This window comes from Pseudomonas sp. 300 (genome assembly GCF_055803035.1).
This window is the reverse complement of record NZ_JAVLRV010000002.1, coordinates 3,080,516-3,128,611: the sequence shown is the minus strand read 5'-3', so window position 1 is coordinate 3,128,611 and position 48,096 is coordinate 3,080,516. Positions and strand designations below refer to the sequence as shown.

Below are 48,096 nucleotides of genomic sequence, written 5' to 3'. Positions count from 1 at the left end.
AGCTGGCGCGGAAGCTGCATCCAATGGCCATTCGCCGGTTTTCCGTCACCGGCCTCTGGAGGGTAGGATGCGTAGCCTGGTTTTGCTGCTGGCCGTTTTGGCGCTTGGTGGCTGCATGAATGTGAGCGATCTGGCTGAAGGGACTCGCTACCACTTGAGCGACGCGGGTCTGCTCGACCACAGCGACAGCCGCCGCGTGAACAACCTGCGCATTCAGCCGGACTCGTTCGTCTACATCGCTCAGGGTGCCTTTGTGCCGCCGGGTAGTGCGGTCTATCCGCGACCTAACGTGATCGCCGAAGTCGCTTTCGACGGCTTTATCGAATACTTCCCGATGGTCCGTCGCGCGCGCGCGCCGGCAGGTCTCGACCAGGCCATGGGCGAAGCCCGTGCGGCCGGTGCGCATTACCTGCTCTACACCCGTTTCGCCAAGTCTGATGACCGTATTGGCAACTCGGACGAATGGCTCGATCAGGAAGCCGTGGATCGTCTCGGTATCGACTCCGGCGTAATTCAGATCATGTTGATCGAGACCAGCACCCAGTATTTGATTGATACTGCGCGTATCAAGAGTCGTGGCGGTTTACTGACGTTCCACGACAAAAAGCCAGAAGACCTGATGGGCCCGCCACTGCGGCAATACGCGCGCAGCCTGCTGGGGCTCAGCGACCAGTAATTCCAAGGAGAACGCCATGAGCGGCCCGCAAAAAGCCAACGACCTGTTGGGGCAAATCCCCAAGACCCAAGGCTTGCCACCGGTCCATTTGTGGAACCCCGACTTCTGCGGCGACATCGACATGCGCATCGCCCGTGACGGCACCTGGTATTACCTGGGCACGCCGATCGGGCGCAAGCCAATGGTCAAACTGTTCTCCACCATCATTCGCCGCGACGGCGATGATTATTTCCTCATTACCCCGGTCGAGAAAGTCGGCATCAAGGTCGACGATGCACCGTTCGTGGCGATTGCCGTCGACGTGGAAGGCGAAGGTGAAGCCCAAGTCCTGCGTTTCACCACCAACGTCGATGAAACCGCCGAGGCGGGTGCCGAACATGCGATTCGCGTGGTGATTGATCCGGTGACACAAGAGCCTGCGCCGTATGTGCATGTGCGCACCAATCTCGAAGCGTTGATTCATCGCAATGTGTTTTACCAATTGGTGGAGCTGGCGGTGACTCGTGAGATCGATGGGCAACGCTGGCTCGGTGTGTGGAGCGGCGGCATTTTCTTCCCCATCGGCCTCGAGCCGTAACCCATAACCCTGTGGGAGCGAGACCGGCTTGCCGGCGATGGCGGTGTATTAGTCAACGAAGATATCGACTGTTATTGCCCTATCGCGAGCAGGCTCGCTCCCACACTGGGATTGTGAATTCTTCCGAAAAATCAAATTGACACCCAATCGTATGATGATTAGCGTAAGCAACCATCGCGAACGGCGTTCTGCCGTCCCAGCATCGAGGTGCCCATGTCCAGCAGTTTTCACGCATCGACGGTCGATTGGCTGGGTTGCTGGATTGCGGCGGGCCAGGTAAAACCCGGCGAAACCCTCAAGGTCGAAGCCGATCTGGGCGAGCAACTCGGCGTCAGTCGCACGGTCATACGCGAAGCCATCAAAACCCTGGTCGCCAAAGGCATGCTCGAAGTCGGGCCCAAGGTGGGCACGCGGGTGTTACCGGTGCGGCGCTGGAACCTCTTCGATCCGCAAGTCGTCGGCTGGCTGTCGCGTAGCGGCTTGCCGGAAAACTTCGTCGACGATTTGCTCGACCTGCGCCGCACCATCGAGCCGATGGCCGTGCGCTGGGCCTGCGAGCGGGCGAGTGCCGAGCAGGTGCAAGCGGTGCTTCAGGCCTACAATGCGCTGGAACGGGCGGTGGACAGCGGGATCGATTACAACCGCGCCGACCAGTTCTTCCACGAGTGCATCCTCGCGGCCAGCCACAATCAGTTCATCGAACAAATGGTCCCGGCCCTCGGCGCACTCCTGGCCGTCTCTTTTGAGGTTTCCGCCGCCGATCCGGACGAATTGCGCCGTACGCTACCGATTCACAAAGACATGGCCGACGCCATCGCCGCTCGCGATGCAGCACGCGGTGTATGGGCCTGCATGACGCTGATCGACAACGCTGACCTGGCCATCAAACGTTTCTACCCCAAAGTCATGGCCGACAAAAAAGCCGGCTAAAAACACAGGCCCCTTGTGGGCGCGAACTTGCTCGTGATGAGGCCGGCACATTCAATACTGATTTCGCCTGACCCACCGCTTTCGCGGGCAGGCTCGCTCCCACATAACAGCAAAAAGAAAGGAGGTTTCATGGCGTGGCATGCGGTTACCGGACACCGTGCGCAACTGGGCGAAGGCCCGTTCTGGGATGTGCCGACGCAGGCGCTCTATTGGGTGGATATCGCCGGCAAACAAGCGCTGCGGCTGATCGGCGCCAACGTGCAGATCTGGCAGATGCCGGAGCACGTGTCGGCCTTCATCCCCTGCGAAAGCGGCGATGCGCTGGTGACGTTGAGCAGTGGCGTGTATCGGCTCGATCTGGATTCACCAGGCCTCGCGCCACGACTGACCTTGCTCTGTGTCGCCGATCCGCAGCCCGGCAATCGCGGCAACGAAGCCCGTTGCGATGCCCAGGGCCGGCTCTGGCTCGGCACCATGCAGAACAACATCGGCGAAAACGGCGAAGACCTGCCTGTTGTGCAGCGTTCTGGCGGCCTGTTTCGAATCGACCGCGATGCCCGGGTGACGCCGCTGCTTCGTGGCTTGGGCATTCCCAACACGTTGCTGTGGAGTGACGACGCCACCACGCTGTACTTCGCTGACAGCCTCGATGGCACGCTCTACGAGTATTTCATTCGCACCGACGGCGGCCTCGAGCCCGCGCAAGTCTGGTTTGGCCCGCATGAACGTGGCGGCCCGGATGGCTCGGCGATGGATGCCGAGGGTTACCTCTGGAATGCACGTTGGGACGGCAGTTGCCTGCTCAGGTTGACGCCGGACGGTCATGTCGATCGCGTAATCGAATTGCCGGTCAGCCGTCCTACCAGTTGCGTGTTCGGTGGCGCCGACCTGAAAACCCTGTACATCACCAGCGCTGCCAGCCCGCGTAACCATCCGCTGGACGGCGCGGTGTTGGCTGTTCAGGTCGATGTACCCGGAAAACCCTGTACCAGATTTGCTGGATGAATCCCAAAATATGGGATGTAAAATTATATATTGAGATTATTTGGCGGTCGGGTTTATAGTCGGCTCCATCAGTTACACGCACTCACACTTAAAAAAACAAAACAGGTGAAGTGATGCAGCGATTTTCCAGAACTTTTTTCGGCCGGACATCGACAGATGCCCGGTTTTTGTCGTGCCTGGAAAAGGGAGCTTGATGCATGGCTGAACGACTCTCCTTGCCGGCGCTGGCCGAACCGCCCAAGGGCAAGCGCCTGAAAGATAAGGTTGTGATGCTGACCGGCGCCGCCCAAGGCATCGGCGAGGCGATCGTCGCTGCCTTCGCCCATCAACAGGCCAAATTGATCATCAGTGATATCCAGACCGAGAAAGTCGAAAAAGTCGCGGCGCGGTGGCGTGATCAAGGCTTCAACGTTCATGCGATCACGGCTGACGTGTCCCGGCAGCAGGATCTTGACGCTATGGCCAATCTGGCGATGGAACGTCACGGTCGCATCGACGTGCTGGTCAACTGCGCCGGCGTCAACGTGTTCCGCGATCCGCTGGAAATGACTGAAGAAGACTGGCGCCGCTGCTTCGCCATCGACCTGGACGGCGCCTGGTTCGGTTGCAAAGCGGTGTTGCCGCAGATGATCGAGCAGGGCATCGGCAGCATCATCAACATTGCCTCGACCCATTCCACGCACATCATTCCCGGCTGCTTCCCGTACCCGGTGGCCAAGCACGGTTTGCTCGGACTGACCCGCGCGCTCGGCATCGAATACGCGCCGAAGGGTATTCGCGTCAACGCCATTGCGCCGGGCTACATCGAAACCCAGCTCAACGTCGATTACTGGAACGGTTTTGCCGACCCCCACGCTGAACGCCAGCGGGCTTTCGACCTGCATCCGCCGCGCCGCATTGGCCAGCCGATTGAAGTGGCGATGACTGCGGTTTTCCTCGCCAGCGACGAAGCGCCCTTTATCAACGCATCGTGCATCACCATCGATGGTGGTCGCTCGGTGATGTATCACGACTAGGCAAAACGCATTTCAGGCGCGGAATTCCGCTTGAAATCCAATCATCATATGATATGACTATTTGCTGCACCGGCTTTCAAATTAACGCTCAAAAAAAATAACAAGGAGTCAGCTTATGAATCGTCGTCGTGGGATCCGTTCCCTGTGCTGTGCCGCTTTGGCGGTCACCGCGGTCAGCCTGAGCAGTACGTTGCTGGCGGCCGAGGAAGTGAAGATCGGTTTTCTGGTCAAACAGGCGGAAGAGCCCTGGTTCCAGACCGAATGGGCCTTCGCCGAAAAGGCCGGCAAAGATAAAGGCTTCACGGTGATCAAAATCGCCGTGCCGGACGGCGAGAAAACCCTGTCCGCGATCGACAGCCTGGCGGCCAACGGCGCCAAGGGCTTCGTGATTTGCCCGCCGGACGTGTCCCTCGGCCCGGCGATCATGGCCAAAGCCAAACTCAATGGTTTGAAAGTGATTGCCGTGGATGACCGCTTCGTCGATGCCAGCGGCAAGTTCATGGAAGACGTTCCGTACCTCGGCATGGCGGCGTTCGAAGTCGGCCAGAAGCAGGGCGCGGCGATGGCCACGGAAGCGAAAAAACGCGGCTGGGACTGGAAAGACACCTACGCGGTCATCAACACCTACAACGAACTCGACACCGGCAAAAAGCGCACCGACGGTTCGGTCAAAGCGCTGGAAGACGCCGGCATGCCGAAAGACCACATCCTGTTCTCGGCCCTTAAAACCCTCGACGTGCCGGGCAGCATGGACGCCACCAACTCGGCGCTGGTGAAACTGCCGAGCGCGGCGAAAAACCTGATCATCGGCGGCATGAACGACAACACCGTGCTGGGCGGCGTGCGCGCCACCGAGAGCGCCGGGTTTGCCGCAGCCAACGTGATCGGCATCGGCATCAACGGCACCGACGCCATCGGCGAACTGAAAAAACCCAACAGCGGTTTCTTCGGCTCGATGCTGCCGAGCCCGCACATCGAAGGCTACAACACCGCGAGCATGATGTTCGAGTGGGTCACCACCGGCAAAGAACCACCGAAATACACGGCGATGGACGACGTGACCCTGATCACGCGCGAGAACTTCAAGCAGGAACTGGAAAAGATCGGCCTCTGGAACTGAGGCGCGGTTGATTTCATTGGCAGCCCTGGCGACAGGGCTGCCTGATCTGTGTGATGAGGTGGTTTTATGCACGCGCAAGTACAGACACAACACAACGGCGTCGGCGGCAGCCTGCGTTTCAACGGGATCGGCAAGACCTTTCCCGGGGTGAAGGCGCTGGATGGCATCAGCTTCGTCGCCCATCCGGGCCAGGTTCACGCCTTGATGGGCGAGAACGGCGCCGGCAAATCGACGCTGCTGAAAATCCTCGGCGGCGCCTACACGCCGAGCAGCGGCGACCTGCAGATCGGCGAGCGGACGATGGTCTTCAAATCCACCGCCGACAGCATCGGCAGCGGGGTCGCGGTGATCCATCAGGAGCTGCACCTGGTCCCGGAAATGACCGTGGCGGAAAACCTGTTCCTCGGTCATCTGCCCGCCAGTTTCGGCCTGATCAATCGCGGCGCACTGCGTCAGCAAGCGTTGGCCTGCCTCAAAGGCCTGGCCGATGAAATTGATCCGCAGGAGAAAGTCAGTCGCCTGTCTCTGGGCCAGCGGCAACTGGTGGAAATCGCCAAGGCGTTGTCCCGTGGCGCGCATGTGATCGCATTCGACGAACCGACCAGCAGTCTCTCGGCGCGGGAGATTGATCGCTTGATGGCGATCATCGGGCGCCTGCGCGACGAAGGCAAAGTGGTGCTCTACGTTTCCCATCGCATGGAAGAAGTGTTCCGCGTCTGCAACGCGGTGACGGTGTTCAAGGACGGCCGTTACGTGCGCACCTTCGAGGACATGAGTGAGCTGACCCATGATCAATTGGTCACGTGCATGGTCGGGCGCGACATTCAGGACATCTACGATTATCGCCCGCGCAAGCGTGGCGCGGTGGCGCTGAGGGTCGACGGTCTGCTCGGGCCGGGCTTGCGCGAGCCGGTGAGTTTCGATGCACACAAAGGCGAAATTCTTGGGCTGTTCGGTCTGGTTGGCGCGGGGCGTACCGAACTGTTCCGCATACTCAGCGGCCTTGAGCGCAACACCGCCGGGCGCCTGGAATTGCGCGGGCATGAACTGAAGCTGCGTTCACCCCGCGATGCGATTGCCGCCGGCATTCTGCTGTGTCCCGAGGACCGCAAGAAGGAGGGCATCATGCCGCTCTCCAGCGTCGCCGAGAACATCAACATCAGCGCACGCGGCGCTCATTCCACCTTCGGTTGCCTGTTGCGCGGACTGTGGGAAAAAGGCAACGCCGACAAGCAGATCAAGGCGCTGAAAGTGAAGACGCCCAACGCGGCGCAAAAAATCATGTACCTGTCCGGCGGCAATCAGCAGAAGGCCATTCTCGGCCGCTGGCTGTCGATGCCGATGAAAATCCTGTTGCTCGACGAACCGACTCGCGGCATCGACATCGGTGCCAAAGCCGAGATCTACCAGATCATCCATAACCTCGCTGAAAGCGGTATCGCGGTGATTGTGGTGTCCAGCGACCTGATGGAAGTGATGGGTATTTCCGACCGCATCCTGGTGCTCTGTGAAGGCGCGATGCGCGGCGAACTGTCCCGTGACGAGGCCAACGAATCCAACCTGCTGCAACTGGCTTTGCCGCGCCAACGCGCTGACGGCGTGGCGAACTGAGAGGTGACTATGATGACAACCCAAAACAACGCTCTTCCTACCCAGCGCAAACCCCTCGACCTGCGGCGCTTCCTTGATGACTGGGTCATGTTGCTCGCAGCCGTCGGGATCTTCGTGCTCTGCACCTTGCTGATCGACAACTTCCTCTCGCCGCTGAACATGCGCGGCCTGGGGCTGGCGATATCCACCACCGGTATTGCCGCGTGCACCATGTTGTATTGCCTGGCGTCGGGGCATTTCGACTTGTCGGTGGGCTCGGTGATTGCCTGTGCCGGCGTGGTCGCGGCGGTGGTGATGCGCGACACCGACAGCGTTTTTCTCGGCGTGGCGGCGGCGCTGTTCATGGGGCTGATTGTCGGGCTGATCAACGGGATCGTGATCGCCAAGCTGCGGGTCAATGCGTTGATCACCACGCTGGCGACCATGCAGATCGTTCGCGGTCTGGCTTACATTTTTGCCAATGGCAAAGCGGTAGGCGTGTCGCAGGAGTCGTTCTTCGTCTTCGGTAACGGCCAGTTGTTTGGTGTGCCGGTGCCGATTCTGATCACCATCGTTTGCTTCCTGTTTTTCGGCTGGCTGCTCAATTACACCACCTATGGGCGCAATACCATGGCCATCGGCGGCAACCAGGAAGCGGCGCTGCTGGCCGGGGTCAACGTTGACCGGACCAAGATCATCATCTTCGCCGTGCACGGCGTGATCGGGGCATTGGCCGGGGTGATTCTGGCGTCGCGGATGACGTCCGGTCAGCCGATGATCGGCCAGGGTTTCGAGCTGACGGTGATCTCGGCTTGCGTGCTCGGCGGGGTGTCGCTGAGTGGCGGGATCGGCATGATCCGGCACGTGATCGCCGGGGTATTGATTCTGGCGATCATCGAGAATGCGATGAACCTGAAGAACATCGATACGTTTTACCAGTACGTGATTCGCGGTTCGATTTTGCTGCTGGCTGTGGTCATCGACCGCCTCAAACAACGCTGACACCCTTTATTTGTAGGAGTGAGACCGGACTGCTCACGATAGCGGTGGATCTGACACATTGAGGTTGGATGAGCCATTGCTTTCGCGAGCAGGCTCGCTCCCACATTTGGAATGCATTCCCCTGTGGGAGCGAGCCTGCTCGCGATTGACCGCGAAGCGGTCGCTTTGGCTCCCTCCTCCCGTCACCTCCCTGAAATATTCCTTGCTCGCCCAACCCCGTTTCGGTTATCAATTTGTACATGATTAGACAGGTACGATTTGACAAGAAACAACGGGTGGTCGACGAACTCATCCGGCGCATCGAAAGCGGCCTCTTGGAGGACGGTTTTCTGTTGCCCGGCGAGCATCAGTTGGCTCAAGAATTCAAAGTCAGCCGCGGCACGCTGCGCGAAGCCCTGGCCGAGCTGAAACGGCGCCACTACATCGCGACGCAAAGCGGTGTCGGTTCCATCGTCACGTTCGACGGTGTGGTGCTCGATCAGCGCAATGGCTGGGCGCAGGCCCTGGCCGACAGCGGGGCGCTGATCAATACCGAAGTGCTGCGGCTGGAGGCGGTGACCCGGCCTGACCTGCTGCCGCGTTTCGGCACTGACCAGTTCATCACCCTCGACCGCCGCCGCCGTTCCACCGACGGCAAGCTGGTTTCCCTCGAACGCTCATTGATGCCCGCCACCGGAGGCCTGGAAAGCCTGCCGCGTGTCGGCCTGATCGACAATTCCCTGACCATCACCCTGGCCGCGTACGGCTACATCGGCGAGCGCGGCGATCAATGGATCGGCGCTGAACCCTTGAGCGCCGAAGACGCCGAGCTGCTGGGTCGTCCGGTCGGTACAGTGTTTCTCAAAGCCTTGCGCACCACGTACGACCGGCAGAACCGCTTCATGGAACAGGTCGAAAGCCTGCTTGATCCCGTGCACTTCCGCCTGCACCTGCAATTTGGAAACCCGCAATGACCGCGCTTAATCGTGCGCTGGGCGCGTTTTACGGATTGGCCCTGGGCGATGCGCTGGGCATGCCGACGCAATCCCTGAGCCGCGCCGAAATCAAGGCGCGTTTCGGGGAGATCACCGGTCTGCAAGACGCCGGCCCCGATCAACCGATTGCGGCCAACATGCCCAAAGGCTCGATCACTGACGACACCGAGCAGGCGATTCTGGTCGGTCAGTTGTTGATCGACGGCGAAGGCAAGATCGAACCCTCGGTACTGGCTCAACGGCTGATCGAATGGGAAGCCGTGATGCAGGCCAAGGGCTCACAGGATTTGCTCGGGCCGTCGACCAAACGGGCGATCGAAATGATTCTCGCCGGCCATTCGCCGGAAGAAGCCGGCCGCTACGGCACCACCAACGGCGCGGCGATGCGCATCACGCCGGTCGGCATTTCGGCGGATGTCGCCGATCCCGAGCGTTTCATCAACGCGGTGGTGCAGGCCTGCCAGGTCACTCATAACACCACGCTGGGCATTTCCAGCGCAGCGGCGGTGGCGGCAGTGGTCTCGGCGGGCATCAATGGCATGGACCTGGGCGAAGCATTGAACCTCGGCCAGCAAATCGCCCAGCAAGCGGAAAGCCACGGCCACTGGGTCGCGGGCGGGCGCATTGCCTCACGCATCAGTTGGGCGCGGACGATCAGCGTCGACAGTGACAAGGCGTTCCTGGCGGACTTGATGTATGACGTGATTGGCACTTCAGTGGCGTCACAGGAGTCGGTAGTGGTTTCGTTTGCCTTGGCGCAACAAGTGGCCATCGGTGAGATGAATGCCTTCGAAGCGGTGTGCATGGCCGCCAGTCTGGGCGGCGACACGGACACCATCGCGGCGATTCTCGGGGCCATGCTGGGGGCCTGTCTGGGACTTGAGAGTTGGCCGGTGGCGATGATCGACGAGGTCAAAGCTGTTAACTCGCTGGAGCTGGAACCGTTGGTGCAGGGGCTGTTGGCTTTGCGTTGACTGGGTTGACGCCATCGCGAGCATGCTCGCTCCCACAGGAATAGTGCAAACCTCACGGCACACGCCTTACCTGTGGGAGCGAGCTTGCTCGCGATAGGCGCACCGCGTATTTAAATAAATCACCCGCAATGGATCGCACAACTACGGCCAGGATCGCCGGGATGTTATGTCGACTTCCGCAATTGCCCATAACCACAACAAAGGCAACAGGAGCATTTCACATGAGTTCATCGACCGCCGGGCAAAGCGCCGGGCAACTGGAAACCCGTGGCATCGAACCGGTGCCGGAAGCGGAGTGCAACGGGCATCCGCTACAGTTGTTCTGGGTCTGGTTCGCCGCCAACATTTCCATCCTCGGCCTGCCGCTCGGCGCCACGCTGGTGGCGTTTCGCGGCTTGGCGATCTGGCAGGCGATCATCGTCGCGATCCTTGGCGCTGCCGGTTCCTTCGCGGTGGTCGGGATCATTTCCATCGCCGGTCGCCGTGGTCGCGCACCCAGCCTGACGCTGTCGCGGGCGATCTTTGGTGTGCGCGGCAATATCGGCCCGACACTGGTTTCGTTGATGTCGCGGTTGGGCTGGGAAACCGTCAACACCACCACCGCCGCGTTCGTGTTGCTGTCGCTGTGTTCAATCCTGTTCGGTTCCCCGGTGGAAGCCAAAAGCGCGCCGGTACTGACCCTGATCTTCATCGCGATTTTCGTGCTGCTGACTTTGTCGGTATCCGGCCTCGGTCATGCGACGTTGCTGGTGATTCAGAAGTGGGCGACTTACGTGTTCGGCGCGCTGAACATTCTGGTCGGCGGTTTCCTCTGCGCCACCATCGACTGGAGCGCCGTGTTCAACGCCACGCCCGCACCGCTAAGCGCAATGATCATCGGCGTCGGCACCATGGCCGCCGGCACCGGGATCGGTTGGGCGAATGCCGGTGCCGACATGTCGCGCTATCAGCATCGCAGTGTCAAAGCCGTGCGTCTGGTGGCTTCCGCCGCGTTTGGTGCGGGGATCCCGCTGGTGTTGCTGATTACCCTCGGCGGCCTGCTGTCGGTGGGCAACAACGACCTGGCCTCTGCCACTGACCCGATCATCGCGATCCGCGACATGCTGCCGACCTGGATGGCCGTGCCGTACCTGATCACTGCGTTCGGCGGCCTGCTGCTGTCGAACAACCTGTCGGTGTATTCCGCCGGTTTGACCACGCTGACCCTCGGTTTGAAGGTCAAACGTGTCTACGCCGTGGTGGTCGACATCGTCGCGATTTTCGCCGGTTCGATCTACTTCATGCTGATCGCCGACAGTTTCTACGGCCCGTTCATTACCTTCATTTCGCTGCTGGCGGTGCCGATCACGGCGTGGGTCGGGATCTTCGTCGTCGACCTGATTCACCGTCATTACTACAGCCCGAAAGACCTGCTGGACGTCAGCCCGAGCAGTGCCTACTGGTATCGCGGCGGCGTCGAGTGGCGTGCATTCGGTGCGTGGGCCGTGGCGATCGTGCTGGGTTTCAGCTTCACCACCCTCGGCACCACCGAACAAACCGTCTGGTTCCGCGGGTTCCTCTCCGACTCGTGGCTGGGCCATAACGGCCTCGGCTGGATCGTCACGTTCCTGGTCGCCGGCGGGATTTACTTCGTACTCGGTGGCGCCAGGGATCGCCGCACCGCATTGCTCGAGAATGCTCATGCCTAAGCTGTTGCACACCGGCCAGGTCATCATCGACCTGGTCATGGCCGTGGATAAACTGCCGCAGCCCGGCGGCGATGTACTGGCGCAGTCCGCCAGTTTCGAAGCGGGCGGCGGCTTCAATGTGATGGCTGCGGCGCAGCGTAATGGTTTGCCGGTGGTTTACCTCGGCCGGCATGGCGCCGGCCGTTTCGGTGATCTGGCGCGGGAGGCGATGAAGGCTGAAGGCATCCGTATCGGCATTGCTCACAGCGCGGAGCGCGATACCGGATTGTGCGTGGCGATCACCGACGCCTCGGCCGAGCGCAGTTTCGTTTCCTACATTGGCGCCGAAGGCGAAGTGACTGCCGAGGACCTGGCGAGTGTGCCCGCCGAGGCGGGCGATTATGTCTACGTCAGCGGCTACAGCCTGCTGCATATCGGCAAGGCTCAGGCGCTGGTGGATTGGGTGTTGGCGTTGCCGGCCGGGATCAACGTGGTGTTCGACCCGGGCCCGTTGGTGGAATCACCTGATGCGCCGTTGATGCAGGCGTTATTGCCGCGCATCGATCTGTGGACCAGCAACAGTGTCGAGGCGCTGCGGTTTACCGGGGCGGCGGACATTGCCGAGGCGCTGGATCGGCTCGCCGAGCATCTGCCGTCGAAGGTGTTGATGGTGGTTCGCGATGGTCCGCAAGGGTGCTGGATCCATCAGCATGGCGAGCGTCGGCACGTGCCGGGTTTCAAGGTTGAAGCGGTGGACAGCAATGGCGCCGGAGATGCCCATGCCGGGGTGTTTGTGGCGGGGTTGGCGCAAGGATTGTCAGCGGGTGAGGCGGCGCGGCGGGCGAATGCGGCGGCGGCTCTCGCCGTTACTCGTTGGGGGCCGGCGACTTCGCCTGGGGTGGCTGAGGTTGATGCATTAATCAGTAAGACTTTGGGCGCCTGATCTGGTCCCATCGCGGGCAAGCCAGCTCCCACAGGATTCGGGGTGTATACAAAATATTGTGAACACTTTAATCACTGTGGGAGCTGGCTTGCCAGCGATAGGGCCCGAAAATGCAACACATTTTTTGACCCCTACCCAGCCTTGCGCAACGCCTCGATCAACGCCTGCTTGCGCATACTATTTCTCCTGCTGCTTGTAGAGTCAGTCGGTCGTAGCCGCGCAGGCCACGACCTGATACGTCGTGCTTAAACGTCCAGCTTGCGCGCCGCCTCAACCCCGGCCGCGCTGAGCTTGATCGGCAAATTCAACGAGTGCTCACCGGCCTCGTTGCAGGTCACATGCCCATGCTGAATCAACCCGCGATCCTGCAGCGTGGCGAGGGCGCTGGCCACAACTTTCTCCCCCCGGTAATTGTCCAGGACCTCCTTGCCCAGCCCACTCGGGTGGGCGTGCAGCAGACGGGTCAGGACTTCTTTCTCAAGGTTTTTATCGACGTTCATGGTTACCTCTTCATGGATGTGGACAGGTGCAGCTCGCGTGGGCGATTTATTGGCTGGCGCCGCCTTCGGAACCCGAGCCACCGGTGGTGGTTTTCGAGCCGATGCCGGGGCCGGCGTTATCGGGTGTCTGGGTGTCGGGCATGTTCATTCCACCCTGACGGCCCGCGTCGTTGCCCTGGATCCGCGGGTCGGTGCCCGTGGACGGCGGCAGGCTGCTGTCGACGCCGGTGCCATTGGTGTTGATGCCGGGAGCGCTTTGAATGGCGGGGGATTTGGGTTTTTCGACCGGGTCGGTCGGGCCGGTACTGGGGGCGGTGTTCGCGGCGAAGGCAGCAGAGGACAGCAGGGTAGCGAGAGCGAGGGCGGTCAGTCGGGACATGATCATGGTGTCGTCTCCATTGAATTAGAGTCCTTACCCGATATTGGTCCGCCCCCGATTTGGTTTGGTGCCTGATGAACGACGAACGGTTCAGGCCCGTTGTAACGTTTTGACCGTGTAGCGCCGCCAGAGCAAGCGGCCCACGGTGATCAGCCAGTTCAGCAGCGCGACGGCGAGAACCGTAAGCAAAAGTGTCGCCATCCCGTGCTCGACGATGATCTTCCCGGCCAGCCACGGAAAACCGAACACGCCGATGAAGTACGACAGACTGAACAACAGCAACGCTTGCGCGGTGGTGCCGCCTGGTGCTTCGTTTGCGGCCAGGCCGTTGATCACCGAATACGTCAGCCCGTAACCGACGCCCAGCATCATTGCAGCCAGCACGTAGCTGACGCCGCTTTCGACCACGAAACCGAACATCACGATCGAGCCCATCATCAGCCCCGACAACAGGCAGGATGCACGGAACGGATCGCGCTTGACCACAAACCCGGCAATCAACATCCGGCTGCTGATTGCCGCGCCCATGAAACCGAAAAAGAACAGCGAGTAGTCCAGCGAACGAGCCGCCGCGTAGCTGGTTTGAAAACTCGACAGACCGCCGAACACGCAACCGCCGAGGCCGACCATGATGATGGGGAAGACCGCTCTGGACGACAGCACCTGAGCGGTTGCACGCCAGGAAATGCGCGCGACCGAGGCGGTGGGCGAGGGCGTTTTTTTCAGCTGCGCATCCAGCCGCCAAAACAGCACAACGCCGATCAGACTGGCCAGCGCCGCGAGGTAAAACGCCGCCGTCACCGGATAGCCGAGCGCACTGGCCGCGCGACCCAGCAACGGGCCGCTGCCGATCCCGGTCATCATGCTGCCCGACAGCAGCGCAAAGTATTTGGCGCGTTGCGCGGGCGTCACCAGACTCGCGACGATGATCGGCCCGAGCGTGTAGAAAACGCCCCAGCCCAACCCCAGTAGCAGGCCGAAGAACAGCAGCAGATTGCCGAACCCCGGCGTCAGTGCAAAGCCCAGGCTGGCCGCCACCAGCAGCACGCCGAACAGCGCAATTGAACGCGCCGCTCCCAGTAGATCAGACAAGTGCCCGGAGACAATCACCGCTGCAAACGTGCTGAGCATCGCCGCGGAAATCACGCTGCCGGCATCGTGTTCGTTGCCGCCACGGGAACCGATCAACAACGACAACAAAAACGTTGAGCCGTAGGACAGCGACAGCAAATAGCTGGCGAGGCAAAACAGGCCGAACAGCTTGCTGGAGACTTGTGGCGGTGCGATGGACATGACGCGGTTCCTTGACCCGATAACGGTGAGTGTCATCTATCTATCATGCGAGGCGCGGATGTTAGGTCCGAGGTTATCGATTTCAGGGTTAGTGGTGGCCGGAGTAAGGGTAAGTCCCCTCGCCAGAGGTCCCGCGCCGCCTTAGTATGGCGTTTTCCACTTTTGACGAAGGCACGTCCATGACGATCGAAATCCGCCCGGCGACCCCCAGCGATGCACCGCAAATCCTCGGGTTCATCACTGAACTGGCCGATTACGAACGTGCCCGCCACGAAGTCATCGCCAGCGTGGCCGACATCGAGCGCAGCCTGTTCAGCGAAGGCGCCACCGCCCACGGCCTGATCTGCCTGCGGGACGGTTTGCCGATTGGCTTTGCGGTGTTCTTCTTCAGCTATTCCACCTGGCTCGGCAGCAATTGCCTGTACCTCGAAGACCTCTACATCACCCCCGAGCAGCGCGGTGGCGGCGCCGGCAAAACACTGCTGCGCCACCTGGCGAAAATCGCCTGTGCCAATGATTGCGGACGATTCGAGTGGAGCGTGCTGGACTGGAACAAGCCGGCGATCGAGTTCTATAAATCCTTGGGTGCCCAGCCACAGGAAGAGTGGGTGCGGTATCGGATGGATGGCGCGGTGTTAAGGGATTTTGCTGCGGGCAATTGATCGCTTAGAGAATCGCAGCCTTCAGCAGCTCCGAAAGAGGGAGTTGCCGATGGCTGCGATTTTTTTTGATTTATCCCAAAATATGGGATGTATATTTATATATTGAGATTTGTGTGCTTGCGGGTTTATAGTCCAGCTCACTCACTGCCAATAAACAAAACAGGTGAAGCGATGCTGGCGCAATTGATCGCGCTCGATTGGGGGACAACCTCATTACGTGCTTACAAACTCGCCGCGGGTGGCCAGGTGCTTGAACAGCGTTCGCTGTCATCGGGAATCATGCAGCTGCCCCGGACGCCGCGAATCATTAAAGGTCAGGCATGCACCGACGGTTTTGAACTGGCCTTTGACGAGGCTTGCGGTGACTGGCTCGATGAACAACCCGCTTTGCCGGTGATTGCCTGCGGCATGGTTGGCAGCGCGCAAGGCTGGCGCGAAGCGGCCTACCGCGACACCCCGGCAAACGTTGCCAATCTCGGAACTTCCCTACAAACCATTCGCAGTCTTCGCGGTGCCGATGTGCACATCGTGCCGGGCGTGATTCAGCGTTCGCGCCTGCCGAACGTGATGCGCGGTGAAGAAACCCAAGTCCTCGGCGTGCTGCAAAACCTGCCGAGCGGGGCGGGCAGCGATCTGTTGATCGGCCTGCCGGGCAGTCATTCGAAATGGGTGGAAGTGGCCGACGGCTGCATCGTGCATTTCGATACCTTCATGACCGGTGAAGTCTTCGCCGTGCTCAGCGAACACAGCATTCTGGGGCGCACCCAGCAGCGTGGCGCGTCTTTTGATGGCGACGCGTTTGACCGTGGCGTGCAAGTGGCCCTGTCGGAGGAGGGCGAGATCGGCCCGCTGTCGACGCTGTTCAGCGCCCGCAGCCTCGGGCTGACCGGCGAGTTGAGCGGCAGCGCGCAACCGGACTATTTGTCCGGCCTGTTGATCGGTCATGAGTTGTCGGCGCTGGCCACGGTTCAGCGGCGTCGGCGCAACAGTGTTCATCTGCCGTCGATCATCCTCATCGGTAATTCCCAACTCTGTGCCCGCTACAGCCGGGCGCTCGACGCCTGCGGTTTTGCTCGCGTGACGCTGGCCGAACACGCCACCGAACGCGGGCTGTGGCAGTTGGCGCTCGCCGCCGGACTGATCACTCCAACCCCATCCCGTTAAACCTGACTGGAGGTCTGACATGCTCAAGCAAGCCCTGGCGCAAAACGGTTTGATCGCAATTCTGCGTGGCCTTCGCCCGCAGGAAGCGGCGGCTATCGGAGAAGTCCTTTACGCAGCCGGATTTCGCGTCATCGAAGTGCCGCTCAATTCCCCCGAACCGTACGAAAGCATCCGCATCCTGCGCAGTACCTTGCCTGCCGATTGCCTGATCGGCGCCGGAACAGTGCTGACGCCGGTACAGGTCGAGCAAGTGAAAGTCGCCGGCGGGCAGGTGATCGTCATGCCCCACAGCGATCCCAAAGTGCTGCGCGCAGCGAAAGCGGCGGGGCTGTTCCTGTCGCCGGGTGTTGCGACACCGACCGAAGCCTTCGCCGCACTGGCCGAAGGCGCGGATGTGCTGAAGATGTTTCCGGCTGAGCAAATGGGGCCGGCGGTTGTAAAAGCCTGGCTGGCGGTGCTGCCTGCCGGAACCATTCTGGCGCCCGTGGGCGGGATCACCCCGGAGAACATGCAGGTGTTTATCGACGCGGGTGTGAAGGGCTTCGGGCTCGGTTCCGGGTTGTTCAAACCGGGCATGACGCCGGAGCAAGTGGCGTCCAACGCCAAGGCCTACGTCGCTGCATGGAACGCTCTGCGTTAAGACTTTTTTGGCGCCGAGCGCGCTGCATCTAACAAGAGAGAGAAGAGATGAAAATCACCAAACTGACCACCTTCATCGTTCCGCCGCGCTGGTGCTTCCTCAAGGTCGAAACCGACGAGGGCGTGACCGGTTGGGGCGAGCCCGTGGTCGAAGGTCGTGCCCACACGGTGGCGGCTGCCGTTGAAGAATTGTCCGACTACCTGATCGGCAAAGACCCACGCAACATCGAAGACATCTGGACTGTGCTGTACCGAGGCGGCTTCTACCGGGGCGGTGCGATCCACATGAGTGCGCTGGCTGGTATCGATCAGGCGCTATGGGACATCAAGGGCAAGGCGTTGGGTGTGTCGGTCAGCGATCTGCTCGGTGGTCAGGTGCGCGACAAAATTCGTGTCTATTCGTGGATCGGCGGCGACCGTCCGGCAGACACCGCTCGCGCAGCGAAAGAAGCGGTGGAGCGTGGTTTTACTGCGGTGAAAATGAACGGCACCGAAGAGCTGCAATTCCTCGATTCCTTCGAAAAAGTCGACCTCGCCCTGGCCAACGTCGCTGCCGTGCGTGACGCAGTCGGGCCGAACGTCGGCATCGGCGTGGATTTCCATGGCCGGGTGCACAAGCCCATGGCCAAGGTGCTGATGAAGGAACTCGACCCGTACAAACTGATGTTCATCGAGGAGCCGGTGCTCAGCGAAAACTATGAAGCGCTGAAGGAACTGGCGCCATTGACCAGCACGCCGATTGCCTTGGGTGAACGGCTGTTCTCGCGCTGGGATTTCAAGCGCGTGCTCAGCGAAGGTTACGTCGACATCATCCAACCCGATGCTTCTCACGCTGGCGGCATTACCGAAACCCGCAAGATCGCCAACATGGCCGAAGCCTACGACGTGGCCTTGGCGCTGCATTGCCCGTTGGGCCCGATTGCCCTCGCGGCGTGTCTGCAACTGGACGCGGTTTGCTACAACGCCTTCATCCAGGAACAGAGCCTGGGCATCCACTACAACGAGAGCAACGACCTGCTGGATTACGTCAAGGATCCGCGAGTGTTCGATTACGACAAAGGCTTCGTGAAGATTCCGAATGGTCCTGGCTTGGGCATCGAGATCAACGAGGAATACGTGATCGAACGCGCGGCGGTCGGGCATCGCTGGCGCAACCCGATCTGGCGCCATGCCGATGGCAGTTTTGCCGAGTGGTGAGTCCTCCCTGACCCATCGCAAACCCCTGTGGGAGCCAGCCTGCTGGCGATTTGGTCTGCACCTCCAGCAGTCAAGGTGATTGACACACCGCTATCGCCAGCAGGCTGGCTCCCACCGTTTGATCTCCATGGACGGGAGATTTGCGGCACACCCCGATTTCACATCGACCTCAATAAACATAAGAAGAGGCATTCCCCATGCAACCGCAAACCCTCACCGGGCAGGCGTCGTTGGTGGCGCCCAGCCGCAAGCGTTTTTTCATCATGGTCCTGCTGTTCATCACCGTGGTGATCAACTACCTGGACCGCAGCAACCTCTCTATCGCCGCCCCGGCGCTGACCAGTGACCTGGGCATCGACCCGATCCACGTCGGACTGATCTTCTCCGCGTTCGGCTGGACCTACGCCGCCATGCAAATCCCCGGCGGCTGGCTGGTGGATCGCGTCCCGCCGCGCATTCTCTACAGCGTCGCCTTGTTGCTGTGGTCGATCGCCACGGTGATGCTCGGCTTCGCCGCCAGCTTCATCGCGCTGTTCGTCTTGCGCATGGCGGTCGGGGCGCTGGAAGCACCGGCGTATCCGATCAACAGTCGCGTGGTTACCACTTGGTTTCCAGAGCGCGAGCGCGCCACGGCCATTGGTTTCTACACGTCCGGCCAGTTCGTCGGGTTGGCATTCCTGACGCCGGTACTCGCCTGGTTGCAGCATGAGTTTGGCTGGCACATGGTGTTCGTCAGCACCGGTGCGGTGGGCATTCTCTGGGCGGTGATCTGGTACGCGGTATATCGTGAGCCACGGGATTTCAAAGGCGCCAATGACGCCGAAATCGAGCTGATACGCGAAGGCGGCGGGCTGGTGGATATCCAGGCCGAGCAAGCCAAGGTCAAGGCCAAATTCAGCTGGACCGACCTCGGCATCGTTCTGACCAAACGCAAGTTGTGGGGCATCTACCTCGGTCAGTTCTGCCTCAACTCGACGCTGTGGTTTTTCCTGACGTGGTTCCCGACCTACCTGGTGAAATATCGCGGCATGGACTTCATCAAGTCGGGCTTGCTGGCATCGCTGCCGTTTCTCGCGGCTTTCGTCGGCGTGCTCTGTTCCGGGTTCTTCTCCGATTTCCTGATCCGTCGTGGTTACACGGTGGGTTTCGCCCGCAAGCTGCCGATCATTGGCGGTCTGCTGATTTCCACCTCGATCATCGGCGCCAACTTCGTCGAGTCGACGCCGCTGGTGATTGCCTTCCTCTCCTTGGCCTTCTTCGGCAATGGTCTGGCTTCAATCACTTGGTCGCTGGTTTCCACGTTGGCGCCGGCACGGTTGTTGGGGCTGACCGGTGGGGTGTTCAATTTCATCGGCAATCTGTCGGCGATCACCACACCGATTGTCATCGGTTTCCTCGCCACCGGTGACTCGTTCGCTCCGGCGATCACCTATATCTCCGTTCTGGCGTTGATTGGTGCGCTTTCCTACATTCTGCTGGTCGGGAAGGTCGAGCGTATCAAGTTGTAGTCGCAGCCGTCGGGCGACCATAATGCCGCCCGCTCCCTCGCTCAACGGTAAAGGCTGGATATGCAGGAAGACGCCCCAAAAATCGCCAAGGACGCCGCGCCGACCGGCACCCAGACATTGCTTCGCGGTCTGGGTGTGGTTCAGGCCGTGGCCAGTGGCGCCCGCGATCTCAAGGAAATCGCCCGGCTGATCGGCACGACGCGCAGCACCACCCATCGTCTGGCCAGTTGCCTGGTGGACGAGCGCTATCTGCGCGTGGTGCCGCAGGTCGGTTATTTGCTGGGGCCGAAGCTGATCGAGTTGGGTTTCCAGGCGCGCGAGGAACTGCCGCTGGTCACCTTGGCCGGGCCGTATCTGGATGAGTTGTCGGCGTTGACCGGCGACACCATTCACCTGGCGATTCGCGAAGGCGACGAGGTCCTGTACCTGCACAAGAATCCGGGGCGCAATGGCCCGGAAATGCGTTCGCGGGTCGGCCATCGCATGCCGTTGGCGCGCACCGGGATCGGCAAGGCGCTGATGCTCGATGACACGCAGGAAGAATGGCAACGACTGTACGAAGTCAGTCTGCCGGCGGGTGGGAAAAATCAGTTCTGGCCGCAGCACCCGGAGCAATCCTGGGAGCAGTTTCAGCAGCGCATGGTCGAGTACGTGGCAGGCGGTTATGCCTTCGACCTGGAAGACAACGAACCGTCAATCCGCTGCGTGGCGGCGCCGATCCGTGATGCCAGCAAGCGCATTGTCGCCGGCATCAGCATCGCCAGCACCGTGCCGTACATGCCGCTGGAAAAAATGGCCGAGCTGATTCCCCTGATCAAAGGGGTCACAGCCCGGCTCTCGGCAGAGCTTGGCGCTAAGGTCTGATCAGACTTTCAGCGTCGCCATGTCGATGACGAAACGGTATTTCACGTCACCGGCGATCATGCGGGCATAAGCCTCGTTGATCTGGCGGATGTCGAGCATTTCGATGTCGCAGGTGATGTTGTGCTCGGCGCAGAAATCCAGCACTTCCTGGGTTTCGGCGATGCCGCCGATCAGCGAGCCGGCCAGTACGCGACGGCTCATCACCAGTTTGCCGGCGTGGACCGGTGGATCGACCGGTTCGATCAGCCCGACCAGAATGTGCACGCCATCGAAACGCAGGGTGTCGAGGTAGGGATTAAGGTCGTGCTGCACCGGAATGGTGTCCAGCAGGAAGTCGAAATGACCCGCTGCTGCCTTCATCTGTTCGGCATCGGTCGACACAATCACGTGATCCGCACCCTGACGACGACCTTCTTCAGCCTTGCTCGCCGAGCGAGTGAACAGCGTCACTTCCGCGCCCATTGCCTTGGCGAACTTGATGCCCATGTGCCCGAGGCCGCCCATGCCGAGAATCCCGACCTTGTCACCCGCCTTCACGCCGTAGTGTTTGAGCGGCGAGTAGGTGGTGATGCCGGCGCAGAGGATCGGCGCGGCACTGGCGAGGTCGAGTTTTTCCGGAATGCGCACGACGAAGTGCTCACTGACCACGATGCTGTCGGAGTAACCGCCCATGGTATTGCTGCCATCCACGCGGTCAGGGGTGGCATAAGTCATGGTCGGACCTTCGAGGCAATATTGCTCGAGGTTGGCCTGGCAAGCTTCGCAGCTGCGGCAGGAGTCGACCATGCAGCCGACGCCGACCAGATCGCCGACTTTATGCTGGGTGACATTCGCACCGATGGCGGTAACTTTGCCTACGATCTCGTGGCCGGGCATCAGTGGGTAAACGGCAATGCCCCACTCGTTGCGCGCCTGGTGGATGTCGGAATGGCAGACGCCGCAGTAGAGAATATCGATCGCCACGTCGTCGGCGCGAGGGCTGCGGCGTTCGAATTTTACCGGGGCGAGGGGAGTGGTGGCCGACTGGGCGGCGTATCCGATGGCGGTGTACATGATGAACCTCGCAAAAGCAGTGGCAGGTGAGGCGGCGCATTTTGAGCGCCGCGTCGGTCACCGGCCATGGCGATTCCTCCGGGTGTCATGCCTATTCCTCCGGCATCAGGGTTCGTTTGGTCAATTGGTCGATCAGACCTGCGATGATGCTTTCATCCCTTTTTCCGTGATTTTTTTTGTGAAGAGCTCTCATGTTGCTGACCCGTCATCTCGATGCCAATGCCACGCTGGTTTCGCTGATCCAGCCTTTGACCACTCGCGATGGTTTTGCGCCGACGGCATTGCCGGGCGTGCAGGTTTTGCGCGCCAGTTGCGATGTGGCGCGCGGTCCGCAGATCTATGAACCGAGTCTGGTCATCATCGCCCAAGGCAGCAAACTGGCGTACCTGGGGGCTCGTACGCTGGAATACGGCGCCGGGCATTACCTGATTCAGGCATTGCCGGTGCCTTTTGAATGCGAGACTTTTTCGGCGCCTGATGGGCCGATGCTTGGGGTTTCTATAGCCATCGACCGGGTGCTGCTCGGTGAGTTGGTGTTGGCCATGGGGCTGGCACCGGGGCGCAATATTCCTGCGCAAACCCCCGAGTCGATGACTTCGGCGGTGCTCGACGATGCGATGCGCGGTTGCGTGGAGCGGCTGTTGCGTTGCCTGCACGATCCACTGGAATGTCAGATCATGGGGCCGGCGCGGTTGCGGGAACTGTTGTTCGTCGCGTTGCGAGGTCCGCAAGCGGATGTGTTGCGTGCGCTGGTGGAACAGCAGGGCCAATTTGCTCGGGTTGCCGCCTCCCTCAGTCATCTGCACGCGCATTACACCGAACCGCTGAACGTCGATACGCTGGCCAGTTGCGCGAACATGAGTGCGTCGACCTTTCATGAGCATTTCAAGCGCAGCACCTTGTTGTCGCCGGTGCAGTATTTGAAGCGATTGCGCTTGCTGAAGGCGCAACAGTTGTTGCTCACCGAAGGGTTGGGCGTGGCGCAGGTGGCGCATCGGGTCGGGTATCAGAGCACGTCGCAGTTCAGTCGCGAGTACAAGCGCTACTTTGAGCGCAATCCTGGCGACGAACGCGCTGCCTGAATGTGTGATTGACCCTGTGGGAGCGAGCCTGCTCGCGATATCGGTGTGTCAGTCGAAATAAATGCTGGATGTTAAACCGTCGTCGCGAGCAGGCTCGCTCCCACAGGGGAATTGTGGTGTTGCCGGAATTGCAGGCAACAAAAAGGCCCCCATTTCGGGAGCCTTGTTGTTCAGCGGTTCAACTTACATGTTCGGGTAAGTCGGGCCGCCAGCACCTTCCGGCGCCACCCAGGTGATGTTCTGTGCAGGGTCCTTGATGTCGCAGGTCTTGCAGTGAACGCAGTTCTGGGCGTTGATCTGGAAACGCTTCTCGCCGTCTTCCTTGGTCACCACCTCATACACGCCAGCCGGGCAGTAACGCTGGGCGGGCTCATCGTACAGTGGCAGGTTCTTGCTGATCGGGATGCTTGGATCGGTCAGCTTCAAGTGGCAAGGCTGTTCTTCTTCGTGGTTGGTACCCGAGATGAACACCGAGCTGAGCTTGTCGAAGCTGATCTTGCCGTCCGGTTTCGGGTAGTCGATCTTCTTGCAGTCGGCTGCCAGCTTCAGGCAAGCGTAATCCGGCTTGGTGTCGTGCAAGGTGAACGGCAGTTTGCCGCCGAAGATGTTCTGGTCGAGCCAGTTGAAACCACCGCCGACGATCGCGCCGAACTTGTGGATCGCCGGGCCGAAGTTGCGGCTGGCGAACAGTTCGTCGTAGAGCCAGCTCTTCTTGAATGCGTCGACGTAAGTGGTCAGCTCTTCGGTGCCGTCCTTTTCAGCGAACAGCGCTTCGGCCACGGATTCAGCGGCGAGCATGCCGGACTTCATCGCGGTGTGGCTGCCTTTGATCTTGGCGAAGTTGAGGGTGCCGAGGTCGCAACCGATCAGCGCGCCGCCCTTGAAGACCATTTTTGGCAGCGAGTTCAGGCCGCCTTTGCAGATGGCGCGGGCGCCGTAACTGATGCGCTTGCCGCCTTCCAGGTACTGCTTGAGCACCGGGTGATGCTTGAGGCGCTGGAACTCGTCGAACGGCGACAGGTAGGTGTTGCTGTAGGAAAGGTCGACGATCAGGCCGACCACCACCTGGTTGTTTTCCAGGTGATAGAGGAAGGAGCCACCGGTGTTCTCGGTGCCCATGATGTCCAGCGGCCAGCCGGCGGTGTGCACCACCAGGCCTGGCTGATGCTTGGCCGGGTCGATTTCCCAGATTTCCTTCAGGCCGATGCCGTAGTGCTGGGCGTCGGCTTCGCTGTCGAGGTTGAAGCGCTTGATCAACTGCTTGCCGATGTGGCCACGGCAACCTTCGGCGAACAGCGTGTACTTGCCGCGCAGTTCCATGCCCGGGGTGTACAGGCCTTCTTTTGGGTTACCTTCGCGGTCAACGCCCAGATCGCCGGTGATGATCCCGCGAACCACGCCGTTCTCGTCGAACAGTGCTTCCTGAGCGGCGAAGCCTGGGTAGATTTCCACGCCCAGGTTCTCGGCCTGTTGGGCCAGCCAGCGGCACAGGTTGCCCAGGGAGATGATGTAGTTGCCTTCGTTGTGCATGGTCTTGGGCACAAAGAGGTCAGGAATCTTTTGCGCGCTCTCGGCGTTTTTCAGCACGAAGATGTCATCGCGTGTGACCGGCGTGTTCAGCGGCGCGCCGAGTTCTTTCCAGTCCGGGAACAATTCGTTCAGGGCGCGTGGTTCGAACACGGCACCGGACAGGATGTGAGCACCCACTTCGGAGCCTTTTTCGACCACGCAGACGCTGATTTCCTTACCGGCTTCAGCAGCCTTCTGCTTCAAACGGCAGGCGGCGGAAAGACCAGCGGGGCCGGCACCGACGATGACCACGTCGAATTCCATGTATTCGCGTTCCACAGGTTATCTCCTACTCAAGGCTCAACAGTTTTTTTTCTAATTGGAGGTTTGGTGTCGCATCCATGAAATCCTGCGCGAGGCAGGAAGAGGACAATCGATGAACCACCTTTCTCTTTGGGTGGCGCATTATATCTACACCACTCTTAGCGTCCAATACAAACGTTTGTTTGAATCGGCTCAAAGCCAGAGAAATCAAAGTCACGCGGCTTATGACTGTCCATTTTGCCGTATTGACCGGAATAGGCGTTCCGGTCAAGATACGGTCGGTTTTGCGCTCGCCGTAGGCTGACTGTTGGTTTCAAGAGCACCTCTAAAGACAGGGCGATGGCGGTACAAGGTGATGCGCAGTGCAGTGATGGCGCGCAGTTTACACGCCGCGATATTGAATGACTTGTTGGTCACCACTGACGAACGGTCATCAACATCATGAGCGATGGTCACTTGATACTTATGCCGGCGTTTTTAGAGGTGCCCTTGCGCCCGATGAGCATCAACCGCCAGGTTCGCCTAGGCGACTTTCTTTTCACCGGAGAGTAACGAGGAATCCATGAAGGTTCTTGTAGCTGTCAAACGCGTTGTGGATTACAACGTCAAGGTTCGCGTCAAGGCGGACAATTCCGGCGTCGACCTCGCCAACGTGAAGATGTCGATGAACCCGTTCTGCGAAATCGCAGTGGAAGAAGCCGTACGCCTGAAAGAGAAAGGCGTTGCGACTGAAATCGTCGTCGTCTCCATCGGCCCGTCCACCGCTCAAGAGCAACTGCGCACCGCGCTGGCTCTGGGTGCCGACCGCGCCATCCTCGTCGAATCCGCTGAAGATCTGACTTCCTTGGCCGTTGCCAAGCTGCTCAAAGCCGTTGTCGACAAGGAACAGCCTCAGCTGGTGATCCTCGGCAAACAGGCCATCGACAGCGACAACAACCAGACTGGCCAGATGCTCGCTGCATTGAGCGGCTACGGTCAGGGCACCTTCGCTTCGAAAGTCGAAGTGTCTGGCGACTCGGTTGCCGTGACTCGCGAAATCGACGGCGGCGCGCAAACAGTTTCCTTGAAACTGCCAGCCATCGTCACCACCGACCTGCGTTTGAACGAGCCGCGTTATGCGTCCCTGCCAAACATCATGAAAGCCAAGAAGAAGCCTCTCGAAGTGCTGACTCCGGACGCTTTGGGCGTTTCCACCGCCTCCACCAACAAGACCGTGAAAGTCGAAGCGCCGGCTGCACGCAGCGCGGGTATCAAGGTCAAGTCGGTGGCTGAACTGGTCGAGAAACTGAAAAACGAAGCGAAGGTAATCTAAATGACTATCTTGGTTATTGCTGAACACGACAACAAAGTGCTGGCCCCGGCCACGCTGAACACCGTGGCCGCTGCTGCCAAAATCGGCGGCGACATCCACGTGCTGGTTGCAGGTCAGGGCGCTGGCGCCGTGGCTGAAGCCGCTGCGAAAATCGCTGGAGTGGCGAAAGTACTGGTAGCTGATAACGCTGCCTACGCTCACCAGCTGCCGGAAAACGTCGCTCCTCTGGTTACTGAATTGGGCAAGGGCTACAGCCACATCCTGGCTGCCGCCACTTCCAACGGCAAAAACATCCTGCCGCGCGTTGCCGCTCAGCTGGACGTTGACCAGATCTCCGAGATCATCTCGGTTGAAAGCGCTGACACCTTCAAGCGCCCGATCTACGCCGGTAACGCCATCGCGACCGTTCAGTCGAACGCTGCGGTCAAAGTGATCACCGTGCGTGCCACCGGTTTCGACCCGGTCGCTGCTGAAGGTGGTTCGGCCGCTGTTGAAGCCGTTGCTGCTGCTCACGATGCTGCGATTTCCAGCTTCGTTGGCGAAGAACTGGCCAAGTCCGATCGTCCGGAACTGACCGCTGCCAAAATCGTCGTTTCCGGCGGTCGCGGCATGCAGAACGGCGACAACTTCAAACATCTGTACGCCCTGGCCGACAAGCTGGGCGCTGCCGTCGGTGCTTCCCGCGCTGCGGTCGACGCAGGTTTCGTACCCAACGACATGCAGGTCGGTCAGACCGGCAAGATCGTTGCTCCACAGCTGTACATCGCCGTCGGTATCTCCGGCGCGATCCAGCACCTGGCCGGCATGAAAGACTCCAAAGTGATCGTCGCGATCAACAAGGACGAAGAAGCGCCGATCTTCCAGGTGGCCGATTACGGCCTGGTGGCGGACCTGTTCGAAGCCATCCCTGAGTTCGAGAAGCTGGTCTAATCCAGCCGCTTGACCTATAAAGAGCCCGACCTTTTGGTCGGGCTTTTTTTTGTTCTTCTGTAGGCGCCAGCAAGCTGGCTCCTACAGGGGATATAACGGGGTTTGAGTGGAGTGTATTGCCGTGGATTTGCGCCGAGTGTTCGGTTGGTCATTGCTGCTGGGTTTGACGCTGTTGCCAACGCTGTCCACTGCGGCGGGCAAGTGCGAGCGACTGGTGGTCACCGGCAGTCCGGATGCGCCGCCGTATCTGTGGCAAGACCCGCAGAACCCCACGCACCTGATCGGTGCCAGTGCCGACCTGTTGCAACAGGTAGCAGGGCAGTTGGGCATCAAAGTCGAGATGCTCTATGCCGGCAAACGTGCCCAAGCCCTTGATGAAGTGCGCAGTGGGCGCATGGACATGCTGGCCGACGCACCGTTGACGGTCAGTGAGCTGGAAACCCTCGATTACATTCATCCGCCGTTGCTGGAAAACGATTACCTGGTCTGGACCCGTAAAGACTCGCCACTGGTCTACAACCAGGCGCAGGACCTTCACGGTCATCCTGGCGCGCTGTCGGAAAAGTCTCGAATGACCCCGGCATTTGGTACGTTCGCCGAGCAGCAATTGACCCTCGTACGCACTGCAAACCTGACCCAGGCTTTTCAGAAATTGCTGTTGGGGGAAGTGGAATTTGTCCTTGCCGGACGCTATTCGGGCATGGCGGCCGCGCAGGCCCTGAGCATGGCCAATGACCTGGTCGCGCGCTCACAACCGGTCGACAAACCCGGTCTGTTCCTCGCGGTTTCCCATAACTCAGCCTGCAACGATCCGTGGTTGCGCGGACAGCTGGCCAAAAAGATGACAGAATTGTCCGCGTCCGGACTGACGGAAGCTGTGCTGCAACGCAATATCGAGCGCTGGAAGGCGCAGCAACAGCAGCAGCTACAACAACCCGCCAGTACCCCAAAACAGTAGGGATTTTTAGTGAGTATTCGACCTCTTTTCGCTGCCCTGGCCGTTCTGGCTCTGGCGGGTTGTGCAGCCGATCCGGCGCCGAATGAACAAATACGCCTGACCGAACAGGTGCTCGTGCAAGCCAAAGCCGTGGGTGCCACTGCGGACGATGTGCCGGAAATGAAACTGGCCGAAGAAAAATTCGCCCGCGCCCAAGGTGACATGACCGATCAGTCTTACAAACATGCACGCATGCGCGCCGAACAGGCCGAACTGGACGCTCGTCTGGCCGAAGCCAAGGTACTGACGCTCAAAAGTGAAGAGAAGCTGGATCTTCTCAACACCCGCATCACTCGATTGCGCAAGCAAGTGGGAGATGCCCAATGAACCTCACGTCCAAAACTATCGGCGGCTTGATCCTCGTGGGCTGTGCCAGTCTCTCTGGCTGCGCCGGTCAGCACAGTGAAGCCGCGCTGCAAGAAGCGGGTGCCGACTTTCAGAAAGTGAAAGAGGATTCCAACGTGCTGCGAATCGCGCCGAAAGACGTGATCCGTGCCGGTGAATCCCTGGCCCGCGCCGATCGCCTGTCCAGTTACTGGGGCAGCGGTTCGGACGTGGTGCACTACGCCTACCTGAGTCAGCGCTACAGCGAAATCGCTCGGGAGCACACCAATCAGGTCCTCAACGAGGAGCGCGCGGCGAAGCTCGAACTAGAGCGTCAGCGCCTGCAACTGGCCCTGCGAGAATCCAAATTGCTGAGCGTGCAGCAGCAAGGCAAGTGGCTTGAAGAGCAGATTGTTGCGCTGGCGACCACCCAGACTGACCGTGGCCTGGTGATGACCCTCGGCGATGTGCTGTTCGACACCGGCGAAGCGGAGCTGAAAAACTCGGCGAACCGTGTGGTGTTGAAGATCGTGCAGTTCCTGCAGCTCAATCCCAAGCGCGTCGTGCGCATCGAAGGCTACGCCGACAGCACCGGCGGCAAGCAGGAAAACCTCAAACTGTCCCGTGACCGTGCGCAATCGGTGGCCGATGTGCTGATGGACCTGGGCATCGACGATAAACGCATCCAGGTTGAAGGCTACGGTGACGAGTACCCGGTGGACGCGAATGCCTCTGAACGGGGGCGGGCGCAGAACCGTCGGGTGGAAATTGTGTTCTCCGACGAAAAAGGCCAGCTCGGCGCCGCCCGTTAAGGCGGCGTCTCTGGAAAACCCGGCCTGCCAGACAGCGCCGGGTTTTTTTGTGTCTGCCAACTCCCCCCACGTTCTTCATAAAAAGCAGTACAGATTTTGCTGACACTGCACTGTACGGTCGACTATTGTGGCAACTGTCCCCGTACACTTCTAAACTGTTCCGGTATTGTTTCACACAAGAATAAAATGCCCGTGAAATCGAGTGCTGCGTCATGACCAATCTCTTGCTCTACCAACGTATTGCTCAACAACTGGCCGAAGACATCCGCCGTGGTGTCTATCAACCGGGGGAGCGCGTGCCATCGGTGCGCAAGATGAGCTCGCAGCTCAATGTCAGCCATGCGACGGTGTTGCAGGCCTATGCCAATCTCGAAGATCAGGGGCTGATTCGCGCCCGGCCGCAGTCGGGTTACTACGTGCACCAGACGCCGGCCCTGACCGCGCCGACACCGGACATCGCCCGGGTCGAACGTCCCGGCCTCGTCACCCGCAGCAGCATCATTCAACAAGTGTTGGTCGAATCCCGTCGCGAGGGCGTATTTCCTTTGGGCGCGGCGGTGCCGAGCGTTGATTATCTGCCGGTACGGGCGCTGCATCAGCAGTTGGCCAAAGTCACCCGATTCCATAGCCCACGGGCATTCAGCTACATGTTCAGCCCCGGTTTTGAACCGTTGCGGCGGCAAGTGGCGATTCGCATGCGCGATGCCGGCGTGGTGGTCGATCCGTCGGAAGTGGTGATCACTCACGGCTGCGTCGATGCCCTGCAGATGTCCCTGCGCGTGCTGACCCGGCCGGGCGACCTGATCGCCGCCGAGTCGCCGACCTATTACGGTTTGCTGCAACTGGCCGACCTGTTGGGCCTGAAAGTCATCGAAATCCCTAGTGATCCGGCGACCGGCATGAGCCTGGAAGCCCTGCAACTGGCGGCCAATCAATGGTCGATCAAAGCATTGGTGCTGACCACGCGCCTGAGCAATCCGCTGGGTGGCACCATGCCCGAAGAGCGGCAGAAACAACTGCTGCGACTGGCCTCGGATTTCGATATTCAGGTGGTCGAAGACGACATCTACGGCGAACTGATGTTCGAGCAGGGGCGCACCAAGGCACTCAAGGCCTACGACCGGCTGGATCGGGTGATCTACTGCTCAAGCTTCTCCAAGACCCTGTCCCCGGGTGTGCGGATTGGCTGGATGATTGCCGGCAAGTACCAGCAGGAAATCCAGCGCTTGCAGACCTTCAGCACGCATTCGGCTTGCAGCGTCACGCAGATGGGGATTGCGGCGTATCTCGAAAATGGCGGTTACGACCGGCATTTGCGCTACATCCGTCAGGAATACCGCAAGAATCTCAGCGCTTTCCAGCTCGCGGTGCAGCAGTATTTTCCGGAAGGCACGCAGATGACCCGACCGACCGGCGGCTTCATTCTGTGGGTGAGTCTGCCGGGGCGGGTCAACACACAAGAACTTCATGTGCGCGCGTTGCAGCAAGGCATCAGCATCGCACCGGGGCTGATTTTCAGTAACACCGAGCAGTTCAATCACTGCATTCGGCTCAACTGCGGCATTCCTTGGAATCGCGAAGCCGAGCGTGCGTTGATGACCCTGGGCATGCTGGCTACCCAGCTTTGCCAGGAGATGACCGGCGGAATGTGAAAGGGTGGGCGGGTAATCCCTGCCCGAGCTTGTCATGTTGCGTCCAACAAGCGAGCATATGCCCTCTGCCGATAATGCCGTTATCCCCGTTGGGTCCATGAAACCGATTTTTCCTGCCGCCTGGTTGTCGATCTGCCTGTTGATGACCTTCAATTCGGAAGGCGTCATGGCGGCATCCGCTCAGGAAAAACCGGCCGCCAGCGCGACGTCGAAAAAGCCGGCACCGGCAAAGAAAGCCACGCCGGTCAAAAAGAAAGCGGCTGCGCAGAAAAAACGTCCACCGATTGCCTCAAAAACCAAACCGGCCAGTGAAGTGGTGAAAACCAAACTGCCTTCGGCTGACCTGGATTTGAGCTTGCCTGAGGACATGGCCGAGGAGTTGAAGCCGATCGGTACAGTTCCGTTGCCCCGACACGACGCGGTGTTGCCAAAAATGTTTGGTGAGAAAGCCGGCAGCTCTCCGTTTCAACTCAACGGGCGACTGATCAGCAACGAAATGAAGCTGCAACTGCGTAACGAAGAGCGTCGGGACGTCGACGGCGCGGCGCTGGAATTCGAGTTCAAGCAGTAAATCCTTTCTCGGCGTGACCCGCAGGCCAGACGCTTTGTCGGAGACTGGTCAGTCACGCTGGTTTGAGCGTAAAAACCCGGCAGCAGGTAATTTAAAACAACTGTTTTAGCGGTTACTCTGTGCCCCGTCCTTTAACACATCACCCGTCGCGAGGAGCTTTTCGTCATGAAATGCCGTGAAGGTTGTGGCGCTTGTTGCATTGCCCCTTCCATCAGTTCACCGATTCCCGGCATGCCCAATGGCAAGGCCGCCGGAGAGCGCTGCGTCCAACTCTCTGCCGAAAACCTGTGCAATATTTTCGGCAATCCGGAGCGTCCTGCCGTTTGTTCGGCGTTCGAGGCCGACGTTGAAGTCTGCGGCAGCAGCAGTGACGAGGCGATCAAATTGCTGGGATGGTGGGAGCAAATGACGGCGGCGTGATGTGTTCTACGAACGGAACTTCAACAATAAGGAATAAGACTATGGGTTCGCTGCATCGAATGGCTGTGCTGTGTGGTTTGACGGTTTTGCTGGCGACTGCCGCCGCACAGGCCGAAGACTGGAAGGTGGCCAAGAATGAAGACGGCATCAAAGTGTCCTTGAGTGAAGTGGCCGGTTCTGACTACAAGGCTTATCAGGGCGTTACCCTGATGAAAACCACCATGGCCAAGTTGCGCGCACTCCAGGAAGACGTGGCAGGCGCCTGCTCGTGGATTCACGAATGCAAACTGCAGAAACTGCTCAAGCACGAAGGCGATCAGAGCTGGACCTACACCCAGTTCAATACCCCATGGCCGGTGACGGCGCGTGATTCGGTGTTGCACATCACGACCACCGAAGGCGCGGATGGCAGCCTGACCCGCAAACTTGAGGGTGTGCCGAAGTACATTCCTGAAGAAAAAGGTTTCGTGCGGGTTACCAAGGTCGAGGGGTTCTGGAAGTTGGTGCCCAAGGGTGACCAGGTCGAAGTGACTTATCAGGTTCACACTGAGCCGGGTGGGAGCATTCCGTCGATGGTGGCCAACAAGTTTGTGGTTGATGCGCCGTTCAATACGTTGAAAGCCCTGAAAGAACGCGCCGAGAAGTAATTACGCCGTTCTTCTGATAAAGCGCCCTGATTTGATCGGGGCGCTTTTTTTTGTGGGGCGGTTTGTTTGATTGATTATTGTACATACCCGTTTCTGCGGTAACGCAGGAACGGATTTGGCCACAGTTGAGAAAGAGCACAAGCCCCCTGACTGCATTTGGTACCAGGCGCGGAGGGACTTTATTGTGTTTCCGGATATGCGTTGCACAAAATTTTCACAAAGCCTCCAAGACAATTCGCCCGCGCCAGCCGTGCAGATCAGTAATCAATGGCAATGCCGTGGTTGATCGTGCAACATTTGCGCACCGCGCGAACCCCGGGGCCGAGAACTGGCCGACAGAGGGCAGGGCGCAGCCGTAATTTTGAAACTTCAACTTCCAATGGGTCCTAAAACGACATGGCAATTCCGGACGCCCTGAGTCAGCAGCGAGCTTCTAGTCGCCTGCTGCAACCGACCGTCAAATCGCATCTGGCCTACACGCTGTTGTGTGCCCTGGTCATGATGGTCATGTTCAGCCTGCTGCGCGTTGCGTTGCTGGTCTACAACCGCGAGATGATCCTCGATACCCCGGCCTCGACCTTTCTCGAAGCGTTCGCCAACGGCTTGCGTTTCGATTTGCGCCTGGTGGTCTACCTCAGCATTCCGTTGCTGCTGGCGCTGTTCAGCGCTCGGGCCATGGCGGCCCGCGGGTTCTTCCGTTTCTGGCTGACCATCGCTTCGAGCATCGCGCTGTTTCTCGGCCTGATGGAAATGGACTTCTACCGTGAGTTCCACCAGCGCCTCAACGGCCTGGTCTTCCAATATGTAAAGGAAGACCCGAAAACCGTGATGAGCATGCTCTGGTATGGTTTTCCGGTGGTTCGCTACCTGCTGGCCTGGGCCGTGGGCACGTTGATCCTGACCCTGGCGTTCAAGGGCGCCGACCGCGCCACCCGTCCACGCGGGCCCTTCAGCGGCGGCAGCATCGGCACGCGCCAGATCGCCCCGTGGTATGCGCGCATCATGGTATTCGTGGTCTGCCTGATGGTCTGCGTGGTCGCGGCTCGTGGCACTCTGCGCCAAGGCCCGCCGCTGCGTTGGGGTGACGTCTACACCACCGACTCCAACTTCGCCAACCAGTTGGGCCTCAACGGTACCCTGTCGCTGGTTGCGGCAGCCAAGAGCCGGATGTCCGAGGAGCGCGACAACATCTGGAAGGCCACACTGGAGCAGCCGCTGGCCCAGCAGACTGTGCGTGACATGCTGCTGACGCCTAGCGACAAACTGGTTGATCCGGAAACGGCTGCTGTTCGCCGCAACTATACCCCGAATGCCGACAAGACCCTGCCGATCAAGAACGTCGTCGTGATCCTGATGGAAAGCTTCGCCGGTCACTCGGTGGGCGCACTGGGGCGTCCGGGCAACGTCACGCCATACTTCGATAACCTGTCGAAAGAAGGCCTGTTGTTCGACCGCTTCTTCTCCAACGGCACGCACACCCATCAGGGTATGTTCGCCACCATGGCCTGCTTCCCGAACCTGCCGGGTTTCGAATACCTGATGCAAACACCGGAAGGCAGCCACAAGCTGTCTGGCCTGCCGCAATTGCTCAGCGCCCGTGACTACGATGACGTGTATGTCTACAACGGCGACTTCGCCTGGGACAACCAGTCGGGCTTCTTCAGCAACCAGGGCATGACCAACTTCATCGGACGTAACGACTTCGTTAACCCGGTGTTCTCCGATCCGACCTGGGGTGTGTCCGACCAGGACATGTTCAACCGTGGCCTGGAAGAGTTGAAGGCCCGCGACGGCAAGGACAAAAAGCCGTTCTATGCCTTGCTACAAACCTTGTCCAACCACACGCCATATGCCTTGCCGACACCATTGCCGGTCGAGCGCGTGACCGACCGCGGCAGTCTCAACGAACATTTGACTGCCATGCGTTACTCCGACTGGGCGCTTGGCCAGTTCTTCGAGAAGGCGCGCAAGGAGCCTTACTTCAAGGAAACCCTGTTCGTGATCGTCGGCGACCACGGTTTCGGCAATGAGCAGCAGATCACTGAAATGGACCTGGGCCGTTTCAACGTCCCGATGTTGCTGATCGGGCCAGGCGTCCAGGACAAGTTCGGTCAGGTCGACCATACCGTGGGTACCCAGATCGACATCGTGCCGACCATCATGGGCCGTATCGGTGGCGACGTGATTCACCAGTGCTGGGGCCGTGACTTGCTGAACCTGCCGGAAGGCGACAAGGGGTTCGGCGTGATCAAACCGTCGGGTAGCGATCAGACCGTAGCATTGCTGACCGCAGACCGCGTGTTGGTACTGCCGAAAGAGATGCCGCCGAAGCTGTATCAATACGAACTCGGCGCCACTCCGAAAGGCGAATTGGTCCCGGCGTCCGCTGACGAAGCGGCTCTTAAACAGAAACTCGAGTCGTTCATCCAGACGGCGACCAAAAGCCTGATCGACAACACCGCCGGTGTCGTTGACGGCAAGCCGGACTGAACGTTGACGCAATAAAAAAGAGGCCCTTCGAGGGCCTCTTTTTTTTGCCTGTCAGCGCGTTATATCTTGCCGAGTAACAGCAGAATCAACAGCACCACCAACACCACACCGATGATACCCGACGGGCCATAACCCCAACTTCTGGAGTGAGGGAAGACCGGCAGACCACCTACCAGCAGGAGGATCAAAATAATGATTAGAATTGTGCCCATGTCTATTTCCTTGTTGGAAGTGTTCTGGAGTTTTCGGGTGATTAATTGTCAGCTGGACTGCAATAAACCCGAGCTGCTTACAAAATCCGACTGTTGCACATGAAAGAAAATTCCAAGTTTTTTTAATGTTTTTCGAAGAAAGGCTTATTTCGTTTTCAGGGGGCTAGTGGGTCCGGGCGCGCTCGCGGTTTGCTCGCGCCATTCAGCAATCTGATGGAGCGTGGGTCGGGCAAGGTCCTTCGCTACACTCGACGCATCTTCCCCGGAACAACAAGGCTGTTTGCTATGCAAAATCGCATGATGATCACTGGCGCGGGCTCGGGCCTGGGTCGCGAAATCGCGCTGCGCTGGGCGCGTGAAGGCTGGCAACTGGCTTTGTCGGATGTCAGCGAACCCGGTCTGCAGGAAACCCTGAAACGGGTTCGCGAAGCCGGCGGCGATGGCTTTGTCCAGCGTTGCGATGTGCGCGATTACAGTCAGCTGACCGCGTTCGCCCAGGCCTGTGAAGTCAAACTCGGCGGCATCGATGTCATTGTCAACAACGCCGGTGTCGCCTCGGGCGGGTTCTTCAGCGAACTGTCCCTGGAAGACTGGGACTGGCAGATTGCGATCAACCTGATGGGCGTGGTCAAGGGGTGCAAGGCGTTCTTGCCGCTGCTGGAAAAAAGCAAAGGCAAGATCATCAACATCGCGTCGATGGCGGCCCTGATGCAAGGCCCGGCCATGAGCAACTACAACGTGGCCAAGGCGGGTGTGGTGGCGTTGTCCGAAAGCCTGCTGATCGAACTGGCGCACCAGGAAGTCGGTGTACATGTGGTGTGCCCGTCGTTCTTCCAGACCAACTTGCTGGATTCTTTTCGTGGGCCGACGCCCGCCATGAAAGCACAGGTCGGCAAGTTGCTGGAAAGTTCGCCGATTAGTGCAGCGGACATTGCCGACTACATCTATCAGCACGTCGCCGCCGGCGAATTCATGATCCTGCCCCACGAACAGGGCCGTATGGCCTGGGCGCTCAAGCAGAAGAACCCGCAACTGCTCTATAACGAAATGACGGTCATGGCCGATAAAATGCGCGCCAAGGCCAAACAAACCGCAGGCTGAACTTGCCCGCGCACAACGTCGTCGTTAGGGTGGCCGCAACCGGTCAGCCTAACGAGACGCTCGCATGCTCAATTACCTGTGGTTTTTTCTTGCCGCGCTGTTTGAAATCGCCGGCTGCTTCGCCTTCTGGATGTGGCTGCGCCAAGGCAAAAGCGTCTGGTGGGTGATGCCGGCGCTGCTCAGCCTGACCTTGTTCGCGCTGCTGCTGACGCGTGTCGAGGCGAGCTACGCAGGGCGTGCCTACGCCGCCTACGGTGGCATCTACATCATTGCGTCGATTGGCTGGCTGGCGGTGGTCGAACGGATTCGTCCGCTCGGCTCGGACTGGATCGGCGTGGCGTTGTGTGTAATCGGCGCGAGCATCATCCTGTTCGGCCCGCGTTTCTCTGCTGCCTGACGCAAAGTCACATTTTGTAAGACGTTTCCTTAAGAGGTGTTCGTCTTGCGCTGTAGGGCGGGACTGTTTTGCGTTCGTTGCATTGAAGGCCCGCCGCACGCCGGGCATCTTCTGGGTTCGATAACCCTGAAGGACGAATGCCATGCTTGTACTCAGCCGCGTTGTGGGCGAAATGATTTCCATCGGTGACGACATTTCGGTGCGTATTGTCGGCGTCAACGGCAACACGGTGCGCTTTGGCATCGAAGCGCCGCAGAGCGTCAATGTGCACCGTGCCGAAGTCTACAAGCGCATCCAGGTCAAACTGGCAAAAACCAAAGGGCGATGAAAACGTCAGTCGAACAGATGCTTGGGCACGTCGTGCTTGAGCATCAACTGGCATTGCTCGCTTTCCGGGTCGAAGACAATCAGCGCCTGACCTTTGGTCAAGGCCTGCCGAACACGCAATACGCGGGTTTCCAGCGGCGTGTCATCGCCGTTGTCGGTGCCGTCACGGGTCACGAAATCCTCGATCAGGCGGGTCAGGGTGTCGACTTCAAGTTGGTCGTGGGGAATCAGCATAGGCACCTCGGCTAAACAATGGCGCGATGCTACGGCGAATGATGGGTGGCGGCTAGTCTGGACTCGATGCGGTGCCTGGGAGATCGCCATCGCTGGCAAGCCAGCTCCCACAAGGGTTGTGTCGTACATAATTTTGCATACGACACAAACCCTGTAGAGCTGGCTTGCCAGCGATAGCGATCACTCAGTCAACCCAAAACCTGATCAGCTATCAGACCGCTGCCCCACCAGGCTGTCCACCGACGGCACTCGCGTATCGCTTTCCATCTGCGTGTCATGTTCGATCTGATGACTGAACCGGTCCAATGAGCCCTTGGCCGGCTGCGCATCGCTGGCGAACACTGGCGGGCTGAGGATGTAGGCGCCGAGCAGGCGACTGAGTGCCGCGAGGCTGTCGATGTGGGTGCGTTCATAGCCGTGAGTCGCGTCGCAGCCGAAGGCGAGCAGGGCGGTGCGAATATCATGGCCGGCGGTGACCGCCGAATGCGCATCGCTGAAGTAATAGCGAAACAGGTCGCGGCGCACCGGCAACTCGTTGTCGCTGGCCAGCCGCAGAAGGTGTCGCGACAAGTGATAGTCGTAAGGCCCGCCGGAATCCTGCATCGCCACGCTGACCGCGTGTTCGCTGGAATGCTGGCCGGGCGCGACCGGCGCAATGTCGATGCCGACGAATTCGCTGACGTCCCACGGTAACGCCGCCGCGGCGCCGCTGCCGGTTTCCTCGGTGATGGTGAACAGCGGATGGCAGTCGATCATCAGCTCTTCGCCACTGTCGATGATCGCTTTAAGTGCCGCCAGCAACGCGGCAACACCGGCCTTGTCGTCGAGGTGCCGGGCGCTGATATGGCCGCTTTCGGTGAACTCCGGCAACGGGTCGAACGCGACGAAATCGCCAACGCTGATCCCCAGGGAGTCGCAATCGGCGCGAGTCGCGCAGTACGCGTCGAGGCGCAGTTCGATGTGATCCCAACTGATCGGCATCTCGTCCACGGCCGTGTTGAAGGCATGCCCGGACGCCATCAACGGCAACACGCTGCCACGGATCACGCCGTTGTCGGTAAACAGACTGACGCGGCTGCCCTCGGCAAAACGGCTGGACCAGCAGCCAACCGGCGCCAAGGTCAGGCGACCGTTGTCTTTCACCGCGCGAACGGCGGCGCCGATGGTGTCGAGGTGGGCGGAGACGGCGCGGTCGGGGCTGTTTTTCTTGCCTTTGAGCGTGGCGCGGATGGTGCCACGGCGGGTCATTTCGAAAGGAATGCCCAGCTCTTCAAGCCGCTCGGCGACGTAGCGCACGATGGTGTCGGTGAAGCCGGTGGGGCTGGGAATGGCGAGCATTTCCAGCAGGACTTTTTGCAGGTAGTTGAGGTCCGGTTCCGGGATTTTACGGGTCATGGAAACTCCTGATGAGTCACGAACATCGATGGTTTCGATGAGAGAAAGAAGGTGTGTTGCCTGTCAGGCCGCCATCGCTGGCTTGCCAGCGATGGCGGCCCGACAGGCACTGCATCACTAAGAAACCGCCGGCTGACTGTGCGGAAACAACAGATCCACAAACCGCTCGGCCGTTGGCTGCGGTTCATGGTTGGCCAGCCCGGCGCGTTCATTGGCTTCGATAAACACGTATTGCGCTTGATCCGCCGCGAGCACCATCAGGTCGAGCCCGACCATCGGAATGTCCAGCGCTCGCGCCGCGCGTACGGCTGCGTCCACCAGTGTCGGATGCAGGATCGCCGTGACATCTTCAAGCACACCGCCGGTATGAAGATTCGCCGTACGCCGTACGAACAAGTGTTCGCCCGCCGGCAGAATGCTGTTGTAGTCGTAACCGGCTGTCTGCACAGTGCGTTCGGTCTCGTGGTCCAGCGGGATTTTGCTTTCACCGCTGGTGGCCGCCTGACGTCGACGACTCTGGGCTTCGATCAGCGCGCCGATGGAATGCTGACCGTCGCCGACCACTTCGGCCGGCCGACGAATCGCCGCCGCCACCACCTCAAACCCGATCACCAGAATCCGCAGATCAAGGCCTTCATGAAAGCTTTCCAGCAGCACACGGCTGTCGAATTGGCGGGCTGATTCAATGGCTTGCTGGACGTCTTCGATGGTCCGCAAATCCACCGCCACCCCTTGTCCCTGTTCGCCATCCAGCGGTTTGACCACGACCCGCTCGTGCTCGTCGAGAAACGCCAGATTGTCATCGGCGTTGCCGGCCAGTTGCTGGGTCGGCAGATTCAGCCCGGCTGCCTTCAACACCTTGTGCGTCAGGCTTTTGTCCTGGCACAGGCTCATGCTGATGGCGCTGGTCAGGTCACTCAGTGACTCCCGGCAACGTACCCGCCGCCCGCCGTGGCTGAGGGTAAACATCCCGGCCTCGGCATCATCGACCTGCACATCGATGCCGCGACGATGGGCTTCCTCGACGATGATCCGCGCGTAGGGGTTGAACTCGGCTTCAGGGCCGGGGCCGAGAAACAACGGTTGATTGATGCCGTTCTTGCGTTTGATCGCAAAGGTCGACAGGTTGCGAAAGCCAAGCTTGGCGTAAAGACCTTTCGCCTGGCGATTGTCGTGCAGCACGGACAGGTCCAGGTAACTCAGCCCACGGCTCATGAAGTGTTCGATCAGATGCCGCACCAACACTTCGCCGACGCCGGGCCGCGAACAGTGCGGATCGACCGCCAGGCACCAGAGGCTGCTGCCGTTTTCCGGATCGTTGAACGCCTTGTGATGATTGAGGCCCATAACACTGCCGATGACCGCGCCGCTGTCCTCGTCCTCGGCCAGCCAATACACCGGGCCGCCCAGATGACGCGGAGTCAGCAGGCTGGCGTCGATCGGCAACATGCCGCGTGCCTGATACAACTGATTGATCGCCTGCCAGTCCGCATCGCTTTGCGCACGACGAATGCGAAAGCCGCGAAACACGCGGGTTGCCTGCCGGTAATCGCTGAACCACAACCGCAAGGTGTCCGACGGATCAAGAAACAACTGTGCCGGCTCCAGCCCCAGCACTTGCTGGGGCGCGGCGACATACAGGGCGATGTCGCGCTCGCCCGGCTGCTCATTGAGCAATTCCTGGGCGAGGCTCGCCGGATCGGGGAATGTATGGCCGATCAGCAACCGGCCCCAGCCGCAATGCACGGCAATCGGTGCGGCGCCCAGTTCACTGCCGTCTTCGGCCAGGCGCGCCTGCAAGCGTTCGTAAGAGGGCGCCTGACCGCGCAACAAGCGTTGGCTATACGCCGTGGCGTGAGGTTTCATCGATCAGATTCCTTGTTCACTGAGCCACAGGTTCAGTGCTGCCAGTTGCCACAGCTTGGAGCCGCGCAACGGGGTCAATTGGCCTTGTGGATCGGTCAGCAAACGGTCGAGCATCGCCGGGTTGAACAGGCCGCGATCCTGGCTCGGGTCCAGCAGCAGTTCGCGCACCCAGTTCAGCGTGTTGCCCTGCAAATGCTTGAGGCCCGGCACCGGGAAGTAGCCTTTCTTGCGGTCGATGACTTCGCTCGGAATCACCAATCGCGCGGCTTCTTTCAGCACTTGCTTGCCGCCGTCCGGCAGTTTGAATTTGCCCGGCACCCGCGCTGACAATTCCACCAGGCGATAGTCGAGAAACGGCGTGCGCGCCTCCAGGCCCCAGGCCATGGTCATGTTGTCGACGCGTTTGACCGGGTCGTCCACCAGCATCACCGTGCTGTCCAGACGCAAGGCTTTATCCACCGCTGCATCGGCGCCGGGCTGTGCGAAATGTTCCTTCACGAAGTCGCCGGCGGCGTCATTCGCGGTCAGCCATTTCGGCTGTACGGTGGCGGCGTAATCCTCGTAGCTGCGGTCGAAAAACGCCTCGCGGTACGCCGCGTACGGATCGGCCGCGCCATCGACCTGTGGATACCAGTGATAACCGGCAAACAGTTCGTCGGCACCCTGGCCGCTTTGTACCACTTTGCAGTGCTTGGCCACTTCGCGGGACAACAGATAGAAAGCGATGCAGTCATGGCTGACCATCGGCTCGCTCATCGCGCGGAAAGCTGCGGGCAGTTGCTCGATGATCTCCTTTTCGTCGATGCGCAGTTGATGGTGTTGCGTGTTGTAGTGTTTGGCGATCAGGTCCGAGTACTGGAACTCGTCACCGCGTTCGCCGCCGGCGTCCTGGAAACCGATGGAGAAGGTCGACAGGTTTTCCACGCCAACCTCACGCAACAGACCGACGAGCAGGCTCGAATCGACACCGCCCGAGAGCAGCACGCCGACGTCCACGGCCGCCCGTTGACGGATCGCCACGGCATCGCGGGTGCTGTCGAGTACGCGGTCGCGCCAGTCTTCGAGGGTCAGATTGAGCTCGTCGGCGCGTGGACCGTAGGGCAGGGTCCACCAGGTTTTCTGCTCGGTGGTGCCATCCGCTTCGATGCGCATCCAGGTGGCGGGTGGCAGCTTTTCAATGCCGGCCAGCAAGGTGCGCGGCGCCGGGACCACCGCGTGGAAGTTCAGGTAATGATTGAGCGCCACCGGGTCGAGGATCGGGTTGATGTCGCCGCCCTTGAGCAACGCCGGCAGCGCCGAAGCAAAGCGCAGGCGCTGGCCGGTGCGCGACAGGTACAGCGGCTTCACGCCGAGACGGTCACGGGCGATGAACAGGCGCTTGGCGTCGCGCTCCCAGATGGCGAAGGCGAACATGCCATTGAGCTTGGGCAACAGCGCTTCGCCCCAGGCGTGATAGCCCTTGAGCAGCACTTCGGTGTCGCCGCCGGAATAGAAGGCGTAACCGAGGCTTTCGAGCTCGGCGCGCAGTTCCGGAAAGTTGTAGATCGCGCCGTTGAAGGCCAGGGACAGGCCCAGTTGATTGTCGACCATCGGCTGCGCCGAGCCGTCCGACAGGTCCATGATTTTCAGGCGCCGATGGCCCAGGGCTATCGGCCCCTGGCTGTGAAAGCCCCACGCATCAGGGCCGCGAGGCGCCAGGTGATGGGTGATTCGTTCAACGGCTGCAAGGTCCGCAGGTTGATGATCAAAGCGTAACTCGCCAGCTAATCCGCACATATTCCATAGGGCCTTGTATTTGCTGGGCCTAGGCGTATCTACCGGATTCAAGTACCAATTTTGTACCATTTTTCGGTAAATCCAGCTTTTCAAGCTCCGCGAAATTACTCGAAGAACTGATCCACTTGGCATAGGTTGAAAGCAGTACCTGGACGCTGTGTCCAAGCTGCGCAACGATGAGTGCGGGATTCATTCCGGACATCAGGCACATTGTTGCGTAGGTATGCCTGGTGTCGTACATCCGGCGAAATCGTATTCCGCTCTTGCGCAGGGCTGACAACCAATAACGCTTAGCCCCAGTTTCGGATCGGATGTATAGCTCTGATCTGTCACCCGAACCGTCCGGCGCGAAAACGTAATCAGAGCGCGCCGCCGTAAGTAGTCTGGTTTTTTCGAGTGCCTGCAAAGCTCGATCGTTCAATAAAACTTCCCGCGAGACCTTCGTTTTGGTCCTCTCCTTGATCTTGCCGTACAACCTGATACGGCACACCTTGGCGCGCCGCGAGCGCGTATCAACCTCGCTCCAACGCGCGCCAGCTCGACTACATGGAGGCGTACTACAAACCGTACTAGGGTCGCATCCGAAACCAGGGGGACGCGTATCTGGCTGTGTTGTGGCTGGCGGCGGTAGGGCGCCCTGCCTGAAGATAGCCCTCGACTCGGAGATCTTCTATGCGCTCGACGAGACGCTGCAGCAGGCCTACAACTCGAAAGACCCGAACAAGGCCAAGGGCAACGACCTGATCGTTTGTTCGTTGACCGGCACCATTCGCTCGGGCGGGTCGCGATCCAACACTCCGCTCACCATCACAGCCACCCCAGGAACCGTGATCCCGGCCAGCAATATATTCGAATCGACCATCAGAGGCAGTCGCTGGGCTACTGACCAGGCGGTTACAGCTGATTCGCTGGGGTCGGCCAACGTCAACACAACTTGCACTGTGGTCGGCCCTACCCAGGCTGATGCGGGCACCATCACCCGCATCGTGGATGTGTTAGCCGGCCTGGCTAGCGTTACCAATACCAATACCAATACCAATACCAATACCAATACTAATACCGCCCCAGCAACACCTGGCACTGACGGTCAGCGCGATGAACAGCTGCGCGTCACGAGGGCTACGGCAGTAGGGCGCCCAGATAACAACCAGATCGACTCCATGATTGGCGAGTTGTTCGGCGTGGATGGCGTGCGCCGGGTGAAAGTGTACGAGAACGACACCAACATCAGCGCACTGTCGGTGGACAACCCATACGGCCTGCCGCGGCACTCTATTGCCCCAATCATTGATGGCGGTACCGATGATGATGTGGCCATGGCCATCTACCTGAAGAAGAACCCTGGCGCGTCACTGTATCAGGCCGGCACGCCGTTTCAGGTCGAGGTGACTTCGCCGAAGTATCCGACCAACAAAAAGGTGATCAGAGCGATTCGCCCTATCGATATCGACATGCTTCCCGTCATTCATTTCGTCAACGACGGCACGCTCCCTCCAAACGCTGACCAGCTTATTAAGGAGGCGATGATGGAGTACGCCGCCGGCGACCTGATCCCGGCGGATGTTGGCTTCAAGATCGACGGCTTTGATATCGGCGAGACGTTGCCATTCAGCACGATCTTCACGCCGGTCAACAAAGTCATTGGCTCCTATGGAGACAGCTACGTTGACTTGCCAACCTCCAGCCTCAACGGGGGACAGGCCAATGTCGCCATCGCCTACAACCAGATGTCCCGGTGAACGGAGAGCAACATCACCGTAGTGATCACATGATGAACATCCCTGACCGCATTTACGCGCAGTATCGCGACAAACCAAAGGCGTTGGCCTGGTATGCAATCGCCAGAACGCTTGGCGGAAGCATTGAGGCGGCCGCCCAGGCAGTGCGCAAGAGCTACGACATCGACACCGCAGTTGGCGAACAGTTAAACATCATCGGCAGGATCGTCGTGGCGCCGCGCAGCTTCGTTGTCTCCATGCTAATGAATCCTGGCCTTTTCGATCTCACGGACGGCGATGAATTTGGTGACGACGACGCCATGTTCAGCGCGCTGACGATCGATCAGGACGGGCAACTCTCGGACGAGCTTTACCGACTTGTCATCAAGTCCAAGATCGTCAAGAACAACGGCGAGGCGACTATTGAGAACATCCTCGACGGGATAAGTTTCCTACTCCCGAAGACGCAGGTCCTGCGTGTCACTGACGGCGAGGATATGTCGTTCAGCATCGAGTTCTACGGGGAGATCACCAACTTCGAACCGTTCGCACTACTCAACTCAGGCCTGGTGTCAAAGGCACAAGCAGTGAAATTTAACGGATTCCTTGAGGGGTTCGAAATGGTCGAGTTCGGCGATATGGATGCTGAGTTCGGTGACGAAGACGGGGAATTTGCAGGATATATAGGGGCTTGAAATGCTGAAGCTTAACGAGCGGTACCCGGGGCGTTTCAACAATCCATCGAGTGATTACCCTGAGGGATCTTTCAAAAATAGGACGGCACCCGCTTCCAAAGATGGCTCGTATCTCGAGCAGGACTGGGCAAATGACCGGGAAGGATTCTTTCAGTCTTTGCTGGCAGCGGCTGGAATTGAAGCACGGACTGGTAGATAAGGTTGGCTCATCCAAATTTTCGATTCACTATTGGCGCTGGGTCAGTCACAAGCGGGCAGGGCGTTTCCCACGTCAGGTACTGGAACCACCCCAGCGCTAACGCCAACCCCCGCAATAATTGGGTATGCAGCGTATCAGCGTATCAGCGATTCAGCGATTCAGCGATTCAGCATTAAGTTTAACGTGGCCAGTGGTGCGAACCCAACCATTAACGTTTCCGGGAAAGGGGCAAAGCCCCTCAAACAGTACAGCGCGGATGGTAGCAAGATTGCCGCTACTTTCACGGCAAACCAGATATCGGACATAATCTAGGATGGCGCGGGCTTTGTAGTTTTTGGTCAGCAATTCATACCAGTCGCGACGACCGCCATTAAGGGTATTACACGGTTTGGCACTCCCACTGAACAGGCAGCAGGGGCGTTAACCACAGTAGGTTCTAACCCTGCAGGCGTGCTTGCAACGCTAACAGCATGGCTTCCAAAGAGGTCATTTACGAGCGCGGACGTCATTAGGATACTTGATGTTCCTGTCGGCCTGATAATTCAGTGGGGAAGATCTACGTTTGGTACTACGGGAAATGCTACTGCTAGCTTGCCAGTGATATTCCCGAACTCCTTCATTCTTGGCATCCCCGTCGATTTCGGTTTTAACTCTGCGGGCACGACCTATGGTTCATGGGATGCTCAACTATCGACTAGCTCAACCATCGTAACTCGCTGGGCAGCATCGCCGTCAGATTACGCGTTGTAGCTATTGATTACTAAAGGGGATCCTCATGCACTATTTATCAAGCTAAACGCTTTCATTCCCTCGGAATGGGGAAAAGACAGAACGCATTCTGAGGACAGCTGGCCATCGGATGCAGTCGAAATGACTGAACTGGAGCTCGCCACGTACTGGGCGAAAGAACCGCCAAGCGGGAAACGGCCTTCTTCAAAAAAAGGTCGTCCAGTATGGGGCGACGTGCCTGTACCAGATCGCTAACCCGGGACGAGATTGAATGGCCATGGCCCCAGCTCTGATGGTTGAGGCCATATCAGCACATGCATATTTAATCGAAGATTGGATTAAATATGCTGTTGAATCTCACGGATCCAGAATCAGTTAAGTGGTGACTGTCTCGGTAAAAAGTTTTCCCGCTTTCAGCTGATACGCAAGTTTTTTTTCCGCACATAACGTCGGTTGAGCTAATAATAAATACGCTCTCGGCTTCTGAGATTTCGCGTAATTTCTGATTGAAGTACCCTTGCTGCTCTTTATAGGATTTTAATGTTGGACCGGCGGTGGAGGACTTTACGCTGTCAAGAGCAAGGTGCATGCTTTCCTGGCTGGTTGGTAGCTCAGGAATGTCTAGCATTATGTAAACTGTTTTTCCCGATGTTTTTATTGTTTTTATTGTTTTTTTAATGGCAAACAATAGTGTGTTCGCATCATCTTTGGAACCACCCATATCCCGCCAAAACCCGGTCCAGTAGCCTGCAATAATGATATTTTTTATGTGGGACTGTTCAATGTATTTTATTTTTGCTGAGGTAATATCCAGGCACTCCCTTCTTGTCGGTGGAGTTATCCCCAATATAGGAATGCAGCTTGAATGAGCAAGAACAATACCCTTTGCCATTTTCGATTTTGCTTTCTCGTCAATCCCGTCCGCCCACATTCGAGCATGAGAGTCACCCACTAGAGCAAACGTTAAATTTTTAACTGATTTTTCGCCGACTACGCAGCCCCCGCCATCTTTGAGAATTATGTTAGGGTCTTTATCACCCTCGCATCGGATGCCGGGAGTTACGGTGTTGTCTTTCATTATTGTAGTCAGAATTTCCGGTACGGGCTGCCTAAAATCTACCTTCATGTCACCTATTTTGGTTGCAGTAGCACCTATCGTATATGTAGCGATCAAAGCGATTATGCTACAAAATATCGTGCGTCGTTTTTCGATTTTACTTTTCCCAAAACTCCGGAACGGGGTTTCAACAAATTTCCAAGTTAGATAAGCAAGCGTTGTCGATATTGCTAGCAGCGAAACAATCCCTAGGTCGGGGAGCCCTCTAGCCTTCCAGGTCACGGATTTAGTTAAAACAAGAACAGGCCAATGCCACAAGTATAGTGAGTAGGAAATAAGCCCGACGAAAACCAGCGGTTTGCTGCCTAGTATTTTTTGGATGATGGATTTTTCGCTGGTAGTATCCGTCCCGCTGTATATCAGAAGGGCTGTGCATAAGCAGGGCAACAGGGCATTTAATCCCGGAAAAGACATCTTCTCGTCGTAATAAAATATACAAGCCAGCAACAAAAGAAAACCAACCGAGCCAGCTATGGTTCTGAATGATTCGTTGCGTGTGCGGCTGTCAGTAGCTATGGCCACGGCGAGAAATGATCCGGTCAGGAGCTCCCATGCTCTGGATGGTATTGAATAAAAAGCCCTGCTCGGGTCAGTGTTTACAAGATGGACCCCGAAAATAAAAGATGCTGACCATAACATCGCAATCACTGAAAGTGACAAGCTTGCGCTTGTTGACTGTCCTTGAATCCTTCTTCGTAAAATGTTAGCCATAAAAAGCAATGGCGGCAAAGTAATATAAAATTGCTCTTCAATAGAAAGTGACCACGTATGCAATAGAGGTTGAACCGCCAACGTACTCTGTGCCCAGTAATCACTGGTGATTTGCATGAAATAAATATTTGATGCGAAGTATGAGAATTTTTTAGAGGCTGCTCCTAAATTGGCAAATTCGGATGGTAGGAGAAGCCAGTATCCGCAAACAACAGTTGCCAGAAGGACTAATACACCCGCCGGCAATATTCTAAGCGCCCTTCTTGTATAAAAGCCGAGATAGCTGAAGCGGTTGTTTTCTATCTCGCTCACTACTATTGTAGTTATTAAGTATCCAGATATTACAAAAAATACATCGACCCCGATGAATCCGCCCGTCAGCCCTGGCACGCCAAAATGAAATAACACAACGGCTAATACTGCTATCGCTCGGAGTCCGTCGATGTCGGGCCTGTACTTGACTGCGTGCACGCGATTATTTGTTGGCTGCTCTTGGGGTTCTTTTGTCATCTCGATGCTGGGCCCGGCTTTAAGTTTGAATAATCCTGCTTGCGCGCATGTTACCTGAGAGCGCGACAGAAGATAGTTCGTAGTTTTAAAAAATCTGCCATTCCGTTTTCGGGCTTCGGCGCTTTTACCACTGGAGATATCATGAGCACTACAAATACAGATCGCGACATCCTCGCCCGGACATTATGGGGCGAGGCCCGCGGTGAGGGACTGGCCGGTGAGATCGCCGTTGCCTGGACGATCCGCAACCGAGTGTTCGACGGCAATCCGAAGTCTTGGTGGGGAGAGGGCTATGCCGGGGGGGGG

At 58.8% G+C, this 48,096-nt stretch carries 47 protein-coding genes and 1 pseudogene; 36 read left to right on the top strand and 12 right to left on the bottom strand.

The window, feature by feature from the left end; genetic code table 11:
* Positions 1-67: 67 nt before the first annotated feature.
* The 12 genes from Q7W83_RS20750 to Q7W83_RS20695 all read left to right on the top strand — a co-directional run bounded on the left by Q7W83_RS20750 (position 68) and on the right by Q7W83_RS20695 (position 12,474).
* Complete coding sequence (locus tag Q7W83_RS20750; protein WP_150631721.1) at positions 68-676, top strand: DUF4823 domain-containing protein; 609 nt, start codon at positions 68-70, stop codon at positions 674-676.
* 16 nt (positions 677-692) lie between these two features.
* Complete coding sequence (locus Q7W83_RS20745) at positions 693-1,253, top strand: DUF1285 domain-containing protein (protein WP_150631720.1); 561 nt, start codon at positions 693-695, stop codon at positions 1,251-1,253.
* 213 nt (positions 1,254-1,466) lie between these two features.
* Entirely contained in the window at positions 1,467-2,183 is a 717-nt protein-coding gene (locus Q7W83_RS20740; protein WP_150631719.1) for a FadR/GntR family transcriptional regulator, read from the top strand.
* Positions 2,184-2,312: 129 nt separating this feature from the next.
* Positions 2,313-3,188, top strand: a complete 876-nt coding sequence (locus Q7W83_RS20735; protein WP_150636029.1) for an SMP-30/gluconolactonase/LRE family protein — start codon at positions 2,313-2,315, stop codon at positions 3,186-3,188.
* A 197-nt stretch (positions 3,189-3,385) separates the two neighbouring features.
* Positions 3,386-4,204, top strand: coding sequence for an SDR family oxidoreductase (locus tag Q7W83_RS20730; protein WP_150636027.1), 819 nt, complete (start codon positions 3,386-3,388; stop codon positions 4,202-4,204).
* Between the two features lie 115 nt (positions 4,205-4,319).
* Positions 4,320-5,324: a substrate-binding domain-containing protein gene (locus Q7W83_RS20725; RefSeq protein WP_150631716.1), complete on the top strand. Its 1,005-nt coding sequence runs from the start codon at positions 4,320-4,322 to the stop codon at positions 5,322-5,324.
* A 66-nt stretch (positions 5,325-5,390) separates the two neighbouring features.
* Entirely contained in the window at positions 5,391-6,935 is a 1,545-nt protein-coding gene (gene araG, locus Q7W83_RS20720) for an L-arabinose ABC transporter ATP-binding protein AraG (RefSeq protein WP_473656768.1), read from the top strand.
* A gap of 12 nt (positions 6,936-6,947) precedes the next feature.
* Positions 6,948-7,916, top strand: a complete 969-nt coding sequence (araH, locus tag Q7W83_RS20715) for an L-arabinose ABC transporter permease AraH (protein ID WP_150636025.1) — start codon at positions 6,948-6,950, stop codon at positions 7,914-7,916.
* Positions 7,917-8,155: 239 nt separating this feature from the next.
* On the top strand, positions 8,156-8,869 hold the full coding sequence (locus Q7W83_RS20710) for a GntR family transcriptional regulator (RefSeq protein WP_150631713.1): 714 nt from the start codon (positions 8,156-8,158) through the stop codon (positions 8,867-8,869).
* Positions 8,866-9,864 (top strand): ADP-ribosylglycohydrolase family protein, encoded by a 999-nt coding sequence (locus Q7W83_RS20705; protein ID WP_150631712.1) that lies wholly within the window; start codon positions 8,866-8,868, stop codon positions 9,862-9,864. Before Q7W83_RS20710 ends, Q7W83_RS20705 begins: the two co-directional genes overlap by 4 nt.
* Before the next feature lie 221 nt (positions 9,865-10,085).
* Positions 10,086-11,552: a purine-cytosine permease family protein gene (locus Q7W83_RS20700; protein ID WP_150654613.1), complete on the top strand. Its 1,467-nt coding sequence runs from the start codon at positions 10,086-10,088 to the stop codon at positions 11,550-11,552.
* Complete coding sequence (locus Q7W83_RS20695) at positions 11,545-12,474, top strand: PfkB family carbohydrate kinase (RefSeq protein WP_150631710.1); 930 nt, start codon at positions 11,545-11,547, stop codon at positions 12,472-12,474. Before Q7W83_RS20700 ends, Q7W83_RS20695 begins: the two co-directional genes overlap by 8 nt.
* Before the next feature lie 245 nt (positions 12,475-12,719).
* Here Q7W83_RS20695 and Q7W83_RS20690 read toward each other — a convergent pair whose 3' ends face one another.
* From Q7W83_RS20690 to Q7W83_RS20680, 3 genes are all read right to left on the bottom strand, one after another.
* Positions 12,720-12,974 carry a hypothetical protein gene (locus Q7W83_RS20690; protein ID WP_150631709.1) on the bottom strand — a complete coding sequence of 85 codons (255 nt, stop codon included), beginning with the start codon at positions 12,972-12,974 and terminating at the stop codon, positions 12,720-12,722.
* Positions 12,975-13,020: 46 nt separating this feature from the next.
* A complete protein-coding gene (locus Q7W83_RS20685) occupies positions 13,021-13,359 on the bottom strand; it encodes a hypothetical protein (protein ID WP_150631708.1) in 339 nt (112 codons plus the stop codon).
* 84 nt (positions 13,360-13,443) lie between these two features.
* A complete protein-coding gene (locus tag Q7W83_RS20680; RefSeq protein ID WP_473656763.1) occupies positions 13,444-14,646 on the bottom strand; it encodes an MFS transporter in 1,203 nt (400 codons plus the stop codon).
* 179 nt (positions 14,647-14,825) lie between these two features.
* On the opposite strand from Q7W83_RS20680, the gene Q7W83_RS20675 reads away from it, so the two are divergent.
* The 6 genes from Q7W83_RS20675 (at position 14,826) to Q7W83_RS20650 (ending at position 20,680) form a co-directional block, all read left to right on the top strand.
* Positions 14,826-15,308 carry a GNAT family N-acetyltransferase gene (locus Q7W83_RS20675; RefSeq protein WP_031319060.1) on the top strand — a complete coding sequence of 161 codons (483 nt, stop codon included), beginning with the start codon at positions 14,826-14,828 and terminating at the stop codon, positions 15,306-15,308.
* Positions 15,309-15,479: 171 nt separating this feature from the next.
* Positions 15,480-16,472 carry a 2-dehydro-3-deoxygalactonokinase gene (locus Q7W83_RS20670; protein WP_150631707.1) on the top strand — a complete coding sequence of 331 codons (993 nt, stop codon included), beginning with the start codon at positions 15,480-15,482 and terminating at the stop codon, positions 16,470-16,472.
* Positions 16,473-16,491: 19 nt separating this feature from the next.
* Positions 16,492-17,112 carry a 2-dehydro-3-deoxy-6-phosphogalactonate aldolase gene (locus tag Q7W83_RS20665; RefSeq protein WP_473656760.1) on the top strand — a complete coding sequence of 207 codons (621 nt, stop codon included), beginning with the start codon at positions 16,492-16,494 and terminating at the stop codon, positions 17,110-17,112.
* 47 nt (positions 17,113-17,159) lie between these two features.
* Positions 17,160-18,308 carry a galactonate dehydratase gene (gene dgoD, locus Q7W83_RS20660; protein WP_008152275.1) on the top strand — a complete coding sequence of 383 codons (1,149 nt, stop codon included), beginning with the start codon at positions 17,160-17,162 and terminating at the stop codon, positions 18,306-18,308.
* Positions 18,309-18,505: 197 nt separating this feature from the next.
* Positions 18,506-19,816, top strand: coding sequence for an MFS transporter (locus Q7W83_RS20655; protein WP_473656758.1), 1,311 nt, complete (start codon positions 18,506-18,508; stop codon positions 19,814-19,816).
* A gap of 60 nt (positions 19,817-19,876) precedes the next feature.
* Entirely contained in the window at positions 19,877-20,680 is an 804-nt protein-coding gene (locus tag Q7W83_RS20650) for an IclR family transcriptional regulator (protein WP_008152270.1), read from the top strand.
* Here Q7W83_RS20650 and Q7W83_RS20645 read toward each other — a convergent pair whose 3' ends face one another.
* Positions 20,681-21,733 (bottom strand): NAD(P)-dependent alcohol dehydrogenase, encoded by a 1,053-nt coding sequence (locus Q7W83_RS20645; RefSeq protein WP_150631703.1) that lies wholly within the window; start codon positions 21,731-21,733, stop codon positions 20,681-20,683.
* 191 nt (positions 21,734-21,924) lie between these two features.
* On the opposite strand from Q7W83_RS20645, the gene Q7W83_RS20640 reads away from it, so the two are divergent.
* Positions 21,925-22,815, top strand: coding sequence for an AraC family transcriptional regulator (locus Q7W83_RS20640; RefSeq protein WP_150631702.1), 891 nt, complete (start codon positions 21,925-21,927; stop codon positions 22,813-22,815).
* A 183-nt stretch (positions 22,816-22,998) separates the two neighbouring features.
* Here the strand turns inward: Q7W83_RS20640 and Q7W83_RS20635 are convergent, their stop codons facing one another.
* Positions 22,999-24,663, bottom strand: a complete 1,665-nt coding sequence (locus tag Q7W83_RS20635; RefSeq protein ID WP_150631701.1) for an electron transfer flavoprotein-ubiquinone oxidoreductase — start codon at positions 24,661-24,663, stop codon at positions 22,999-23,001.
* Between the two features lie 547 nt (positions 24,664-25,210).
* Between Q7W83_RS20635 and Q7W83_RS20630 the strand changes: the two genes are divergently transcribed.
* The 10 genes from Q7W83_RS20630 (at position 25,211) to Q7W83_RS20585 (ending at position 34,803) form a co-directional block, all read left to right on the top strand.
* The gene (locus Q7W83_RS20630; RefSeq protein ID WP_007942046.1) at positions 25,211-25,960 is read left to right on the top strand and encodes an electron transfer flavoprotein subunit beta/FixA family protein; all 750 of its coding nucleotides are present in this window, start codon (positions 25,211-25,213) and stop codon (positions 25,958-25,960) included.
* Positions 25,961-26,890 carry an electron transfer flavoprotein subunit alpha/FixB family protein gene (locus tag Q7W83_RS20625; protein ID WP_150631699.1) on the top strand — a complete coding sequence of 310 codons (930 nt, stop codon included), beginning with the start codon at positions 25,961-25,963 and terminating at the stop codon, positions 26,888-26,890.
* 121 nt (positions 26,891-27,011) lie between these two features.
* On the top strand, positions 27,012-27,848 hold the full coding sequence (locus Q7W83_RS20620) for a substrate-binding periplasmic protein (protein WP_150631698.1): 837 nt from the start codon (positions 27,012-27,014) through the stop codon (positions 27,846-27,848).
* 9 nt (positions 27,849-27,857) lie between these two features.
* On the top strand, positions 27,858-28,214 hold the full coding sequence (locus tag Q7W83_RS20615; RefSeq protein ID WP_150631697.1) for a DUF4398 domain-containing protein: 357 nt from the start codon (positions 27,858-27,860) through the stop codon (positions 28,212-28,214).
* A complete protein-coding gene (locus Q7W83_RS20610; protein WP_150631696.1) occupies positions 28,211-29,023 on the top strand; it encodes an OmpA family protein in 813 nt (270 codons plus the stop codon). The genes Q7W83_RS20615 and Q7W83_RS20610 overlap by 4 nt, the downstream gene beginning before the upstream one ends.
* A gap of 212 nt (positions 29,024-29,235) precedes the next feature.
* Positions 29,236-30,675, top strand: coding sequence for an aminotransferase-like domain-containing protein (locus Q7W83_RS20605; protein ID WP_150631695.1), 1,440 nt, complete (start codon positions 29,236-29,238; stop codon positions 30,673-30,675).
* A gap of 97 nt (positions 30,676-30,772) precedes the next feature.
* Positions 30,773-31,246 (top strand): translation initiation factor 2, encoded by a 474-nt coding sequence (locus Q7W83_RS20600; protein ID WP_150654619.1) that lies wholly within the window; start codon positions 30,773-30,775, stop codon positions 31,244-31,246.
* 165 nt (positions 31,247-31,411) lie between these two features.
* Positions 31,412-31,666, top strand: a complete 255-nt coding sequence (locus Q7W83_RS20595; RefSeq protein WP_150631693.1) for a YkgJ family cysteine cluster protein — start codon at positions 31,412-31,414, stop codon at positions 31,664-31,666.
* Between the two features lie 41 nt (positions 31,667-31,707).
* Positions 31,708-32,313, top strand: a complete 606-nt coding sequence (locus Q7W83_RS20590; protein WP_150631692.1) for an START domain-containing protein — start codon at positions 31,708-31,710, stop codon at positions 32,311-32,313.
* 396 nt (positions 32,314-32,709) lie between these two features.
* A complete protein-coding gene (locus Q7W83_RS20585) occupies positions 32,710-34,803 on the top strand; it encodes an LTA synthase family protein (RefSeq protein WP_150636012.1) in 2,094 nt (697 codons plus the stop codon).
* 59 nt (positions 34,804-34,862) lie between these two features.
* On the opposite strand, the gene Q7W83_RS20580 is transcribed toward Q7W83_RS20585, so the two are convergent.
* A complete protein-coding gene (locus Q7W83_RS20580) occupies positions 34,863-35,021 on the bottom strand; it encodes a DUF3309 family protein (protein WP_174602692.1) in 159 nt (52 codons plus the stop codon).
* A gap of 279 nt (positions 35,022-35,300) precedes the next feature.
* Here Q7W83_RS20580 and Q7W83_RS20575 point away from each other — a divergent pair, with 279 nt between their 5' ends.
* The 3 genes from Q7W83_RS20575 to csrA all read left to right on the top strand — a co-directional run bounded on the left by Q7W83_RS20575 (position 35,301) and on the right by csrA (position 36,841).
* A complete protein-coding gene (locus tag Q7W83_RS20575; protein ID WP_150631690.1) occupies positions 35,301-36,116 on the top strand; it encodes an SDR family oxidoreductase in 816 nt (271 codons plus the stop codon).
* A 64-nt stretch (positions 36,117-36,180) separates the two neighbouring features.
* The gene (locus Q7W83_RS20570) at positions 36,181-36,513 is read left to right on the top strand and encodes a YnfA family protein (protein ID WP_150631689.1); all 333 of its coding nucleotides are present in this window, start codon (positions 36,181-36,183) and stop codon (positions 36,511-36,513) included.
* A 142-nt stretch (positions 36,514-36,655) separates the two neighbouring features.
* On the top strand, positions 36,656-36,841 hold the full coding sequence (csrA, locus tag Q7W83_RS20565; RefSeq protein WP_150631688.1) for a carbon storage regulator CsrA: 186 nt from the start codon (positions 36,656-36,658) through the stop codon (positions 36,839-36,841).
* Between the two features lie 5 nt (positions 36,842-36,846).
* On the opposite strand, the gene Q7W83_RS20560 is transcribed toward csrA, so the two are convergent.
* From Q7W83_RS20560 to Q7W83_RS20540, 5 genes are all read right to left on the bottom strand, one after another.
* Positions 36,847-37,074: a YheU family protein gene (locus Q7W83_RS20560; protein ID WP_003199186.1), complete on the bottom strand. Its 228-nt coding sequence runs from the start codon at positions 37,072-37,074 to the stop codon at positions 36,847-36,849.
* Between the two features lie 204 nt (positions 37,075-37,278).
* Positions 37,279-38,469: an osmoprotectant NAGGN system M42 family peptidase gene (locus Q7W83_RS20555; RefSeq protein WP_150636010.1), complete on the bottom strand. Its 1,191-nt coding sequence runs from the start codon at positions 38,467-38,469 to the stop codon at positions 37,279-37,281.
* Between the two features lie 117 nt (positions 38,470-38,586).
* Positions 38,587-40,335: an N-acetylglutaminylglutamine synthetase gene (gene ngg / locus Q7W83_RS20550; RefSeq protein ID WP_458377152.1), complete on the bottom strand. Its 1,749-nt coding sequence runs from the start codon at positions 40,333-40,335 to the stop codon at positions 38,587-38,589.
* Positions 40,336-40,338: 3 nt separating this feature from the next.
* The gene (locus Q7W83_RS20545) at positions 40,339-42,111 is read right to left on the bottom strand and encodes an N-acetylglutaminylglutamine amidotransferase (RefSeq protein ID WP_473656746.1); all 1,773 of its coding nucleotides are present in this window, start codon (positions 42,109-42,111) and stop codon (positions 40,339-40,341) included.
* 28 nt (positions 42,112-42,139) lie between these two features.
* On the bottom strand, positions 42,140-42,586 hold the full coding sequence (locus Q7W83_RS20540; RefSeq protein ID WP_473656744.1) for a tyrosine-type recombinase/integrase: 447 nt from the start codon (positions 42,584-42,586) through the stop codon (positions 42,140-42,142).
* Between the two features lie 139 nt (positions 42,587-42,725).
* On the opposite strand from Q7W83_RS20540, the gene Q7W83_RS20535 reads away from it, so the two are divergent.
* The 3 genes from Q7W83_RS20535 to Q7W83_RS20525 all read left to right on the top strand — a co-directional run bounded on the left by Q7W83_RS20535 (position 42,726) and on the right by Q7W83_RS20525 (position 45,473).
* Entirely contained in the window at positions 42,726-43,850 is a 1,125-nt protein-coding gene (locus Q7W83_RS20535) for a baseplate J/gp47 family protein (RefSeq protein ID WP_473656741.1), read from the top strand.
* A 29-nt stretch (positions 43,851-43,879) separates the two neighbouring features.
* Positions 43,880-44,524, top strand: a complete 645-nt coding sequence (locus Q7W83_RS20530; protein ID WP_473656739.1) for a baseplate wedge 1 family protein — start codon at positions 43,880-43,882, stop codon at positions 44,522-44,524.
* Between the two features lie 649 nt (positions 44,525-45,173).
* Positions 45,174-45,473: a gp53-like domain-containing protein gene (locus tag Q7W83_RS20525; protein WP_473656737.1), complete on the top strand. Its 300-nt coding sequence runs from the start codon at positions 45,174-45,176 to the stop codon at positions 45,471-45,473.
* A 301-nt stretch (positions 45,474-45,774) separates the two neighbouring features.
* Here Q7W83_RS20525 and Q7W83_RS20520 read toward each other — a convergent pair whose 3' ends face one another.
* Complete coding sequence (locus Q7W83_RS20520; RefSeq protein WP_473656735.1) at positions 45,775-47,790, bottom strand: acyltransferase family protein; 2,016 nt, start codon at positions 47,788-47,790, stop codon at positions 45,775-45,777.
* Positions 47,791-47,931: 141 nt separating this feature from the next.
* On the opposite strand from Q7W83_RS20520, the pseudogene Q7W83_RS20515 reads away from it, so the two are divergent.
* Positions 47,932-48,096 (top strand): annotated as a pseudogene (locus Q7W83_RS20515) (cell wall hydrolase); the annotation flags it as partial.

Bases quoted from the DNA above. Each gene is read 5' to 3' on its own strand.
- Q7W83_RS20630 (WP_007942046.1), top strand. From the start codon at position 25,211: ATGAAGGTTCTTGTAGCTGTCAAACGCGTTGTGGATTACAACGTCAAG.
- Q7W83_RS20640 (WP_150631702.1), top strand. From the start codon at position 21,925: ATGTTGCTGACCCGTCATCTCGATGCCAATGCCACGCTGGTTTCGCTG.
- csrA (WP_150631688.1), top strand. From the start codon at position 36,656: ATGCTTGTACTCAGCCGCGTTGTGGGCGAAATGATTTCCATCGGTGAC.
- Q7W83_RS20740 (WP_150631719.1), top strand. From the start codon at position 1,467: ATGTCCAGCAGTTTTCACGCATCGACGGTCGATTGGCTGGGTTGCTGG.
- Q7W83_RS20735 (WP_150636029.1), top strand. From the start codon at position 2,313: ATGGCGTGGCATGCGGTTACCGGACACCGTGCGCAACTGGGCGAAGGC.
- Q7W83_RS20605 (WP_150631695.1), top strand. From the start codon at position 29,236: ATGACCAATCTCTTGCTCTACCAACGTATTGCTCAACAACTGGCCGAA.
- Q7W83_RS20725 (WP_150631716.1), top strand. From the start codon at position 4,320: ATGAATCGTCGTCGTGGGATCCGTTCCCTGTGCTGTGCCGCTTTGGCG.
- Q7W83_RS20625 (WP_150631699.1), top strand. From the start codon at position 25,961: ATGACTATCTTGGTTATTGCTGAACACGACAACAAAGTGCTGGCCCCG.
- Q7W83_RS20675 (WP_031319060.1), top strand. From the start codon at position 14,826: ATGACGATCGAAATCCGCCCGGCGACCCCCAGCGATGCACCGCAAATC.
- Q7W83_RS20670 (WP_150631707.1), top strand. From the start codon at position 15,480: ATGCTGGCGCAATTGATCGCGCTCGATTGGGGGACAACCTCATTACGT.
- Q7W83_RS20665 (WP_473656760.1), top strand. From the start codon at position 16,492: ATGCTCAAGCAAGCCCTGGCGCAAAACGGTTTGATCGCAATTCTGCGT.
- Q7W83_RS20530 (WP_473656739.1), top strand. From the start codon at position 43,880: ATGATGAACATCCCTGACCGCATTTACGCGCAGTATCGCGACAAACCA.
- Q7W83_RS20520 (WP_473656735.1), bottom strand. From the start codon at position 47,790: ATGACAAAAGAACCCCAAGAGCAGCCAACAAATAATCGCGTGCACGCA.
- Q7W83_RS20575 (WP_150631690.1), top strand. From the start codon at position 35,301: ATGCAAAATCGCATGATGATCACTGGCGCGGGCTCGGGCCTGGGTCGC.
- Q7W83_RS20680 (WP_473656763.1), bottom strand. From the start codon at position 14,646: ATGTCCATCGCACCGCCACAAGTCTCCAGCAAGCTGTTCGGCCTGTTT.
- Q7W83_RS20600 (WP_150654619.1), top strand. From the start codon at position 30,773: ATGAAACCGATTTTTCCTGCCGCCTGGTTGTCGATCTGCCTGTTGATG.
- ngg (WP_458377152.1), bottom strand. From the start codon at position 40,335: ATGAAACCTCACGCCACGGCGTATAGCCAACGCTTGTTGCGCGGTCAG.
- Q7W83_RS20590 (WP_150631692.1), top strand. From the start codon at position 31,708: ATGGGTTCGCTGCATCGAATGGCTGTGCTGTGTGGTTTGACGGTTTTG.
- Q7W83_RS20610 (WP_150631696.1), top strand. From the start codon at position 28,211: ATGAACCTCACGTCCAAAACTATCGGCGGCTTGATCCTCGTGGGCTGT.
- Q7W83_RS20685 (WP_150631708.1), bottom strand. From the start codon at position 13,359: ATGATCATGTCCCGACTGACCGCCCTCGCTCTCGCTACCCTGCTGTCC.
- Q7W83_RS20710 (WP_150631713.1), top strand. From the start codon at position 8,156: ATGATTAGACAGGTACGATTTGACAAGAAACAACGGGTGGTCGACGAA.
- Q7W83_RS20555 (WP_150636010.1), bottom strand. From the start codon at position 38,469: ATGACCCGTAAAATCCCGGAACCGGACCTCAACTACCTGCAAAAAGTC.
- Q7W83_RS20585 (WP_150636012.1), top strand. From the start codon at position 32,710: ATGGCAATTCCGGACGCCCTGAGTCAGCAGCGAGCTTCTAGTCGCCTG.
- Q7W83_RS20650 (WP_008152270.1), top strand. From the start codon at position 19,877: ATGCAGGAAGACGCCCCAAAAATCGCCAAGGACGCCGCGCCGACCGGC.
- Q7W83_RS20705 (WP_150631712.1), top strand. From the start codon at position 8,866: ATGACCGCGCTTAATCGTGCGCTGGGCGCGTTTTACGGATTGGCCCTG.
- Q7W83_RS20570 (WP_150631689.1), top strand. From the start codon at position 36,181: ATGCTCAATTACCTGTGGTTTTTTCTTGCCGCGCTGTTTGAAATCGCC.
- Q7W83_RS20560 (WP_003199186.1), bottom strand. From the start codon at position 37,074: ATGCTGATTCCCCACGACCAACTTGAAGTCGACACCCTGACCCGCCTG.
- dgoD (WP_008152275.1), top strand. From the start codon at position 17,160: ATGAAAATCACCAAACTGACCACCTTCATCGTTCCGCCGCGCTGGTGC.
- Q7W83_RS20690 (WP_150631709.1), bottom strand. From the start codon at position 12,974: ATGAACGTCGATAAAAACCTTGAGAAAGAAGTCCTGACCCGTCTGCTG.
- Q7W83_RS20595 (WP_150631693.1), top strand. From the start codon at position 31,412: ATGAAATGCCGTGAAGGTTGTGGCGCTTGTTGCATTGCCCCTTCCATC.
- Q7W83_RS20745 (WP_150631720.1), top strand. From the start codon at position 693: ATGAGCGGCCCGCAAAAAGCCAACGACCTGTTGGGGCAAATCCCCAAG.
- Q7W83_RS20750 (WP_150631721.1), top strand. From the start codon at position 68: ATGCGTAGCCTGGTTTTGCTGCTGGCCGTTTTGGCGCTTGGTGGCTGC.
- araH (WP_150636025.1), top strand. From the start codon at position 6,948: ATGACAACCCAAAACAACGCTCTTCCTACCCAGCGCAAACCCCTCGAC.
- Q7W83_RS20645 (WP_150631703.1), bottom strand. From the start codon at position 21,733: ATGTACACCGCCATCGGATACGCCGCCCAGTCGGCCACCACTCCCCTC.
- Q7W83_RS20695 (WP_150631710.1), top strand. From the start codon at position 11,545: ATGCCTAAGCTGTTGCACACCGGCCAGGTCATCATCGACCTGGTCATG.
- Q7W83_RS20655 (WP_473656758.1), top strand. From the start codon at position 18,506: ATGCAACCGCAAACCCTCACCGGGCAGGCGTCGTTGGTGGCGCCCAGC.
- araG (WP_473656768.1), top strand. From the start codon at position 5,391: ATGCACGCGCAAGTACAGACACAACACAACGGCGTCGGCGGCAGCCTG.
- Q7W83_RS20730 (WP_150636027.1), top strand. From the start codon at position 3,386: ATGGCTGAACGACTCTCCTTGCCGGCGCTGGCCGAACCGCCCAAGGGC.
- Q7W83_RS20545 (WP_473656746.1), bottom strand. From the start codon at position 42,111: ATGTGCGGATTAGCTGGCGAGTTACGCTTTGATCATCAACCTGCGGAC.
- Q7W83_RS20700 (WP_150654613.1), top strand. From the start codon at position 10,086: ATGAGTTCATCGACCGCCGGGCAAAGCGCCGGGCAACTGGAAACCCGT.